Source organism: Pseudomonas sp. EA_105y_Pfl2_R69 (assembly GCF_963970915.1).
Taxonomy (GTDB): domain Bacteria; phylum Pseudomonadota; class Gammaproteobacteria; order Pseudomonadales; family Pseudomonadaceae; genus Aquipseudomonas.
The window spans coordinates 509,347-565,445 of record NZ_CAXAOO010000002.1; the positions used below are offsets into that span (position 1 = coordinate 509,347).

At 63.3% G+C, this 56,099-nt stretch carries 52 protein-coding genes and 2 pseudogenes (2 of these 54 only partly in view); 37 read left to right on the forward strand and 17 right to left on the reverse strand.

Translation table 11 applies throughout. The features are described from left to right. The 6 genes from AACY13_RS08230 to AACY13_RS08255 form a co-directional block, all read left to right on the forward strand. Positions 1-22, forward strand: the final stretch of a protein-coding gene (locus tag AACY13_RS08230; RefSeq protein WP_339460657.1) for a hotdog fold thioesterase. Its footprint begins 425 nt before the window's first position; the window shows 22 of its 447 coding nt (coding positions 426-447); its start codon lies off the left edge, out of view; it ends in the stop codon at positions 20-22. Between the two features lie 296 nt (positions 23-318). Next, positions 319-1,128 carry an alpha/beta fold hydrolase gene (locus AACY13_RS08235; protein WP_339460659.1) on the forward strand — a complete coding sequence of 270 codons (810 nt, stop codon included), beginning with the start codon at positions 319-321 and terminating at the stop codon, positions 1,126-1,128. Continuing rightward, the gene (locus AACY13_RS08240; protein WP_339460660.1) at positions 1,125-1,988 is read left to right on the forward strand and encodes an alpha/beta fold hydrolase; all 864 of its coding nucleotides are present in this window, start codon (positions 1,125-1,127) and stop codon (positions 1,986-1,988) included. The genes AACY13_RS08235 and AACY13_RS08240 overlap by 4 nt, the downstream gene beginning before the upstream one ends. A 51-nt stretch (positions 1,989-2,039) precedes the next feature. Continuing rightward, positions 2,040-2,702, forward strand: a complete 663-nt coding sequence (locus AACY13_RS08245) for a glutathione S-transferase family protein (protein ID WP_339460661.1) — start codon at positions 2,040-2,042, stop codon at positions 2,700-2,702. Between the two features lie 8 nt (positions 2,703-2,710). Beyond that, complete coding sequence (locus AACY13_RS08250; RefSeq protein ID WP_339460662.1) at positions 2,711-3,514, forward strand: DUF4892 domain-containing protein; 804 nt, start codon at positions 2,711-2,713, stop codon at positions 3,512-3,514. Between the two features lie 84 nt (positions 3,515-3,598). Next, on the forward strand, positions 3,599-4,663 hold the full coding sequence (locus tag AACY13_RS08255) for an AI-2E family transporter (RefSeq protein ID WP_339460663.1): 1,065 nt from the start codon (positions 3,599-3,601) through the stop codon (positions 4,661-4,663). On the opposite strand, the gene AACY13_RS08260 is transcribed toward AACY13_RS08255, so the two are convergent. Beyond that, positions 4,657-5,679, reverse strand: a complete 1,023-nt coding sequence (locus AACY13_RS08260; protein ID WP_339460664.1) for a patatin-like phospholipase family protein — start codon at positions 5,677-5,679, stop codon at positions 4,657-4,659. The two genes, AACY13_RS08255 and AACY13_RS08260, sit on opposite strands and share 7 nt — an antisense overlap. A 108-nt stretch (positions 5,680-5,787) precedes the next feature. Between AACY13_RS08260 and selD the strand changes: the two genes are divergently transcribed. The 11 genes and pseudogenes from selD to AACY13_RS08310 all read left to right on the forward strand — a co-directional run bounded on the left by selD (position 5,788) and on the right by AACY13_RS08310 (position 16,832). Continuing rightward, the gene (selD, locus tag AACY13_RS08265) at positions 5,788-6,822 is read left to right on the forward strand and encodes a selenide, water dikinase SelD (protein WP_339460665.1); all 1,035 of its coding nucleotides are present in this window, start codon (positions 5,788-5,790) and stop codon (positions 6,820-6,822) included. Beyond that, complete coding sequence (gene mnmH / locus AACY13_RS08270; RefSeq protein ID WP_339460666.1) at positions 6,822-7,922, forward strand: tRNA 2-selenouridine(34) synthase MnmH; 1,101 nt, start codon at positions 6,822-6,824, stop codon at positions 7,920-7,922. Before selD ends, mnmH begins: the two co-directional genes overlap by 1 nt. 75 nt (positions 7,923-7,997) lie before the next feature. Then, entirely contained in the window at positions 7,998-8,276 is a 279-nt protein-coding gene (locus AACY13_RS08275; protein WP_339460667.1) for a hypothetical protein, read from the forward strand. Further along, positions 8,276-8,884 carry a flavin reductase family protein gene (locus tag AACY13_RS08280; RefSeq protein WP_339460668.1) on the forward strand — a complete coding sequence of 203 codons (609 nt, stop codon included), beginning with the start codon at positions 8,276-8,278 and terminating at the stop codon, positions 8,882-8,884. Before AACY13_RS08275 ends, AACY13_RS08280 begins: the two co-directional genes overlap by 1 nt. An 883-nt stretch (positions 8,885-9,767) precedes the next feature. Then, positions 9,768-10,184: pseudogene (locus AACY13_RS22655) on the forward strand (HAMP domain-containing protein); the annotation flags it as partial. A gap of 141 nt (positions 10,185-10,325) precedes the next feature. Beyond that, complete coding sequence (locus AACY13_RS22660; protein WP_445262555.1) at positions 10,326-11,039, forward strand: methyl-accepting chemotaxis protein; 714 nt, start codon at positions 10,326-10,328, stop codon at positions 11,037-11,039. Positions 11,040-11,227: 188 nt separating this feature from the next. Then, the gene (locus tag AACY13_RS08290) at positions 11,228-12,145 is read left to right on the forward strand and encodes an AAA family ATPase (RefSeq protein ID WP_325509518.1); all 918 of its coding nucleotides are present in this window, start codon (positions 11,228-11,230) and stop codon (positions 12,143-12,145) included. After that, on the forward strand, positions 12,142-13,095 hold the full coding sequence (locus AACY13_RS08295; RefSeq protein ID WP_339460671.1) for a DUF58 domain-containing protein: 954 nt from the start codon (positions 12,142-12,144) through the stop codon (positions 13,093-13,095). The genes AACY13_RS08290 and AACY13_RS08295 overlap by 4 nt, the downstream gene beginning before the upstream one ends. Then, the gene (locus AACY13_RS08300) at positions 13,092-15,086 is read left to right on the forward strand and encodes a transglutaminase family protein (RefSeq protein WP_339460672.1); all 1,995 of its coding nucleotides are present in this window, start codon (positions 13,092-13,094) and stop codon (positions 15,084-15,086) included. The genes AACY13_RS08295 and AACY13_RS08300 overlap by 4 nt, the downstream gene beginning before the upstream one ends. 68 nt (positions 15,087-15,154) lie before the next feature. Next, complete coding sequence (locus AACY13_RS08305) at positions 15,155-15,928, forward strand: CHAD domain-containing protein (protein ID WP_339460673.1); 774 nt, start codon at positions 15,155-15,157, stop codon at positions 15,926-15,928. 106 nt (positions 15,929-16,034) lie between these two features. Continuing rightward, entirely contained in the window at positions 16,035-16,832 is a 798-nt protein-coding gene (locus tag AACY13_RS08310; protein ID WP_339460675.1) for an acyl-CoA thioesterase, read from the forward strand. Between the two features lie 84 nt (positions 16,833-16,916). Here the strand turns inward: AACY13_RS08310 and AACY13_RS22665 are convergent, their stop codons facing one another. The 3 genes and pseudogenes from AACY13_RS22665 to AACY13_RS08320 all read right to left on the reverse strand — a co-directional run bounded on the left by AACY13_RS22665 (position 16,917) and on the right by AACY13_RS08320 (position 19,332). Beyond that, positions 16,917-17,801 carry a methyl-accepting chemotaxis protein gene (locus AACY13_RS22665; protein ID WP_445262556.1) on the reverse strand — a complete coding sequence of 295 codons (885 nt, stop codon included), beginning with the start codon at positions 17,799-17,801 and terminating at the stop codon, positions 16,917-16,919. Next, positions 17,787-18,476 (reverse strand): annotated as a pseudogene (locus AACY13_RS22670) (HAMP domain-containing protein); the annotation flags it as partial. The gene AACY13_RS22665 and the pseudogene AACY13_RS22670, both read right to left, overlap by 15 nt. Before the next feature lie 31 nt (positions 18,477-18,507). Beyond that, entirely contained in the window at positions 18,508-19,332 is an 825-nt protein-coding gene (locus AACY13_RS08320; RefSeq protein ID WP_339460677.1) for a TatD family hydrolase, read from the reverse strand. 247 nt (positions 19,333-19,579) lie between these two features. Between AACY13_RS08320 and AACY13_RS08325 the strand changes: the two genes are divergently transcribed. Next, complete coding sequence (locus AACY13_RS08325; protein WP_339460678.1) at positions 19,580-20,965, forward strand: transglycosylase SLT domain-containing protein; 1,386 nt, start codon at positions 19,580-19,582, stop codon at positions 20,963-20,965. A 128-nt stretch (positions 20,966-21,093) separates the two neighbouring features. Next, entirely contained in the window at positions 21,094-21,528 is a 435-nt protein-coding gene (locus AACY13_RS08330) for a DoxX family protein (protein ID WP_339460680.1), read from the forward strand. 254 nt (positions 21,529-21,782) lie between these two features. Here the strand turns inward: AACY13_RS08330 and AACY13_RS08335 are convergent, their stop codons facing one another. From AACY13_RS08335 to thpR, 3 genes are all read right to left on the reverse strand, one after another. After that, a complete protein-coding gene (locus AACY13_RS08335; protein WP_339460681.1) occupies positions 21,783-22,817 on the reverse strand; it encodes a lipase secretion chaperone in 1,035 nt (344 codons plus the stop codon). A gap of 59 nt (positions 22,818-22,876) precedes the next feature. After that, on the reverse strand, positions 22,877-23,821 hold the full coding sequence (locus tag AACY13_RS08340; protein ID WP_339460683.1) for a triacylglycerol lipase: 945 nt from the start codon (positions 23,819-23,821) through the stop codon (positions 22,877-22,879). A gap of 200 nt (positions 23,822-24,021) precedes the next feature. Further along, positions 24,022-24,567 (reverse strand): RNA 2',3'-cyclic phosphodiesterase, encoded by a 546-nt coding sequence (gene thpR / locus AACY13_RS08345; RefSeq protein ID WP_339460684.1) that lies wholly within the window; start codon positions 24,565-24,567, stop codon positions 24,022-24,024. A gap of 251 nt (positions 24,568-24,818) precedes the next feature. Here thpR and AACY13_RS08350 point away from each other — a divergent pair, with 251 nt between their 5' ends. Continuing rightward, on the forward strand, positions 24,819-25,127 hold the full coding sequence (locus AACY13_RS08350; RefSeq protein WP_339460686.1) for a class I SAM-dependent methyltransferase: 309 nt from the start codon (positions 24,819-24,821) through the stop codon (positions 25,125-25,127). A 1-nt stretch (position 25,128) separates the two neighbouring features. On the opposite strand, the gene greB is transcribed toward AACY13_RS08350, so the two are convergent. The 3 genes from greB to AACY13_RS08365 are packed head-to-tail and all read right to left on the reverse strand — an operon-like array spanning position 25,129 to position 28,850. Further along, the gene (greB, locus tag AACY13_RS08355) at positions 25,129-25,626 is read right to left on the reverse strand and encodes a transcription elongation factor GreB (protein ID WP_339460687.1); all 498 of its coding nucleotides are present in this window, start codon (positions 25,624-25,626) and stop codon (positions 25,129-25,131) included. A gap of 36 nt (positions 25,627-25,662) precedes the next feature. Next, complete coding sequence (locus tag AACY13_RS08360; protein WP_339460689.1) at positions 25,663-28,167, reverse strand: ABC transporter permease; 2,505 nt, start codon at positions 28,165-28,167, stop codon at positions 25,663-25,665. Continuing rightward, positions 28,167-28,850 carry an ABC transporter ATP-binding protein gene (locus tag AACY13_RS08365; protein ID WP_339460690.1) on the reverse strand — a complete coding sequence of 228 codons (684 nt, stop codon included), beginning with the start codon at positions 28,848-28,850 and terminating at the stop codon, positions 28,167-28,169. Before AACY13_RS08365 ends, AACY13_RS08360 begins: the two co-directional genes overlap by 1 nt. Before the next feature lie 10 nt (positions 28,851-28,860). Between AACY13_RS08365 and AACY13_RS08370 the strand changes: the two genes are divergently transcribed. The 3 genes from AACY13_RS08370 to AACY13_RS08380 all read left to right on the forward strand — a co-directional run bounded on the left by AACY13_RS08370 (position 28,861) and on the right by AACY13_RS08380 (position 30,831). Further along, positions 28,861-29,466 carry an arylesterase gene (locus tag AACY13_RS08370; RefSeq protein ID WP_339460692.1) on the forward strand — a complete coding sequence of 202 codons (606 nt, stop codon included), beginning with the start codon at positions 28,861-28,863 and terminating at the stop codon, positions 29,464-29,466. Between the two features lie 58 nt (positions 29,467-29,524). After that, positions 29,525-29,800 carry a hypothetical protein gene (locus AACY13_RS08375; RefSeq protein WP_339460693.1) on the forward strand — a complete coding sequence of 92 codons (276 nt, stop codon included), beginning with the start codon at positions 29,525-29,527 and terminating at the stop codon, positions 29,798-29,800. A gap of 80 nt (positions 29,801-29,880) precedes the next feature. After that, positions 29,881-30,831, forward strand: a complete 951-nt coding sequence (locus AACY13_RS08380; RefSeq protein WP_339460694.1) for a L,D-transpeptidase family protein — start codon at positions 29,881-29,883, stop codon at positions 30,829-30,831. A gap of 205 nt (positions 30,832-31,036) precedes the next feature. Here AACY13_RS08380 and oprI read toward each other — a convergent pair whose 3' ends face one another. Beyond that, positions 31,037-31,288 (reverse strand): outer membrane lipoprotei OprI, encoded by a 252-nt coding sequence (oprI, locus tag AACY13_RS08385; protein ID WP_090242095.1) that lies wholly within the window; start codon positions 31,286-31,288, stop codon positions 31,037-31,039. A 312-nt stretch (positions 31,289-31,600) separates the two neighbouring features. On the opposite strand from oprI, the gene AACY13_RS08390 reads away from it, so the two are divergent. Both AACY13_RS08390 and AACY13_RS08395 read left to right on the forward strand, forming a co-directional pair. Then, a complete protein-coding gene (locus AACY13_RS08390) occupies positions 31,601-32,977 on the forward strand; it encodes a GntP family permease (RefSeq protein ID WP_339460696.1) in 1,377 nt (458 codons plus the stop codon). Between the two features lie 123 nt (positions 32,978-33,100). Then, positions 33,101-33,382, forward strand: a complete 282-nt coding sequence (locus AACY13_RS08395; protein ID WP_339460698.1) for a GNAT family N-acetyltransferase — start codon at positions 33,101-33,103, stop codon at positions 33,380-33,382. Between the two features lie 66 nt (positions 33,383-33,448). Here AACY13_RS08395 and AACY13_RS08400 read toward each other — a convergent pair whose 3' ends face one another. Then, positions 33,449-34,183: a phosphoadenylyl-sulfate reductase gene (locus tag AACY13_RS08400; protein WP_339460699.1), complete on the reverse strand. Its 735-nt coding sequence runs from the start codon at positions 34,181-34,183 to the stop codon at positions 33,449-33,451. Positions 34,184-34,369: 186 nt separating this feature from the next. On the opposite strand from AACY13_RS08400, the gene thrH reads away from it, so the two are divergent. Beyond that, entirely contained in the window at positions 34,370-34,987 is a 618-nt protein-coding gene (thrH, locus tag AACY13_RS08405; protein ID WP_339460701.1) for a bifunctional phosphoserine phosphatase/homoserine phosphotransferase ThrH, read from the forward strand. A gap of 51 nt (positions 34,988-35,038) precedes the next feature. On the opposite strand, the gene pabB is transcribed toward thrH, so the two are convergent. Then, positions 35,039-36,388: an aminodeoxychorismate synthase component I gene (pabB, locus tag AACY13_RS08410; protein ID WP_339460703.1), complete on the reverse strand. Its 1,350-nt coding sequence runs from the start codon at positions 36,386-36,388 to the stop codon at positions 35,039-35,041. Between the two features lie 163 nt (positions 36,389-36,551). Between pabB and AACY13_RS08415 the strand changes: the two genes are divergently transcribed. The 7 genes from AACY13_RS08415 (at position 36,552) to AACY13_RS08445 (ending at position 47,318) form a co-directional block, all read left to right on the forward strand. Next, positions 36,552-39,260, forward strand: a complete 2,709-nt coding sequence (locus AACY13_RS08415; RefSeq protein ID WP_339460705.1) for a LuxR C-terminal-related transcriptional regulator — start codon at positions 36,552-36,554, stop codon at positions 39,258-39,260. After that, positions 39,257-41,980, forward strand: a complete 2,724-nt coding sequence (locus tag AACY13_RS08420) for a helix-turn-helix transcriptional regulator (protein WP_339460707.1) — start codon at positions 39,257-39,259, stop codon at positions 41,978-41,980. The genes AACY13_RS08415 and AACY13_RS08420 overlap by 4 nt, the downstream gene beginning before the upstream one ends. Before the next feature lie 241 nt (positions 41,981-42,221). Further along, positions 42,222-42,665, forward strand: a complete 444-nt coding sequence (locus AACY13_RS08425) for a DUF6160 family protein (RefSeq protein ID WP_339460709.1) — start codon at positions 42,222-42,224, stop codon at positions 42,663-42,665. An 83-nt stretch (positions 42,666-42,748) separates the two neighbouring features. Continuing rightward, a complete protein-coding gene (locus AACY13_RS08430) occupies positions 42,749-43,510 on the forward strand; it encodes a C39 family peptidase (RefSeq protein ID WP_339460711.1) in 762 nt (253 codons plus the stop codon). Positions 43,511-43,547: 37 nt separating this feature from the next. Beyond that, a complete protein-coding gene (locus AACY13_RS08435) occupies positions 43,548-44,552 on the forward strand; it encodes a transporter (protein WP_445262544.1) in 1,005 nt (334 codons plus the stop codon). 17 nt (positions 44,553-44,569) lie between these two features. Further along, positions 44,570-46,162, forward strand: coding sequence for an outer membrane protein transport protein (locus tag AACY13_RS08440; protein WP_339460714.1), 1,593 nt, complete (start codon positions 44,570-44,572; stop codon positions 46,160-46,162). 10 nt (positions 46,163-46,172) lie between these two features. Beyond that, positions 46,173-47,318: a MalM family protein gene (locus AACY13_RS08445; RefSeq protein ID WP_339460715.1), complete on the forward strand. Its 1,146-nt coding sequence runs from the start codon at positions 46,173-46,175 to the stop codon at positions 47,316-47,318. A 65-nt stretch (positions 47,319-47,383) separates the two neighbouring features. Here the strand turns inward: AACY13_RS08445 and AACY13_RS08450 are convergent. From AACY13_RS08450 to rloA, 4 genes are all read right to left on the reverse strand, one after another. Then, a protein-coding gene (locus AACY13_RS08450) for an IS3 family transposase (protein WP_339460716.1) occupies positions 47,384-48,603 on the reverse strand; the annotation gives its coding sequence in 2 pieces (ribosomal slippage) (positions 47,384-48,255 and positions 48,255-48,603; 1,221 coding nt in all). 107 nt (positions 48,604-48,710) lie between these two features. Further along, positions 48,711-49,697 (reverse strand): alpha-L-glutamate ligase-like protein, encoded by a 987-nt coding sequence (locus AACY13_RS08455; RefSeq protein ID WP_339460718.1) that lies wholly within the window; start codon positions 49,695-49,697, stop codon positions 48,711-48,713. Positions 49,698-49,701: 4 nt separating this feature from the next. Beyond that, entirely contained in the window at positions 49,702-51,228 is a 1,527-nt protein-coding gene (gene rloB, locus AACY13_RS08460) for an osmotic stress tolerance membrane protein RloB (RefSeq protein WP_339460719.1), read from the reverse strand. Between the two features lie 5 nt (positions 51,229-51,233). After that, positions 51,234-51,770, reverse strand: coding sequence for a retropepsin-like aspartic peptidase RloA (gene rloA / locus AACY13_RS08465; RefSeq protein ID WP_339460720.1), 537 nt, complete (start codon positions 51,768-51,770; stop codon positions 51,234-51,236). 306 nt (positions 51,771-52,076) lie between these two features. Between rloA and AACY13_RS08470 the strand changes: the two genes are divergently transcribed. The 4 genes from AACY13_RS08470 to acnD form a co-directional block, all read left to right on the forward strand. Further along, positions 52,077-52,814 (forward strand): GntR family transcriptional regulator, encoded by a 738-nt coding sequence (locus AACY13_RS08470; protein WP_339460721.1) that lies wholly within the window; start codon positions 52,077-52,079, stop codon positions 52,812-52,814. After that, positions 52,811-53,695, forward strand: a complete 885-nt coding sequence (prpB, locus tag AACY13_RS08475; protein ID WP_339460723.1) for a methylisocitrate lyase — start codon at positions 52,811-52,813, stop codon at positions 53,693-53,695. Before AACY13_RS08470 ends, prpB begins: the two co-directional genes overlap by 4 nt. Before the next feature lie 69 nt (positions 53,696-53,764). Further along, positions 53,765-54,925: a bifunctional 2-methylcitrate synthase/citrate synthase gene (gene prpC / locus AACY13_RS08480; RefSeq protein ID WP_339460724.1), complete on the forward strand. Its 1,161-nt coding sequence runs from the start codon at positions 53,765-53,767 to the stop codon at positions 54,923-54,925. 14 nt (positions 54,926-54,939) lie between these two features. Continuing rightward, positions 54,940-56,099, forward strand: partial view of a Fe/S-dependent 2-methylisocitrate dehydratase AcnD gene (gene acnD / locus AACY13_RS08485; RefSeq protein ID WP_339460967.1) — the 5' end (the start) only. It continues 1,450 nt past the right edge of the window; the window shows 1,160 of its 2,610 coding nt (coding positions 1-1,160); its start codon is at positions 54,940-54,942; its stop codon lies beyond the right edge, outside the window.

Consider the following 56,099-nt stretch of genomic DNA (forward strand, 5'->3'; position numbering starts at 1 on the left):
GAAGGGACCGGCACAGCGCTAGAACCTTTCCAAAGTCTGCTGCGCGTCGGCCCTGCTGCGTTAAAAACAGGCTCGGAATGCTCATGTACAAAAGTACACTCCGCTTCCTCGCCTGTTTTTGCCTTGCATGGCTCTAGCTCGCGAGACTTTGAACAGGTTCTTCGTGCTGCCGAACCAATAACCCGTCAGTGTCGAGCGCAACTGGCGGGCCTCCCATCAGCTTTGGCTATAGTGCCGTCATTCACTGGCCGTTTTGTCATTGCCGTGTGGCAGTAGCTGCCGGACAATCCCCAAGACTTTTTCGCATAAGCCAGCCCCATGACCCAGTCCGTGTTCTTCGCCCATGCCAACGGCTTCCCCTCGGCCACCTACGGCAAGCTGTTCAACGCCCTGGCCCCTGACTACCAGGTGCAGCACCTGGCGCAGCATGGTCATGACCCGCGCTTCCCGGTGAACGACAACTGGGGCAACCTGGTCGATGAATTGATCCATCACCTCGAACAGAGCCCGCAGCCGGTCTGGGGCGTCGGCCATTCCCTGGGTGGCGTGCTGCATTACCATGCCGCCTTGCTGCGCCCCGAACTTTACCTTGGGGTGGTGATGCTCGATTCACCGGTGCTGACCCTGGCCGACAAGATGGTGATCCGCGCCGCCAAGCGCTTCGGCTTTATCGACCGTATTACCCCGGCCGGCCGCACCCTGGGGCGGCGCGAGGAGTTTCTCGACCTGGCCGAGGCGCGCGGTTATTTCGCCGCTAAAGGCCTGTTCCGCCGCTTCGATCCGGAATGCCTGGAGGCCTATGTGCAACATGGCCTGCAAGCGGTGGGCAATAGTCTGCGCCTGCGCTTCGATCCGGCCACCGAGATCAGCATCTACCGCAGCGTGCCGCACACCAGTCCAGGCCGTCCGCAGCAGTTGGCGGTGCCGCTGGCCATGGTCCGCGGCCGCCATAGTCGGGTGGTGTTGCCGCACCATGCGCATCTGGTGCGACGGGTGCCGCAAGGCGAATACCTAACCCTGCCGGGCGGCCATATGTTTCCCCTGGAACGCCCTCAGGACACCGCCGAACTGCTCAAGCAGCTGTTCCGGCGCTGGGCTGGACAGCACACAAGTGAGCACAGCGCATGAGCCTGAACTTTGAAGAGGTGCGGCTCAGCCTGCCGCATACCGAACTGGCGGCCCATCTTTACGGCCCCGCGGATGGGGTGCCGGTGATCGCCCTGCATGGCTGGCTGGATAACGCCGCCAGCTTCGCCCGCCTGGCCCCGAAACTGCCGGGGCTGCGCATCGTCGCCCTGGATTTTGCCGGCCATGGCCATTCCGATCACCGTCCGCCAGGGGGCAGTTACGCCATCTGGGATTACGCCCATGACGTGCTGCAAGTGGCCGAGCAGTTCGGCTGGCAGCGCTTTTCCCTGCTCGGCCATTCCATGGGGGCGATCGTCTCGGTGCTGCTGGCCGGAGCCATGCCCGAACGGGTCGAGCGTCTGGCCCTGATCGACGGCCTGATGCCCTACACCGGGGAAGCCGACACGGCTCCGCAGAAGCTCGGCGAGGCGCTGCGCGCGCAACTGGCGCTGGCCGGCAAGAGCAAGCCGGTGTACGCCGAGTTCGACCGGGCGGTGCAGGCGCGTATGCGCGGGGTCGGCGCGGTGAGCTTTGATGCCGCCGAGCTGCTGGCCCAGCGCGGCCTGATGCCGGTGCCCGGTGGCTACACCTGGCGCACCGACAGCCGCCTGACCCTGCCATCGCCGTTGCGCCTGACCCGCGGCCACGCCCAGGCCTTCGTTCAGGGCCTGCAGTGTCCGGTCAAGCTGATCATGGCCGAGCAGGGCATGCTGCATGCCCAGCCTAGTATCGCCGCGCTGCTCGAGGGTTTGCCGATCGAGGTCGCGACGCTGCCCGGCGGCCATCACCTGCATCTGGATGACGAGAGCGGAGCCGAGCTGGTCGCAGACTGTTTCAAAGCTTTCCTGGGCGTGCCTTGACTTAGCCAAGGCAACTGGGGAAAGGTGTGGTCGATAGCCATGGAGATTCGCATGATCGACCTGTATACCGCCGCCACTCCCAACGGCCATAAGGCGTCTATTGCGCTGGAAGAGCTGCACCTGCCCTATAGCGTGCATGCGCTGAGTTTCGACAGGAAGGAGCAGAAAAGTCCGGCCTTCCTCAAGCTCAACCCCAATGGCCGTATTCCGGCCATTGTCGATCGCGACAACGACGATTTCGCCGTGTTCGAGTCCGGTGCCATCCTGCTCTATCTCGCCGAGAAGACCGGCCAGTTGATCCCCAGCGATGCCAAGGGCCGTTCGCGGGTGATCCAGTGGCTGATGTTCCAGATGGGCGGCGTCGGCCCGATGCAGGGCCAGGCCAATGTGTTCTTCCGCTATTTCCCGGAAAAGCTGCAGGGCCCTATCGACCGTTACCAGCATGAAACCCGCCGCCTCTACGAAGTGCTCGACAGCCGCTTGGGCGAAGCCGAGTATCTGGCCGGTGACTACAGCATCGCCGATATCGCCACCTATCCCTGGGTGCGTGGTCATGACTGGTCCGGCGTCTCGGTCGAGGGCCTGGAACACCTGCAGCGCTGGATGGCGGCACTCGCCGAGCGGCCGGCGGTACAGCGCGGCCTGCTGGTGCCGCGGCGAGAAGACGATGGCGACAAGGTGGTCAAGGCCGCCCAGTCGATGTTGATGCAATGAGGCGGCCCATGCGTTGTTTCAGTGCCCTGGCGTTGCTGATCCTGAGTGCTCCGCTGTGGGCCGCCGATGTCGCCGGCAGTCGAGACCTGGAGGTGCTGCTGCGCTTCCCCGGCAGCCAGATTGTCGATTTCAAGGAGTCCGCGGAGCAGGAACGGATCTATCCGCAAGGGGCGATTAGGAGGATCAGTGGCAAGTTGCGTTACGAGCGCGAGGTGACGGCCCGGGGCGCACTTACCGCGCTGACCTATGAGCTGCCGCGCAGTCATTCGGCCGATGAGGTGTTTCGCGCGGCCCGCGAGGCCTTGCAGGCGCAACAGGCCGAATTGCTCTACTGGTGCGAGGGCCGCGAGTGCGGCTCCAGCAGCCTGTGGGCCAATGCGGTATTCGACAATCGCATCCTGACCGGTTCGGATGATCAGCAGGCCTATGTGCTGATGCGCCTGGCCGAACCGCGACAGGACAGCCTGCTGGCGCTATACAGCATCACCCGCGGCAATCGCCGTGCCTACCTGCATGCCGAGTTGCTGAGCGCCAGTGCACCGCTCAGTGAGGTGCTGCCGAGCCCGGCCACCCTGCTGCGGCAACTGCGCGAGAGCGGTGAGCTGAGCCTGCCGAAACAGACCGAACCGAGCGAGGCCTGGGTGGAGCTGCTGAGCCGCAGCCTCAACCTCGACAGCACCTTGCGGGTCAGCCTGGCCGGCAGCGTCGCCGAGGCCTGGCGTACCGCGCTGATCGACAAGCGGGTGCGGGCCGCCCGCCTGGAACTGGGCGATGCCGACGTGAGTGGTTTGCGGATCAGCGTGCTGCGTTAGCCGGTAGATGGGTTATATCTGCAAAGGCTCTGCGCTCAGGCGCAGAGCCTTTTCTCGTTTTTTCTGGGGTATGGAGTCGTAAACGTGGCCAATAACGATCGTTTGCTGGTGCAGATTCTGCTGCTGGGCCTGCTGGGTGCCAGCCTGTGGGTGCTGGCCCCCTTCTGGTCGGCGCTGTTCTGGGCTGCGGTGCTGTCCTTCGCCAGCTGGCCGGTGATGCGCGTCCTGACCCGTCTGCTCGGTGGTCGGCAGGCCCTGGCCGCAGGCTTGCTGACCCTGACCTGGACCGTGGCGGTTGCCGTGCCGCTGGTGATGCTGGGCTTCAACCTGGCCGATCACATCAAGGACATCACCGCCTTGCTCAAGGACTTTCAGGTCGAGGGCCTGCCGCCGGCCCCGGCCTGGCTGGTCGGCGTGCCGCTGGTGGGGGAAAACCTGGCCAGTTTCTGGCAGACCGTCGATCAGCAAGGGGCGGCCTTTTTTGCCACCGTACGGCCCTATCTCGGCCAGGTTGGCAACTGGTTGCTGGCGCGCAGCGCGCAGATCGGCGGCGGCATGCTGGAACTGGCCCTGAGCCTGGTGCTGGTGTTCTTTTTCTACCGTGACGGTCCACGCCTGGCGGCCTTTGCCCACAGTCTGCTGGAGCGCCTGATCAATGACCGCGCCGAGCACTACCTGGAACTGGTGGCCGGCACCGTGCAACGGGTGGTCAACGGCGTCATCGGGACGGCGGCGGCGCAGGCGCTGCTGGCCTGGATAGGTTTTATGATTGCCGGCGTGCCGGGGGCGCTGATCCTCGGCATTCTCACTTTCGGTTTCAGTCTGATCATGGTGCCGCCACTGATCTGGGGGCCTGCGGTGATCTGGCTGTTCTGGCAGGGCGAGCTGGGCATGGCGATCTTTCTGTTGATCTGGGGCTTCTTCGTCATCAGCGGGGTGGACAATATCCTCAAGCCCTACCTGATCAGCCGCGGTGGCAATCTGCCGTTGATCGTGGTGCTGCTCGGGGTGTTCGGCGGCATTCTGGCCTTCGGCTTTATGGGCCTGTTTCTCGGCCCGACCCTGCTCGCCGTGGCCTATAGCCTGCTCAGTGACTGGGTGGCGGACAAGGCTCCGGCGGCAGTCGAGCTACCGCGCGAGCCTCACTGATCGCCGCGTTCGTACCTGTCCAGGGTGTCGCTGGCGATCTGCCGGCCGAGCATGATCAGTTCGGGGGCCTTGTAGAACTCGAAGAAGCGGCAGGCGCGTTTGGGTACGTTGATCAGGATATCCGGCGGATAGCCGGCGATCTTGTACTGCGCCAGCGAGGTCTGCATCACCTCGAAGCTCTGGTTGATCAGCTCCAGCAGGGAGGCCGGGCCGCTGAGGTCGGCTACCCGTGAGCCGCTGGCGGATTTTGGCGCGGCCTTGTCACCGCTGTTGCGCGCATGCTGCTGCCAGGGGTTTATGGCCTCGGCAGCCTGGAGCTGCGACTGATCCTCCAGTAGCAGCAGTTCGTCGTCGCTGGCGGATTTCCATTTGAAATTGGGCAGGCGCGAGCCCAGCGAACTCATCAAGGCATCGATACGGCTTTTCAAGGCAGGCGGGCGTTCGATCACCGGCAACTCATAATGCAACTGGTTGGTCGAGTTGAGGTTGACCGCGATGATCAGGTCGCAGTGGCTGGACACCACCGGGATGATCGGCAGCGGGTTGAGCAGGCTGCCGTCGACCAGCATGCGATTGCCCTGAATGACCGGGGTAAACAGGCTGGGAATCGCCGCGGAGGCGCGCATGGCCTGGTGCAGGCAGCCTTCCTGGAACCAGACTTCCTGCTGGTTGGTCAGGTCGGTGGCCACCGCAGTAAAGGGGATCGACAGGTCTTCGATATTGATTTCGCCGATCATCTCGCGGATCTTGCCGAACACCTTCTCGCCGCGAATCGCCCCCAGGCGAAAGCTCACATCGAGCAGGCGCAGTACATCCAGATAGTCCAGGCTCTGGGTCCAGTCGCGGTAGTCGTTGAGCTTGCCGGCGGCATAGATGCCGCCCACCACCGCGCCCATGGAACAGCCGGCGATACAGGCGATCTCGTAGCCGCGGGCCTCCAGTTCTTCGATCACACCGATATGCGCATAACCGCGCGCGCCCCCGGACCCCAATACCAGCGCAATGCGCTTGCTCATAAAAACCTCCCCCATACCTCAATCGTTCGAACATACGCGCAGCAGTGCCCGCCGCCAAGGCACGATTTGCTAGAATCGCCGGCCTGTCACCCCGGATACGAGCGTGCAATGAGCAAGCCCATACGTTTGACCCAGTACAGCCACGGTGCTGGCTGTGGCTGCAAGATTTCCCCCAAGGTGCTGGAGGTGATCCTGGCCGGCAGTGGCGCGCAGAACCTCGACCCCAAACTCTGGGTGGGCAATGCCTCGCGCGACGATGCCGCGGTGTATGGCATAGACGAGGAGCGCGGGGTGGTATCGACCACCGATTTCTTTATGCCGATCGTCGACGATCCCTACGATTTCGGCCGTATCGCCGCCACCAACGCGATCAGCGATATCTACGCCATGGGCGGCGACCCGCTGATGGCCATCGCCATCCTCGGCTGGCCGGTCAACCTACTGGCCCCGAAAGTGGCTCGCGAAGTGATCCGCGGTGGCCGCTCGATCTGTGACGAGGCCGGCATTGCCCTGGCCGGCGGCCATTCCATCGATGCCCCGGAGCCGATCTTCGGCCTGGCCGTCACCGGGCTGGTGAACAAGCGCCATATGAAGCGCAACGACACCGCGACCGCCGGTTGCCGGCTGTACCTGACCAAGCCCCTGGGTATCGGCATCCTCACCACCGCCGAGAAGCAGAGCAAGTTGCGCCCCGAGGATGTCGGCCTGGCGCGGGACTGGATGTGCACCCTGAACAAGCCCGGCTCGCGCTTCGGCAAGCTGGCGGGGGTCATGGCCATGACCGACGTCACCGGCTTCGGCCTGCTCGGCCACCTGGTGGAGATGGCCGATGGCAGCGGCCTGAGCGCGCGCATCGAGTTCACTCGGGTGCCGCGCCTGCCTGGCGTCGACTATTACCTGGAGCAGGGCTGCGTGCCCGGTGGCACCCAGCGCAATTTCGACAGCTACGGCGAGAAGATCGCGGCGCTCGGCGAGCAGCACAAGCAGCTGCTGTGCGATCCGCAGACCAGCGGTGGCCTGCTGGTGGCGGTCACCCCGGAAGGCGAGGCCGAGTTCCTCGCCGTGGCCGCGGAGCTGGGCTTGTCCCTCGCACCTATCGGTCAGTTGCTCGAACGACAGCAATACGCGGTCGAGGTGCTCTGATGCGCGACAACAGCAGCGACTACCGCAGCCTGTTTCTCAATGCCACGCCGATGATGGATGCCCGCGCGCCGGTGGAGTTTGCCAAGGGCGCGTTCCCCGGGGTGATCAACCTGCCGCTGATGGATGACGCCGAACGGCAGCGGGTCGGCACCTGCTACAAACAGCAAGGCCAGCAGGCGGCCATCGAGCTAGGCCATCAACTGGTGTCCGGCCCGCTCAAGGCCGCACGCATTGAGGCCTGGGCCGCGTTTGCCAGGGCCAATCCCGAGGGTTATCTGTATTGCTTTCGCGGCGGCCTGCGCTCGCAGATCGTCCAGCAATGGCTCAAGGAGGAGGCGGGCATCGAGTATCCGCGGGTGATCGGCGGCTACAAGGCGATGCGCAGCTTTCTCCTGGACACCACCGAGCAGGCGGTGGCGCAGTGCGATTTCGTCCTGGTCGGCGGCATGACCGGCACCGGCAAGACCGAGGTGATCGCCCAGTTGGCCAATAGCCTGGATCTGGAAGGCCATGCCAACCACCGCGGTTCCAGCTTCGGCAAACGCGCCACCGGCCAGCCGGCACAGATCGACTTCGAGAACGCCCTGGCCGTGGATATCCTGAAAAAGCGCGCCAGCGGTCTCGAGCAGTTCGTGCTGGAAGACGAGGGGCGGATCATTGGCAGGTGCTCGCTGCCGCTGGACCTGTATCAGGGCATGCAGGCCTTTCCCCTAGTCTGGCTGGAAGACAGCCTGGAAGGGCGTACGGAACGCATTCTCAAAGATTATGTGGTTGATCTGAGCGCCGAATTTATCGCCCTGCTGGGCGAGGAAGAGGGCTTCAAGGCCTACGCCGAGCGTTTGCAACAGAGCCTGAGCAATATTCTCAAGCGCCTGGGCGGCGAACGCTACCAGCGGCTGGCGGCGATCATGGACCAGGCCCTGCTGGAGCAGGCTGCCGGTACCGGGTTGGATACCCATCGCGGCTGGATCGAAGCGCTGCTGGTGGAGTACTACGATCCCATGTATGTGTATCAGCGCGAGAACAAGGCCGGACGCATCGAGTTCGTCGGCGAGCAGGCCGCAGTGGTGGAGTTCCTGCAACAGCGTGGCACCCGCTAGAACCGGGCACTTTTGCCCAAAATCGGCGTCATAGCAGACGGCTAAGCCGAGTTTTTTCATTCTAGGAGTCAGGTAATGAAGGTGTGGACAGTGTTACCCCTGTTGGTCCTGGTGCTCAGCGGTTGTGCGGGCAAGACTGCCTACCGCAACAGTTGCGCCACGCAGCTGGACGCCGCCTGGCACGAGCTGGATATCGCCAAGGCCGAAGGCTTTGCCGGCACCGTGAGTTATTCCAAGGCCCTGTCGCTGCTGACGGCGGCCAAGACCCAGCAGCAGTTCGAAGGCTACAAGGGCTGTACGGCCAAGTCCGAGCGGGCGCGTTTCTATATCCGTGAGTCGCGAGCGGGTCGCTGATGCAACTGGATTTCAGCACCCTGGCACCGCTTGAGCGCTACCGCTGGCTGGCCTCGACCATTACCCCGCGGCCGATCGCCTGGGTCTCCAGCCTGTCGCTCGATGGGATCAGCAACCTGGCCCCGTTCAGCTTCTTTCAGGTGATCAGCGACGACCCGGCGACCCTGCTGGTCAACGTCAACCATCGCGCCGATGGCAGCCTCAAGGACACCCTGCGCAACGCCCAGGCCACGGGTGAGCTGGTGATCCAACTGGTGTCTTTCGAGCAGGCCGAGGCGATGAATGCCAGCGCCGCGGTATTGCCTCATGGCATCAGCGAGTTCGAGCACTGCGGCATCGCCAGCCTGCCGTCGGTACGGGTCAAGCCGCCGCGGGTGGCAGCGGCGGCGGTGACCTTCGAGTGCCGGCTGGCCGAGGCCATGCCTTACCCAGCGGCCGCGCCCAACTGCCACCTGCTGTTTGCCGAGGTGCTGCTGGCGCATATCGATGAGCGGGTGCTCACCGAGCAGGGGCGTATCGATGCCGGCAAGCTCGATCTGGTCGGGCGGCTAGGCGGCACGGCCTATAGCCGCACCCGCGATACCTTCGAGATGTCGCGTCCCGGTTGAGCCTTATGGGCGTGGCCGTCGGCGGCCATACCTGCTTACCCTCGCAATCTGCGCAAAAGCGACCTCCGCTTAGCTGTTAGCACCAGGCACCTGTCTGCTGGCTTGTCGCCAGCACGGCTGTACTCCTATGTTGCCCTCTGGAATGCAGGCAGCGCAGGGCTGCCTTGTGCTCGTTCGGGCAGGGGGAGCTATGTGGACTGTTGTGCAGCGGCGGGTCGCCAGTTTAAGTACTGCGAGCAAGCTGGCGTTGGGTTTCGGCATTGTTCTGACCCTGACCGCGCTGGTTGCGGCCACCGGGTTTCTTGCGTTGCGCGATGTCAGTGCGCGTTCGGCGCTGCTCGAGCGCATGAGCGCGATCAATAGCCAGGTGATGCAGATCCGCCGCAGCGAGCAGGACTTCGCCCTGAGCGGCGATAAACAGCACGCCACCCGCCTGCACGAACAGGTACAACAGATTCTCGAGGCCAGCGCCGCGCTGCAGGCCCAGTTGCCGGCGGCCGAGCGGGCGGGGCTGGATCAGGTGAGCGCCGCCATCACGGCGTATCGCGCGGCCTTCGATCGCTATGTCGAGCAGAGCGACAATATGCACCTGTCGCTGGAAACCGCCACCTGGCTGGTGCTCAGTGCGTCCAACAGCCTAGATCTGCTCAAGGAGGGCCTGGCCGAAGACGGCGTCGACCTGCTCAAGAGCAGCCAGGGTCAGGAAGGGGCCGAGCTGGTGCAGCAGGCCGGACAGATCAGCCAGGTGCACCAGCTGTTGCTGCGCGCTCTGGACCAGGCCCGCGTGCTGCTGGAACAGAGCCGCAGCAGTGGCGAGGCGACCCCGACCACTATTCAGGAAGCCGCCGACGCCCAGGCCCTGGCCGGCGAGCTGCGCGACACCATGGACTCCCCCGGTTATGCAGCGGTGCTGGCCGAGGTGATCGGCAACGTCAATTCCTTCAATGAGCGGCTCAGCGAATACACCGGGCTGCTGCAGCAGCAAAAACGCGAATACCAGAACCTGGTGCAGCAGGCCGAGCGCATCCTGGCGCTGGTCGACCAGGCCTATGGGCGGCAGAAGGCCAGCCTGCACGGGCAGTTGCAGGCCAGCACCTGGCTGATCGTGCTGGCCACGGCGCTGGCCCTGCTGATCGGCCTGTTGGCGACGCTGACCATCACCCTGCTGATCGTGCGGCCACTGAAACAGGTGATTGAGCAGGCGCGGCGGATTGCCGATGGCGACCTCGGCGCGCGTATCGAGGTGCAGCGTGGCGACGAGATCGGCCAGTTGCAGGCCGCCATGCAGGGCATGTCCAATAACCTGCGCGAGATGGTCGGGCGCTTGCAGGACGGGGTGATGCAGATTTCCGCGTCTGCCCAGTCGCTGTCGGCCAGCACCGAGCAGACGCGCCTGGGCGTCAACGGGCAGAAGGCGGAAACCGATCAGGTCGCCACCGCCATGAGTGAAATGACCGCCACCGTGCATGAAGTGGCGCGTAACGCCGAGGCCGCGGCGTCCTCCACCGAGCAGGCGGATCGCCGGGTCAACAGCGGCGTGGCCGTGGTGCAGCAGACCCTGGCGCGGATCAATCAGCTGGCCAACGCCATGCAGATCACTACCGAGAGCATCGAACGCCTTAGCCAGGACACCCAGCGCATCGACTCGGTGCTGGATGTGATCAAGAGCGTGGCCGAACAGACCAACCTGCTTGCGCTCAATGCGGCCATCGAGGCGGCGCGGGCGGGCGAGCAGGGCCGCGGCTTTGCCGTGGTGGCCGATGAGGTGCGCGCGCTGGCCCGGCGCACCCAGCAGTCCACGACGGAGATCGAAGGCCTGATCGCCACCCTGCGTGAGGGCACCCGGCGTTCCGTGGACGACATGCGCCAGAGCGGCGTGCTGGTGGCGCAGGCCGTGGAGGATGCCAACCAAACCGAAGGCGCGCTGGCGCAAATCGCCGCAGCGGTCAGCCAGATCTTCGAGATGAACCAGCAGATTGCCGCCGCGGCCGAACAGCAGAGCGCGGTGGCGGAGGAAATCAGCCGCAGCGTCACCTCGATTCGCGATATCGCCGACCAGTCCGCGCTGGCCATGGACGAGTCCGCCAGCTCCAGCATTCAATTGGCGGAGCTGGGGCGCGAGCTGCAGGGCATGGCAGGGCGCTTTCGCTTGTAAAACCACCGTACGGTTTCGGCGCGGGCGAGCTACAGAGTTGCCTAGGGCTTAGCCTGCGCTAGCAGGGCGGTAGGGACGGCGGCCCGGGTCAATACAGGGTTCACAAGTTCGTCAGCAAAGGTTTCCAGCGGCTATGCCGTGGCCGCGCGGCGCAGTAGCATCCGCACTCGGACTGGAAGGAGTGATAGATGCGCACCCAATTGGAAGCAGTGCTGCAGGCGGTCAATCAAGTGTTGCTGGGCAAGGAGGCGCAGGTGCGGCTGGCCCTGACCTGTCTGTTGGCCGAGGGGCATCTGCTGATCGAGGACCTGCCCGGCATGGGCAAGACGACCCTCAGTCAGGCCCTGGCACGGGTGCTGGGCTTGAGTTTTCAGCGTATCCAGTTCACCTCCGACCTGCTGCCCGGGGACATTCTCGGCACCTCGGTGTTCGACAAGGACACCGGGCAGTTCGTCTTTCATCCTGGGCCGATCTTCGCCGAACTGGTGCTGGCCGACGAGATCAACCGGGCCACACCGAAAAGCCAGAGCGCCTTGCTGGAGGCCATGGAGGAGGGCCAGGTGACAATCGAGGGTGCGACCCGGCCGTTGCCCGAACCGTTTTTCGTGATCGCCACGCAGAACCCGGTGAGCCAGGGTGGCACCTTCGCCTTGCCCGAGTCGCAGCTGGACCGCTTTCTCATGCGCCTATCCCTGGGCTACCCGGGCAAGGCGGCGGAGAAGGCGCTGCTGCTGGGCGATTCGCGGCGCTCGCTGTTGCCGCGTCTGGAGCCGATTCTCGATCACCGCGAACTGGCCCTGATCCAGGCCGAAGTGCCCAAGGTGCGTGCCAGCGATGCCCTGGTCGACTATGTGCTGCGTCTGGTCGAGGCCACCCGCAGCCAGCCGCAGTTCGCCTGGGGCCTGTCGCCGCGGGCCAGCCTGGCCCTGCTGGCGGCGGCGCGGGCCTGGGCCTTCCTCGCCGGACGCGACTATGTGATCCCCGAGGATGTCCAGGCGGTGCTGCCCTCGGTGGTTGGTCACCGCTTGCGCGAGCGTGCCGATCCCGCCGGCCATGGCGGTGGCAGCCTGGTGCAGTGGCTGCTGCGTGAGGTGCCGGCGCTTTGAGCGGTCGGCTGCAACCCTACTGGCAACGCTGGCTGGCCCGGCGCATCCCGGCGGCCGCCAGCGTGCGCCTGAACCAGCGGCGCATCTTTATCATCCCCAGCCTGGTCGGCGGCGCTTTTATCCTGGCGCTGGTGTTGATGTTGTTGGCCGCGATCAATTACCAGAACAGCCTGGCCTATGGCCTGACCTTTCTGCTCGCCTCGGTATTCGTCGTCGCTATTCTGCACACCTACCGCAATCTCGCTGGGCTGATCCTCAAGGCCGGCAGCGCGCCGGCGGTATTTGTCGGCGAGCATGCCAGCTTCCGCGTGCGCCTGGAGAGCAGCGCGCGGGCCCACCAGGCGGTCAGCCTGGGCTGGCTGCCGGCCGAGCTGCAGACCCAGGATGTCGCCGCCCTGGGCCTCAGCGAATGCCAGCTGAGCCTGCCGGCGCTGCGTCGCGGCTGGCTGCGCCCGGGCCGGCTGCGGGTGGAGAGCCGTTTTCCGTTGGGGATTCTGCTGGCCTGGAGCTGGGTCGATCTGGACCTGGCGCTCTTGGTCTACCCGCGTCCCATCGAGGGCGATCTGCCGCTGGCGGCCGGAGCCAGCGAGGATCAGGAGGAGGGCAATCGCGCCCATGGCCAGGGGGTGGACGACTACCAGGGCCTGAAGACTTACCAGCCCGGCGACTCCAAACGCCGCCTGCACTGGAAGGCCTATTCCCGTGGTCAGGGTTTGCTGGTCAAGGACTTCGCCTCGCTCAGCGGCCGCGACCCGTTGCTGGATTTCGCCGCCCTGAGTGGCGATGTCGAAGCGCGGCTGTCGCTGCTCTGTCACTGGGTGCTGCAGTTGTCCGCGCGTCAGCAGCCCTTTGCCCTGAGCTTGCCGGGTTGCATGCTGGGCGTTGATAGCGGCGAGCAGCACCGCGAAGACTGCCTGCGCGCCCTGGCGCTGTTCGGTCAGTCGGTATGAGTCGGGTTGGCGGCATTCCGCGCATCAGCCTGACCTGGCTGCTGGTGGCCCAGGTCCTGGTCATCCTTCCCCATCTGGGTCACCTGCCGATATGGATCGTCGCCCTGTGGCTGGGCTGCGCCGGCTGGCGCATCCAGATATTCCGCATGCGCGCCGGCTATCCCAATGCCTGGGCCAAGGCCGGCCTGATGCTGGCGGCGGTGCTGGGGGTGCTGCTGTCGCGCGGCAGCCTGATTGGCCTGGATGCTGGGGTGGTGCTGCTGGTCGCCGCCTTTGTGCTCAAACTGGTGGAGATGCGCACGCGGCGCGATGCTCTGGTGCTGATCTTCCTCGGCTTCTTTACCGTGGTCACCGCCTACCTGTTCGACGACAGCATGCCGATGGCGCTGTTCAGCCTGCTGCCGGTCACCGCCTTGCTGGCCGCGATGATCGGCCTGCAGCAGAGCAGCCTGGCCACCCAGCCCTGGCCGACCCTGCGCTTGGCCGGCAGTTTGCTGCTGCAGGCGCTGCCGCTGATGCTGCTGCTGTTTGTGTTCTTTCCGCGTCTGGGCCCGCTGTGGACATTGCCGATGCCCAGCGACAAGAGCGTCAGCGGCCTGGCCGACAGCATGACCCCGGCCGATATCGCCGAGTTGAGCCGTTCGCCGGAGCTGGCCTTTCGCGCCAGTTTCAGCGGCCCGACGCCTGCGCGCAGCGAGCTCTATTGGCGCGCCCTGACCCTGGAGCATTTCGACGGTCGGCGCTGGTCACAGTCGAATTTCACTCAGCAGGCTGCCGCGCCAGCCTGGAGCCCGCGCGGCGAGGCCCTGCGCTACAGCGTCGTCATGCAACCCAGCGCGCAGCGTTGGCTGTTTGCCTTGGACGTGGCCGAAACCAGCCTGGAACAGACCCGGCAGATGAGCGATTTTCGCCTGCAGCGGCGTTTGCCGGTGGAGCGTTCGCTGATCTATCAGGTGAACTCCTGGCCTGAGGCGTTGCGTGAGCCCGAACAGGTCGCCGGCGGCCTGCGGCGCACCCTGCAGCTGCCGGCGCAGGGCGAGCCGCGTAGCCGCGCCTGGGCGGCCGAACTCAAGCGCCAGCATGCCCAACCCGAGCAGCTGGTTCAGGCCCTGCTCGAGCACTTCAACCGCGAGCCGTTTCACTACACCCTGCGGCCACCGCCGCTGGGGCAGAACAATATCGACGACTTCCTGTTCGACACCCGTAGCGGCTTCTGCGCCCATTACGCCGGGGCCATGACCTTCGTCTTGCGCGCCGCGGGGATTCCGGCGCGGGTGGTGGCCGGTTATCAGGGCGGCGAGTTCAACCCGGCGGGCAACTATGTGCAGGTGCGCCAGTTCGACGCCCATGCCTGGGTCGAATACTGGCAGGCGGGGCGCGGCTGGATCAGTGTCGATCCAACCTTCCAGGTGGCCCCCGAGCGTATCGAGATGGGCCTGGAAGAGGCCCTGGCCGGCGAGCAGAGTTTTCTCGAGGGCTCGCCGCTGTCGCCGCTGCGCTATCGCCAGTTGAGCTGGCTGAACCAGTTGCGCATGGGCTGGGACAACCTCAATTACGGCTGGCAGCGCTGGGTGCTGGGCTACCAGAGCGCCCAGCAACTGGCCTTTCTGCAGCGCTGGCTGGGCCGTATCGATGGGCAGCACCTGGCGCTGAGCCTGGTCGGTGGCGGTGCGCTGCTGCTCGGCCTGCTGTCGCTCTGGCTGTTCAAGCCCTGGCAGCGTGAGCGCGATGTGCAACGGCGCTTGTTCCGCCGTTTCGAGCGCCTGCTGGCGCGCCACGGACTAAGCCGCCAGCCGGGGGAGGGGCCGCGCGCGTATGCCGAGCGCGCCGCTCAGGCCTTGCCCGCTCAGGCCCAGGCCATACGCGCGTTCGCCGCGGCCTTCGAGGCGCAGCGCTATGCCGGGCAGGCGCATTCGCTGACGCAGCTGCGTGGCCACCTGAAAACCCTGCGCCGCGCCTTGCCCTGGCGCTTGACGCGCGCGCAACCCTAGCGACCATTGGCCACTTGTGGGCGGCCGACGAGGGCATAGACTGGGGGCGATTTCACCGGAGTGATGCAATGCCAGGCATGGTCGACGAGGTACAGCAGCACGTATTGCGCATACAGGTCAGGTTGTTTGCCTGCCGTGAACGGCTGGTGGCGGTAACCGATGACGAGGCGCTGCATGATCTGCGCATCGCCTTGCGCCAGCTGCGCAGTCTGCTGCGCCCGCTTTGTGCGCTTGAAGCCTGTACGGATCTGCAGCAGTGCGCGGCGCAGCTGGGCCGCCTGAGCGGCCCGCTACGCGACCTCGAAGTGCTGCAGGCTTATCTGCGGCTGCAAGGGCTCGATCGCGCCGCGCAGTCGCGTCAGCCAGCACTGGAGCAGGGCTATGCCGAGCTGCTGGCCAGTGCGCCGCTGGCACAGCTGCTGCGCGCCCTGGATGACTGGCCACAGGAGTGGCGCGAGGCTGCCAGCAGCGGGCAACTGCGCGGCCTGCACAAGCTGATCCGCAAGCGCTTGCGCAAGGATCGCCAACGTCTGGCGCAGGCCCTGCTTGATCCTGCCCATGACCGTCATCGCCTGCGCTTGCTGGTCAAGCGCCTGCGCTATGCGGCCGAGGCCTATCCGCAGCTGGCCGAGTTGCCCGGGCGCGCTCGCCAGCAGCTCAAGCAGGCGCAGTCGGCGCTAGGCGATTGGCACGACCATTGGCAGTGGCTGCTGCGCGCCGAAACCGAGGCGGATTTGCAGCCGTGCGTGCCCGCCTGGCGCGCGGCGCTGCAACGTGGCGAGCAGCAAGCCGATCTGGCCCTGCAGGCATTGGCAAGCGAGTTTGCGCGTAACCACGACTGATCTGGCTGAAAAGTCGTTAAACCTTCGTCTGGTTTGACCGAAATGTCGTGTCATCCATAGCCGCCTTTGCCCTAAGATCACCCGGGTATTCGATGCCGAGGTGGTTATGGTTTTTTCCGAGTTACTCCAGGCGGTGCGTCAGTGCCCGCAAGCCGTGGTGATCCCTGCGACCTGGGGCCAGGGCCGGGCCAGTTTTGGTGGGCTGATGGCGGCCCTGGTCTATGAAGCCATGCGCGCTCGGGTTGAGGCCACGCGGCCGCCGCGTTCGCTGGCGATTACCTTTGTCGGCCCGGCCGAGCCGGATGTGCCGGTGAGCTTCGAGGTCGAGGTGCTGCGTGAAGGCAAGGCGGTCAGCCAGGTGCTGGGCCGTGCGGTGCAGAATGGCCAGGTGGTGACCCTGATCCAGGGCAGTTTCGGCAGCGGTCGCGATTCGCGCATCCAGGTGGCGGCCGAACCGGCCCCTCAGGCCCGTGCTGTGGAGGACTGCCAGGAGCTGCCCTATATCGCCAATGTCACCCCGGAGTTCACCCGTTTTCTGGCGATGCGCTGGGCCTTTGGCGGCATGCCGTTTACCAATAACCGTTCGCGGGAAATGGGGGGCTGGGTGCGTCTGCGCGACGAGACCGAGGCGCAGGCGGTCAGCGAGGCCCATCTGCTGGCGCTGGTGGATGCTTGGCCGCCGGCCGTATTGCCGCACCTGAGTGCGCCGGCACCGGGCAGTTCGCTGACCTGGACCATCGAGTTTGTGCAGCCGGTGGCCGACCTGACCACCCTCGACTGGTGCCTGTACCGGGCGCAGATCGAACATGCCCGCGACGGCTACGGCCATGTGTCGGCGGCGCTGTGGACCGCCGAGGGGGAGTTGCTGGCGATCAGCCGGCAGACCGTGGCGGTCTTTGGTTAAGGTCGGTTAAGCCGCCCTGGCGAAGGACTTATGTAGGGTGCGCCGTGCGCACCACGCCTTCTTAATAGGCGGGCGCGCACGGGTTTAGAGCCTGAGCTGACGGATCGCCTTGTTAAGCTCCCCCGCCAGGCCTGCCAGTTCGCTGCTGGTGGCGGCGGACTGGCTGGTCTGGCCCACGGTCAGCTCGGTGACGTCGCGGATGCGGATCACCGCGCGGTTCATTTCCTCGGCGACCTGGCTCTGCTGTTCGGCGGCCACGGCAATCTGGGTATTGCTCTCGCGCATGTGCGCCACCGAACCGGTGATGGCGGTCAGGGCCTGACCGGCTTCATCGGCCTGCTTGACGCACTCGTCGGCCTTGATCGAGCTGTCCTGCATAAACTCCACGGCATCGCGGGTGCCGCTCTGCAGGGTGTTGATCATCTGGGTGATTTCGTCGGTGGAGTCCTGCACACGCTTGGCCAGGTTGCGCACCTCGTCGGCCACCACGGCGAAGCCGCGGCCCATTTCCCCAGCCCGGGCGGCTTCGATGGCGGCGTTCAGGGCGAGCAGGTTGGTCTGCTCGGCGATGCCGTGGATCTCGCTGACCACGCCGCTGATCTTCTGACTGTCGGCGGCCAGCTGCTCGATCATCTGCGCGGTCTGCTGCACGCCGCTGGACAGACCGGCGATCGACAGGGCGACCTTGTTGACCACCTGCTGACCGCTGCGGGCCAGCTGCTCGGCGGTTTTCGACTGGTCGCGGGTGTCGGCGGTGTGTTGCGCGATATGGTGCACGGTGGCCGACATTTCATTGATCGCGGTGGCCGCCTGCTCGGTTTCGCTCTGCTGCGCGAGCATGCCCTGGCGCACTTCGCGCATGCTCACGGCGAGGCGCTCGGAGCCTTCATCCAGACTCGCGGCAGACTGCGCGACGATGCCGACAATCCGCTGATAGCCGGCCTGCATGGCATTGAAGGCACTGGCCATCTGGCCGACTTCGTCGCGGCTTTCGAGGGGCACGCGGGCGCTCAGGTCGCCACTGCGTTCCACCTGCAACATCACGTCCTTGAGGGTGTTGAGGTGGCTCAGCAGAAAGCGGATCAGCAACTGCGATGCGCCCAGCAGAATCAGCATCAGCAGGGCGACCACCAGGGCGTAGCCGGGGGCACGCTCGAACAGCAGCTGCACCAGGCTCGGGGCATGGGCCAGGACGGCGAGACGCTGGCCGTCCGCGCGCTCGATCACCTCGGCACCGATCAGGTCGGTGCTGGCGTCTGCCTCGAGCTCGACCCAGCCGCGGGCCCGGCTCAGCAGTGCGCCCTGGTTATTGGCCAGCCGGGGTGGCGTGTCCTGGGTAAAGCCCAGCAGGTTGGCGGCCTTGGGCAGCGCCTGCGCCACGGGCCATTGGCTGAGAAGTCGGGCCTGCTGCTGAGCCGCCTGCCTGGCCTGTTCGGCGTGCACCTGCTGTTCCAGGTGTACGGCATAGAGCACCAGCAGCAGGGTGGTGAGAAAGGCCACCGCGTTGACGGCCCAGAATTTGTATTTGAGGGAGAGATCGCTAACCCAGTTGCCCATGGTGTTTTCTTCTGTCGGTGGCGAGAGTGGGGGATGGCAAAGTGCCGCATTATCGGTGCGGGCCGTTGCGCCCCCGTTGATCTCCATCAAGGGGACCGTCACTCGCTATAGCGACGCTTCAGGCCAGGACTTTAGGGCTCGCCAGCAGCGGCAGGTCGAAAAAGGCCCGGGCACTGGCACTGGTGTGCGCCGCCAGCTCGGCCTGGCTCTCGCCGCGATGCAGGGCCACCTCGCGCAATACCTCAAGGAGCAGGGCCGGCTCGTTGCGTCCGCTCTTCGGCTTGGGCCGCAGGCTGCGCGGCAGCAGGAAGGGCGAGTCGCTTTCCAGCATCAGGCGGCCCGCGGGGATCTCCCCGACCAGCGCATGCAGGTGGGTGCCGCGTCGTTCGTCGCAGATCCAGCCGGTGATGCCGATATGCAGGTCCAGGTCGAGGTAGTTGAACAGCGCCCGTTTCTCCCCGGTAAAGCAGTGCACCACGGCGGCCGGCAGGTGGTCGCGGTAATCGCGCAGAATCGCCAGCAGGCGTTCATCGGCATCGCGTTCGTGGAGAAATACCGGAAGCTGCAGCTCGGCGGCCAGGGCCAGTTGCTGCTCGAGGGCATGTTCCTGCTGCGGCCGGGGCGAGAAGTCGCGATTGAAATCCAGACCGCATTCGCCCACCGCGCGTACCCGTGGCTCGCTCAGCAAGGCCTTGAGCTGGCTGTGGCTGTCGTGGTTCCAGCTGCTGGCATCGTGGGGGTGGACGCCGGCGGTGCTGAACAGCTGCTGGCCCTCGCTATCGAGCTGCAGGCAGAGTTCCAGGGCCTGCTGGCTTTCCGCCAGGCTGGTACCGGTGACCAGCATCTGGCTGACGCCCGCGGCGTAGGCACGGGCGAGCAGGGCTTCGCGTTGCTCGGCAAAGCTGGGGTGGGTCAGATTGACGCCGATGTCGATGAGTTGCATGGTGCTACCTGTTGATTTGATCGAGCAGCATAGCAGAGCTTTTTATTAGAAAATAAAGTCATAAATTACAATTAGTTAAGCTAACTAGTTAATCCTTTGTGCCAGCATGGGCTGGCATCGGCAGGGTGTCTGTGCCAACCTCCGCGCCCCGCGCGCGTCGGGAACCTGCCAATACCACCGCACTCTTAGTGATCGTTTTATCGATCTGCTGCCCTTACCGGCAGGCTGACCTTGCCCTGGAGCCTCGATGTCCCGAGCCGTGCTTATGCTCTGTCTGTTGCTGCTGCCCTGGGCCGCGGTGGCGCGCGTGGCCGGCCCGCTGCAGAGCGCACCGGCCAGCGCGGTACGGGACCTGGCGAGCATTCGCAGCAGTGGCGAGCTGAGGGTGTTGGTCAACCAGAGCCGCAACAGTTCCGGGGCGGTCAGGGGCCAGAGCATCGGCGTCGAGTACCAGCGCCTGCGCGCCTTCGAGCAGTACCTCAATCGCAATGCCGCGGATGGCAAGGCACTGCGCCTCAAGCTGATCCCCCGGGCCAAGGATCAGCTGCTAGGGGCGCTGCAGCGTGGCGAAGGCGACCTGGTCGCTCCGGGCGAGCTGCTCAACAAGCCCCCGGGTGGCAGCCTCAGGGCCAGCGTTGCGTTGCGCAGCAAGGTGCCGCTGATCATCGTGGCGCGTCAGGGCGACCGGCGTTATCAGAGCCTGGAACAGATGTCCGGGCGGAGTCTGGCCTTACCCGCCGGCAGTGTGGCGGGCGAGGCGATACGCAAGCTCAACCAGCGCCTGATCGCCAGCCAGCGCTCGCCGGTGGCGGTGGAGTGGGTCGACCCCAGCCTGGCCGTCGAGGATGTGCTGGAAATGGTCCAGGCGGGGATCTTCAGCATGACCGCGGTGGAACTGCCGATTGCCCAGCGTTGGGCCAAGGTGATGCCCAAGCTGCGCCTGGACAGCCAATTGGTGCTGGCCAGCGATGGCGACATGCGTTGGTACCTGCGCCGCGAGGCCAGCATGCTGGGGGCCAGCCTCGATGCCTTTCTCAAGGGCTACCACGACCCGTCGGACCAGGACGCAGCCTTTCAACGGGTCTATCGCCGCCTGTACCGGGTGCAGTACCCCCTGGGACGTCTAGAGCGTCAGCGTCTGGAAAAAGTCCGGCCGGTGTTGCAGCGCTATGCCGCGCAGCATGATTTCGACTGGCTGACGCTGGCCGCGCTGGCGTTCAAGGAGTCGACGCTCAACCCGGCGGCGCGGGGTGCCGGTGGTGCCACCGGGCTGATGCAGATCACCCCGGCGGCAGCCCGCAGTGTCGGGGTCGGCAATATCGGGGTACTGGAGAACAATGTGCAGGCCGCCAGCAAGTACCTGGCCTCGATTCGCCGCAATTTCTTCAACAGCCCCCAGCTCAACGAGCGCGAGCGCATGGCATTTGTCCTGGCCGGCTACAACCTGGGCCCGCAACGGGTACAGAGCCTGCGCGCCGAGGCCAGGCGGCGCGGCCTGAATCCCAATCAGTGGTTCTTTCAGGTCGAGCGGGTGGCCATGGAGCAGCTGGGTATGGGGGTGGTCAGTTATGTGAATAGCGTAAACAAGTACTACCTTGCTTATGAGCGAGAGCGCTATCTGCTGGAGCCCTGATGGGGCAGGCCAGATGACAGATTAATCCATTAATTTGATGTGTTTTAGCGATTTAATCGGATTTTATTATTCGTTAATTGGGTTAATCTCTCCTTCATTACTTCCCCCCCACACAAGGACCGCCGCACATGAACGCCCTGATCAAATCCCTGGTAAACACCCAAGCAGGCTACGGCCTGACCGTTTTGCGCATTGTTGCCGGCCTGACCTTCGCCGCTCACGGCGCGCAGAAGCTGTTCGGCTGGTTTGGTGGCTACGGCCTGGAAGGCGTGGGCCAGTGGATGGAAAGCATCGGCCTGGCTCCGGGTTACCTGATGGCCCTGATGGCCGGCAGTGCCGAGTTCTTCGGCGGCCTGGCGCTGATCGTCGGCTTGCTCGCGCGACCTGCTGCGGCGGTATTGGCGGTAACCATGTTGGTGGCGATCTTCACCGTGCACCTGGCCAATGGCTTCTTTATGAGCAACAACGGTTACGAATTTGCCCTGGCCCTGCTGGCGATCAGCCTGGCGGTCATGCTCGAAGGCGCGGGCAAGTTGTCCCTGGACAAGCGCATCGCCGGTTAACCAGCTCCGCATCTGCACCAATGCCGCTCACCTAAGCCAGGTGAGCGGCATTTTTTTGGCCATCCCCCCCCCTTACGTGTTGCATGGGGCGCTTGGGGAAGAGTGGCACTGCTTGCAGAGGCAGCTATGGGTGGTGCGCCGTGTGTTCACCAAGGGTCTGCAGCTCGTCCTGGTGCGCACGGCGCACCCTACGAAATCAGGCATCTTCACACTTAAGCACCGAGGTCTGAACGCAGCGCAGTACGGCGGTTGCTTCAGGGCGCGCTGGCGCTGCTTCTGGAGGCTGCCAGTTGCTCGGCGGCATCCAGGCGCAGGCGTTCACGTTCATCGAAGTTGTCTGCGGCCAGCTGGGTAATTGCCGCGCTGCGGTCGCTGGTGCTCAGGCCCTGGTTGGCCAGGAGGGCGGCTTTGGCCTGACGGTACTGCTCGATACGCTGACTCCAGCCGAGGCGCTGCTGGTCGAGGGCCTCGAGACGCTCGGTGGCCTCGGCCCCAACCAGCTGCTGGCGTAACCGGCGGATCTGCCCGGGGCCGGCTCCGGCGGCCTGTAACTGGACGGTTTGCTGGCGCAGCTGGTTCTGCAGTTGTGGCAGTACGCTGTCCTGCATCTCGGCCGGCAGGCTATTGCGCAACTGGTCGACCGCGGCGGCCTTGCCGGCATCGTCGAGGCCGCTGTCGTGGACAATCGCCAGGCGCTGCAGACTGAACTGGTTATAGGCTTCCTCACGAGCAAAGAAGGCCTGGTGGGTCTGGCTGTCGAAGATCCGCGCGCGTAAGGCCTGCACCGCCGCCTCGCGCTGGCGCAGGGCCGACAGATCGGCCATCTGCGGCAAGTCGCGCTCGAGCAGAACCAACTGGCGCTTGTAGTCGAGGTAGTGCTCGAGCAGCATCAGCGCCTGGTCGCGGGCGGGGGCCGGCAGCTGGCTGGCGATATAGGCCTGCAAGCGTTCGACGCTGCTGCGCAGCGGCTCTTCGCCAACGGCGGCGAGAAAGTAGTCGAATATCCGCCGGATATCCTCACTGATCACCAGGTTGCCATTGTTGTCGAGGCGAAACACCCCGTCGACCTGGGTGCCGGCGAAGGACGCTGGTAGCGCCGGAACCCGTTCGGCCAGGGCGCTCGGCTGGGCGTTGGCAGCAGGTATGGGGTGTTGCGCCGTTACCTGCGCGGGCGTGGCCGGGCTTGCCGTCGGAGTTGGGCCGGTCAAGCGCTCGTGGGGTTGCAGGTAGAGCAGCAGGGCGAGGCTAACGGCGAATAGCGTTAGCGCCAGCAGCAGAAGTTTCTTCACGGGGCTCTTGGCTCCAGGGGCGGGGCTGGAAAGGGGGCCTAGGGCCCCCGGTGCAGAAGTTACAGGCCGTCGTTCTTCAGGCGGTTGGCATGTTGGCGGTAGACCGTGACCGGGTCGGTCTCGAACAGGCTGGTGAGGCCGAAGGTCTGGTTGACCTCGTCGAGGTGGTTCATCCGGTAGTTGTCGCGGATCACCTTGCCCATATGCGAACTGCAGCGGCCTACCAGGCCGTCATTTTCTTCGCCATTGAAGGTCAGGGCGCTGGCCCCGAGCATCAGGTCGCTGGGGTCGAGGATATTGGTCACCGGGCTGGTGCCGCTCCAGGAGTAGTAGCGCACGCCGCCGACCTTGTAGCTCCCTTCGCCGCAGGCTGTGGTCGGGATGCCTTGGGGGAACTTGGCATTGAACACGGCCGCGCCCTCGCTGTTCAGCGATTCCAGGGAGCCCAGGGCATTCTGTGGTGAAGTGCTGGAGCTGCCGGAGAGGAAGTTGATCAGCGCGCCGAGGCCGTTGACGATGCCGGCCAGCAGGGTTTCGCCGACCGAACCCGGAGGCACCTGGCGGAGAAAGTCGGCGGTGGCCGAGCCTTTATGCGGGGCACCGACGCTGGTCGCCGAGGCCACCAGCTCGGGGCTGACCGCCGCGACATAGCGAATGGTCGGGCCGCCATGGCTGTGGCCGATCAGGTTGACCTTGGCCTTGCCGCTGATGGCGACGATCTCCTCGACCTGCTCCAGCAGCTGTTCGCCGCGGGCTTCCGAGGTGTCCAGCTGGCTGACTTCGGTGATATAGACACTGGCACCGTCGCGGCGTAGCGCCGAGGGAATGCCATACCAGTAGTCGACGCCGAGAATGCTGTCGAAACCGAGCATGCCGTGGGCCAGCACGACCGGATATTTGGTCTGGGTGTAGCCGGAGGAGCCGAACCAGAAGGCATGAGTCTGACCGGAGGCCAGCAGGCCGGCTCCGAGGCAAAGGGCGAGCAGGGTCTTATTGTTGTTCATGGGTGCTCTCGCAAGGGGATTGGGTCAGGCGATAACAGGCATTCCTTGCAGCCATCACGCCCGTCCGGTGGCGAGTACTGCGGCGCAAGCGATAGCGCAGGAACCATGCCAGTTTCTGCTGCTCGCCTGGGCGGCGCTCTGCCATGGACCTTTGCAGGGGCTGGCGGGCAATTCGGCGGCGCTGTGCGTTGCGCCGGCTGTTACGTGGCGACACCGCCGTTGCGGTCGTTTCGCCACAAAGGCCAGTGCTGCAGGCAGCGATAATGGCGGCCGCCAGCCTCGGCTTCGGAGGCAAACAGGGCAAAATGGTCGACCGGCCAATCGAAGGATGGGGTGACGTCAAGGGGGAGTCCGGGGCAGCGCCGCATCAGGCTCAGGTGGGCGTGGAAGGGCCTGTCCTGCAGGTTGAAGCCGGCTTCGCGTAGCCCCGCCTGCAGGCTGCCGGCCAGCTCCAGCAGGGCATCTGGCGGCTGGCTGGGGGCCAGGTAGAGCAGGCCATTGGCGAAGCGTCCGAGCCGATCCAGGCGCAGCTCGAAGGCCGCTGCGCTGAGGTTCGCGGCAAGCGCTTGGGCGGCCGCCACGCGCGGCAGCGGCACCTGGCCGAGAAAGGCCAGGGTCAGGTGCAGCTTGCTCGCGGCGACGGCTCGGCCGGGCAGCTTCAGGCCAGCGCGCCAGGCGGCAATGGCTGCTGCCTGTTGCGGTGGGCAGCCCAGGGCGAAGAACAGGCGCAGGCTCTCGTGCGGCATCGGCGGACTCGGCGTTACGGGGGTGGTCCTGACAGTATTGCCCAGCAACCTGGCTTGCGCTGAAACGCCAACAGCCCCTAAGATGCCGACCCATGCGCCGATTTAAACAGCTACTTGCGGGGCGCCGGGTTACTTGCTGCACGCGAGGCCCTGAGAAGCACTCCACGGAGACTTCGAAATACCGCTAAAGCGCTGGTTCGGTGTCGCCTCTCACCGCTGCCCAGCGGGATTAATGAGGCGGAGACACCACGATGCACAGCCCCCAACCGCAAATACGCCTGGCTCCGATCACCTCAGGGTCGTTTCAGCGCAATCCGAAAATTCTCCTTGGCGGTAGCCATCAGCCCACCTTGCTGCGCTACCTCGATGGCTGGCCCAGGCGCTGGGGCGGGCCGCGAACCTTTCTGATTCACTTCGTGCACGACGGCGAGTCGCTGGCGCGCTTTGCCCGCGACAGTTTCGACCTGGCAGTGTTGCAAGCTCCCAGCGCCGAGCAGCTGGAGGAAAGCGTGCGGCAGCTGACGCGGGTCGCCAGGCAAGGCCTGATTACCCGACGTTAGCTCAGGGGTAGTCGATAGCGACGATATACCAGGTCTTCTCGCCGGTTGGGGTCTGTACCCGCACTTCGGCGTCCAGCTGTTTGCCGACCAAGGCGCGGGCCAGGGGCGAGTCGATGCTAATCAGGTTGAGCTTGAGGTCCAGTTCGTCCGGACCGACGATGCGGTAGCGCGACTCCTCGCCGGCTTCATCCTCCAGGGTGACCCAGGCGCTGAAGTAGACCTTGTCGGGATCGCTGGGGCGGGCGCTGACCACCTTGAGGCTTTCCAGGCGCTTGGTCAGAAAGCGCACGCGGCTGTCGATTTCGCGCAGCATCTTCTTGCCATAGGTGTACTCGGCGTTCTCCGAGCGGTCGCCCTGGGCGGCCGCTTCGCTGACCGACTGGGTGACCTGCGGCCGGCGTACGTGCCAGAGTTCGTGCAGCTCGGCGCGCAGACGCGCCTCGCCCTCGGGGGTGATCAAGGGCGTGCCGGCGGTACGGGGTGGACGGTAACGGCTCATGGTGCGGAACTGGCTGGCGAAGGATAGGCGAGTCTATCAGCCCTCGCGCAGCACCGTCAGCGGGCTGATATTCAAGGCGCGGCGGGTGCCGAGCACCCCGGCCGTGCCCACCAGCAGGGCCCCGATCAGCGGCAGCAGCAGCAGCCAGGGGTGCGGTTGCCAGACCAGGTCGAAGGCGTAGCGATAGAGCAGAAAGCTGATCAGCTCGCAGCCGAACGCAGCCAACAGGCCGCTTGACGCGCCGAGCAGGCCGAACTCGGCGCGTCTGGCCTTGATCAGCAGCCGGCGTTCGGCCCCCAGGGCGCGCAGCAGCGCCCCCTGGCGGATACGTTCATCCAGGGTGGCCTGCAAGCCGGCGAACAGCACGGCCAGGCCGGCGGCGAGGACGAACAGCAGGACGAACTCGATGGCCAGGGTGACCTGGGCGAGGATGCTGCGCAGCTGGGCCAGCAGGGCTTCGACCTGCAGTAGGGTGACTGCCGGAAAGGCGCGGGACAGCTCGACCAGCTGGCGCTCGAACTGTGGCGGCAGATAGAAGCTGGTCAGGTAGGTTACCGGCAGGTCCTGCAGGGTGCCGGGTTGGAAAATCATATAGAAGTTGGGCTGGAAGTTGTTCCAGTCGACCTCGCGCAGGCTGCTGACCCGGGCCTCGCGCTCGAGGCCGCCGATGCTGAAACGCAAACGGTCGCCGAGCTTGAGCCTGAGGCTTTCGGCCAATTTTGACTCCACCGAAACCCCGGGCAGTTCGCTGGCGTTGTCGCCGTCCCACCAGGTGCCGGCGACCAGCAGGTTGTCCGCCGGCAAATCGGCCGCCCAGGTCAGGCTGAGGTCGCGGCGAATGGCGCGCTCGCCCTGGGAGTCCTTGCTGACGATCTGCCGTACCGGCTCGCCGTTGATCATGATCAGACGCCCCGGTACAACCGGGAACAGCGGTGCCGGATGGGGCGAAAGCTCGCTCAGACGGGCGGCGAAGGCTTCCTGGTCGGCCGGCAGGATATTCAGGGCGAAGTGGTTGGGGGCTTGTGCCGGGAGCTGGTCCTGCCAGGTGTCCAGGAGTTCGCCGCGCAGCAGGGCGATCAGGGCCATGGCCAGGATGATCAGGCCGAAGGCCAGGGATTGCCCGGCCGCGGCCAGGGGGTGGCGCAGCAGTTGGCCCAGACCCAGCCGCCAGGGCAGGGCGGCACTGGCCAATAGGCGGCGCAGGCTTTGCAGGCCGAGCAGCAGCAGGCCGCCGAGCAGCAGCGCGGTGATCAGGCCACCACCGAGCAGGGCCAGGGTCAGCTGCAGGTCCAGGCTCAAGCGCCACATGATCAGACCGAGGGCCAGGAGGGCGGCTCCGTAGACCAGCCAGGAACTGGCCGGCACCGGAAGCAGGTCGCGACGCAGCACCCGCAGTGGCGGTACGCGGCCCAGGGCGGCCAGTGGCGGCAGGGCGAAACCGGCCAAGGCCACCAGGCCGGTGGCCATGCCGGCGACGGCGGGCCAGAGGCCGCCGGGAGGAATCTGCGCCGGCAGCAGATCGTGCAGCAGGCTGAACAACGCCTGTTGCGCCAGCCAGCCGAGCAGGGCACCGGCCAGGCTGGCACTGATGCCGAGCAGCGCCAGTTGCAGGCTGAACAGGCCCAGGGCCTGATTGCGCGACAGGCCCAGGCAGCGCAACAGGGCGCTGGCATCGAAACGGCGGGCGGCGAAACGCGCCGCCGACAGCGCCACGGCCACCCCGGCCAGCAGCACGGCGGCCAGGCTGGCCAGGTTCAGGTAGCGTTCGGCGCGGCCCAGGGCGTTGCCTACCTGGCGATTGCCGTCTTTGGCATCCTCCAGGCGCTGGCTGGCTTCCAGGGTCGGGCTGACGGCCTGGCGGTAATCGGCCAGTGCCTCGGCCGTGCCGCGCCAGAGATCCTGGTAGCGGACCCGGCTGCCGGGTTGCACCACGGCGGTGGCGGCCAGGTCGTCGAGGTGCATCAATAGATGGGGAGTGAGGCTGTAGAAGTCGCCGGCCTCGTCGGGGAGGAAGGTCAGCACCCGGGTCAGGCGCAGCGTTTTGCTGCCGACGTCGATCGCGTCGCCGGGTTGCAGGTCGAGGGCGACAAACAGCCGCGCTTCCGCCCAGGCTTCGCCGGGTTGTGGGCCGGGGCCTGCCTGTTCCGCTTCGTACAGGGCGGCGGCGCTCTTCAGCTCGCCGCGCAGGGGGTAGGCGCTATCGGCGGCCTTGACGCTGGCCAGCTGGATGCCGGCGTCGCTGGCCACCACACTGGAGAATTCGACCAGCCGCGCATGCTCGAGCCCCAGTTGCTTGCCTGTGTCGATCTGCTGCTGGGGCGCTGGCGAGCTGCCGGTCAGGCGCAGGTCGGCGGCGAGGAATTCGGTGGCGCGCAGCAGCATGCCGTCGTTCAGACGGGCGCTGAAGTAGCCGATGGCGGTGCTGGCCGCCACGGCGACCAACAGGGCGAAGAACAGTACGCGCAACTCGCCGGCGCGGGCATCGCGCAGCAACTGACGACTGGCCAGGGCCAGCAGACGGGTAAAGGGCAGCTGCTTCATCAGGGTTCCACGTGGTCGACCAGATGGCCGCCTTCCAGGCGAATCAGACGCCGGCAGCGGTGTGCCAGGCGTTCGTCATGGGTGACCAGAACCAGGGTCGCGCCGCGCTCCTTGTTCAGTTCGAAGAGCAGGTCGCTGATCCGCTCGCCGGTATGGCTGTCGAGGTTGCCGGTGGGCTCGTCGGCAAACAGCACCGCCGGTTCGGCGGCAAAGGCCCGGGCGATGGCCACGCGCTGCTGTTCGCCGCCGGAGAGCTGGCGGGGGTAGTGGGTCAGGCGCTGACCCAGGCCGACCCGGTCGAGCAGGGCGCGGGCACGCTGGCGGGCATCGGCCTGGCCTTCCAGCTCCAGCGGCAGCATGACGTTTTCCAGGGCATTGAGGCTGTCGAGCAACTGGAAGGACTGGAAGACGAAGCCCACATGCTCGGCCCGTACCCGGGCGCGTTGATCCTCGTCGAGCTGCCCCAGGTCGTGGCCGGCCAGCTGCACGCTGCCCTGGCTCGGCAGATCGAGGCCGGCGAGCAGGCCCAGCAGGGTCGATTTGCCGGAGCCGGAGCTGCCGACAATCGCCAGGCTGTCACCCGAATCCAGAGTCAGCGAGAGGTCGTGGAGTATGGTTAACTCGCCTTCCGTGCTGGCAACCACTTTGCTAAGGTTTCGCGCGGTGAGAATACTTGAGCTCATGGAGAATCCAATGCGTGCATGGTTGATCAGCGCTGCCTTCGGCCTGATGGTATGGGGGCAGGCCGCCCTGGCAGATACCGTGCTGGTGGTGGGCGATAGTATCAGCGCGGCTTTTGGCCTGGATAGCCGCCAGGGTTGGGTCAGCCTGCTGGAAAAACGCCTCGCCGAGCAGGGCTTCGAGCACCGGGTGGTGAATGCCTCGATCAGTGGCGACACCAGCGCAGGCGGTGCCGCACGGCTGCCTCGGCTACTTGCCGAGCATCAGCCAAACCTGGTGATTATCGAGCTGGGCGGCAACGATGGGCTGCGCGGCCTGCCCCCTGCGCAATTGCAACAGAATCTTGCCGCGATGGTCGAAGCGTCCCGCGACAGCGGGGCCCGGGTGTTGTTGCTGGGCATGCTGCTGCCGCCCAATTACGGCGTGCGTTACACCACGGCCTTTGCCGAGGTATTCAGCCGCCTGGCGGAAGAGCAGCAGGTCCCCCTGGTGCCGTTCTTCCTGGATGGGGTTGGCGGTGTGCCGGAAATGATGCAGGACGATGGCATTCACCCCACCGCCCAGGCTCAGCCGGTGCTTCTGGAAAATCTCTGGCTAACCCTGAAACCTTTGCTCTGACAGGCTTTTCTGCGCTCGGCCTTTCGGCTAATGTGGCGGCCCCGCACTGGAGCCCTCAATGCCGCGCCCTGCCTGGTCCTTGCATGCCTATCAACTGATCGAACCTGGCGATCAGCTCGACCTGTTCGCCTGCCGTGAAGTACGCGTGCATTTGCTCGCGCGTCAGCTCGAACTGGGGGGCTCGGCCGACCGCACCCTGTGCGGTGGTCTGCTGCCCGCTCAGCCGGTGTGGCGCGACCTGGACCGGACCATGCTGCGCGACAAGCGTCTGTGCCCGGCCTGTCGGACAACCCTGGACGCGCAGCGTCGCGGCGAGCGCCTGCCGCTGCCTTGAGGGCCGGCCTCCCGTGGCGTGCGGCCTGGGTGTACAATCTCCAAGCAAAACTGTCAGCCATTCTTGTCAAGGATTTCCGGATGTTGTCGCGTGCTTTTACCGTCAGCCGTTGCCTGTCCCTCTCCGCGTTGTTCGTGGCAGGGGCTGCCACCGCCCTTGAGCTGCCTCTGCCGCCGCCCGGCGATGATATCGTCGGCCAGGTGCAGGTGATCCAGGCCAAATACGAAGACACCTTTGCCGACCTGGGTTCGGCCAACGATCTGGGCTATCTGGAAATGGTGGTGGCCAACCCCGGGGTCGACCCCTGGCTACCTGGCGAGGGCACCGAAGTGATTCTGCCCACGCGCTTTATTCTGCCGCCCGGGCCGCGCGAGGGCATCGTGATCAACCTGGCCGAGTATCGCCTCTATTACTACCCGAAAGATCGCGATGTGGTGTACACCTATCCGCTGGGGATCGGCCGCGAGGGCTGGAGTTCGCCTGTCGCCAATGCCCGCATCACCGCGAAAACACCCAACCCGAGCTGGTACCCGCCCAAGTCGATCCGTGAAGAACATGCCGCCGAGGGCGACCCGTTGCCCAGTCATGTGCCGCCGGGTCCAGACAACCCGCTGGGACCCTACAAGATAGGTCTTTCGGTGCCGGGTTACTTGATCCACGGTTCGAACAAGAAGTTCGGTATTGGCATGCGCGTTAGCCATGGTTGCTTCCGCATGCTTAACCATAACGTCTTGAAGCTGGCCAGCATGGTGTCCGTCGGTACTTCGGTGCGCATCATCAATGAGCCATACAAGTTCGGCCGCAGCGGCGACAAGGTCTACCTCGAAGCCCATGCGCCGCTTAGCGATATCGGCGATGCTTCGATCGTGGATAAACACACGGCCGTTATCAATGCACTGCTGCAGAACGAAGCGTTCGCCGACTTGCGTCTGGACTGGGAAATGCTGCGTGAAGTGGTGGCGGCCGAAGATGGCTTGCCGGTTGAAATAGCCCAGCCCGGTCAGGCCTTGGTCAGTGCCACCAGCCTCTGATTGAGTGGTGGCTGGACGAACCCGTCATGCCTGGCGCTGACGGGTTTTTTATTGCCTTTTACCCGTGCAATGAAGCATGAGTCGCGGCTTTGCGGGAGTGGCTGGCCTCCAGCTTCGCCTGCCAGGGACTGGCTCTGGATAATTCCAGGCAATAAAAAAGCCGACCCGGAATCCGGGTCGGCTTGTCATAGCCTTTGTGGGGCTATTACTTGCGGCTGGCTTTTTCCAGCATACGCAGAGCGCGCTCATTGGCTTCGTCAGCAGTTTGCTGAGCCTTCTGAGCAGCGGCCATGGCGTCATCGGCCTTGCGATAGGCTTCGTCGGCACGGGCTTGAGCGCGAGCGGCTGCATCTTCAGTTGCAGTCAGACGAGCTTCAGTTTCTTTGGACATGCTGCTGCAACCGGTAGCCAGAACTGCGGCCAATGCCAGAGCAGAGAATTTCAGAACGTTGTTCATCGTGTTCCCCTTGAGGTGGAGTTTTTCCATAAAAGCAATTTCCTGATACTAGGAAATTAGCCGGCGTACATACTACCTGTAACCGGTAGTAAGTAAACGGAGGCAGGACGTGCTCCGCATGTTTTTTTTGTGCAAGTGCAGCCTTTGACCAATACATTGGGATGGGCTGATTAAAAAATATACAACGCTGGCGGCCGCTGTCCAATAGCTGGTGTTTTATTGCTATAAGTGGGCGCACCGTTGCACTGTGCGGCTCAGTGGTTATGCTGCTCGGCTAAAGTTATTCGTTGGCCAAATAGAGGGAGCTTGATGATGTTGGGGAATATGGGGTTGTTTGCCGGCTTGGCATTGCTGATCTTTATGGCGTTGCGGGGCGTCAATATATTTATTGCAGCCCTGTTGTGTGCCTTGGTGGTGGCCTTGAGTAATGGCCTTTTGCTTTCCCAGGCATTGCTCGAGTATTTCCCCTTTGGCCCTCTGGGCGCATTCACCTTTGCCGGTAAGTTCTTTGTACTGTTTCTCTGTGGTGCCATCTTCGGCAAGGCCATGGCGGCCAGTCAGGCGGCCAGCAGTATCGCCCAGGCGATCACCAGCAGCCTGGGTACCCAACGCACCCTCTGGATCGCCATGCTGGTGTGTGCAGTGCTGACCTACGGCGGTGTGGTGGTCTTCGTGGTGATCTTCACCATGTACCCTTTGGGCATCAGCATGATGCGTGATGCCAATCTGCCCAAACGGCTGTTCTGCGCCGCCACCGCCCTGGGGGCGGGAACCTTCACCATGACCGCTTTGCCGGGTTCGCCCTCCATTCATAACGTGATTGCCGCCAGTGCACTGGGTACCGATCTGTTTGCCGGGGCCTGGATCGGCCTGTTCGCCAGTGCGCTGATGATCGTTCTGGGCATGGCCTATGTGCAGCGTGAATGGCGTCTGGCCCGCGAGCGGGGTGAGGGCTTCGAGGCCAATGCGCAGGATCTGCGCATGGAGCAACTGGCCGGTACCCCGGGGTCGGGGCCGCGCTGGGGCGTGGCATTGGTGCCTATTCTGGTGGTGCTGGGGATTATTCTGCTGCCACGGCTGCTGTTGTTAAGCGGTTTGGTCGTTGCGGGGCAGGGCAGCCTGGGGGCCTTTGTCGGGTTCAGTCAGCAACAGCCGATTCTATGGCCGAGCCTGGCCCTGGTAATCGCCACCGGCGTCGCCATTGCCCTGTTCCCGGGCCTGCGGCGTAACACCATGACGGTATTGGGCCAGGGGGCGGACGATGCCATCATGCCGCTGCTCAATACGGCGGCAGTGATCGGTTTCGGTGGCGTCGTGACCCAGACCACGGGGTTTGCGCAGTTTTCCCAATGGATTCTGGCGGTGGATCTGCCGCCATTGCTGTCGATCTTTGCTTCGGTCAGCGTGGTTTCCGGGATTGTCGGGTCCTCGTCGGGCGGTTTGCAGATATTTATGCAGACCCTGGCACCCAAGTACCTGGAAATGGGCGTCGAGCCGGAAGTGCTGCACCGGATTGCCAATATCGCCGCGGGCGGGTTGGACTCCCTGCCGCATTGCGGCGCGGTGATTGCCATGCTGATGATCATGGGCTTGACCCACAAGCAGGCCTACAAGGACATCTTCATGGTGACAGTGCTGATTCCGGTTGTCGCCGTACTGCTCTGCATCGCGGTCCTGAGTTTGTTCTAAGCTGTTGATTCGCGTGGCCGATTTCCCGATGGCCTGCTAAGCTCGGGACTCTTGTCGGGAGCGCGGCGGTTGCGCAGCCAGTGAGGCAGCCGTGGGCGTAGACGATTTTTCAGAGGAGTTGCAATGAGCGAGGCGTTATCCATTCACCATGACCTGAAAGGCCATCAATTCGAGACCACAGTGGATGGTGATCGCGCCTACCTGGCCTATATGGATCTGGGTAAGCAGACTCTGGATATCTATCGCACCTTCGTGCCGAACACCCTGCGCGGGCGCGGCATCGCGGCGGCCCTTACCGAGCATGCCCTGCAGTATGCCGAGCGTCTGGGCTACACGGTGATTCCGTCGTGCTCCTATGTGGAACGCTATATGCTGCGCCGACAGCGGCAGGCCAGCGTCAGCTGACAGGTGGCGAATCGATAAAAAATGCCAGTCATGATGACTGGCATTTTTTTTGACCCTGGAAGTCGCTCAGCTTTTGCTGATCAGGTTGCCGGCATGCAGGCCGCACTCCTTCTGGGTGGCTTCCTCCCACCACCAGCGCCCCTCGCGTTCATGCTGGTTGGGCAGTACCGGGCGGGTGCAGGGCTCGCAACCGATGCTGATAAAGCCACGCTCGTGCAGGCTGTTGTAGGGTATTTCCAGCATGCGGATATAGGCCCAGACCTCTTCGCTGCTCATCTGCGCCAGGGGGTTGAACTTGTACAGGGTGTTTTCCGGGGTGGAGAAGGCCGTGTCGAGCTCCACCACGGCTACCTGGCTGCGTGTGCCCGGGCTCTGGTCGCGGCGCTGCCCGGTGGCCCAGGCCTTGACCGTGGCCAGCTTGCGGCGCAGCGGCGCGGTCTTGCGGATGCCGCAGCACTCGCCGTGGCCATCCTTGTAGAAGCTGAACAGGCCCTTCTCCTTGACCATCGCCTGCAGTGCCTCTGCATCGGGGCTGAGCACTTCGATGGCAATACCGTAATGCTCGCGCACCTGGTCGATAAAACGGTAGGTCTCGGGGTGCAGGCGGCCGGTGTCCAGGCTGAACACCTTGACGTTCTTGTTGAGTTTCCAGGCCATATCCACCAGAACCACGTCTTCGGCACCGCTGAAGGAAATCCACAGTTCGTCGCCAAAATGTTCGAAGGCGAGTTTGAGAATGTCCTGGGGCGACTTGTTGGCGTAAGTCGTCGCCAGTTCGGCTGCATCGAAGGGGTGGCTCATCGGCTGAATTCCTGATTATGGTGACGTCGGGCGTCTGTAGGGGCGATGGTAGCAAACGCGGGTTATACATCTAAATAACGAAGTGCCTTGGTTGGGCTGTGTTTTGGGTATAAGCACCGCGTTGCACAGCCTCCGGCGAGCGGCTAGAGTGCCGCCTTCTTTATAAGTCCAAGCTAGGAGTGTCCTGTGGAAATCGCTTGTCTCGACCTGGAAGGCGTGTTGGTTCCGGAAATCTGGATCGCCTTCGCGGAAAAAACTGGCATCGAATCGCTGAAAGCGACCACCCGGGATATTCCGGATTACGACGTGCTGATGCAGCAACGTCTGCGCATTCTCGATGAGCACGGCTTGAAGCTGGCGGATATTCAGGAAGTGATCGCCACTCTCAAGCCGCTGGAGGGCGCGGTGGAATTCGTCGACTGGCTGCGCGAGCGCTTCCAGGTGGTGATTCTCTCCGACACCTTCTACGAGTTTTCCCAGCCCCTGATGCGTCAGCTGGGCTTTCCGACCCTGCTGTGCCACAAGCTGATCACCGACGAGACTGACCGCGTGGTGAGTTACCAGCTGCGCCAGAAAGATCCCAAGCGTCAGTCGGTCATCGCCCTCAAGAGCCTTTACTACCGGGTGATCGCTGCCGGCGACTCGTACAACGACACCACCATGCTCAGCGAGGCCCATGCCGGCATCCTGTTCCATGCCCCGGACAACGTGATCCGCGAGTTTCCGCAGTTCCCGGCGGTGCATAGCTACGAAGACCTCAAGCAGGAGTTCCTCAAGGCTTCCAATCGCGACCTGAGTCTGTAAGCGCTGCTCTACCTCGAAAGGCCCGCATTGTCATGATGCGGGCCTTTTTCGTTAAACGCAGAACTGCTCCAGGGTCTGCAGCAGGACCTTCACCTTGGTGATGGATTCCTGATACTCGGCCTGCCAGTCGGAGTCGGCGACTATACCGCCGCCGCCCCAGCAACTGATCTGGCCGTCCTTGGCCAGCAGGCTGCGGATGGCGATCGAGCTGTCCATTTCCCCGCGCACGTCCAGGTACAGCAGCGAGCCGCAATAGAGGGCGCGGCGGGTCGGTTCGAGCTCGTCGATGATCTGCATGGCGCGAATTTTCGGCGCGCCGGTGATCGAGCCGCCGGGAAAACTGCCGGCGATCAGGTCCAGGGCGTCCTTGCCCGCAGCCAGCTCGCCGGTCACCGCGCTGACCAGGTGATGGACGTTGGGGTAGCTTTCCAGAGCGAAGAGTTCCGGTACCTTGACCGAGCCGATACGACAGCTGCGGCCCAGATCGTTGCGCAGCAGGTCGACGATCATCAGGTTTTCCGCGCGGTCCTTGAGGCTATCGAGCAGGGCGGCGGCCTGGGCTGCGTCCAGGCTCGGGTCGCTATCGCGGGGGCGGGTGCCCTTGATCGGCCGGGTTTCCACCTGGCCCTGGCTGATGCGCATAAAACGCTCCGGGGACAGGCTGATGATCGCGCCCTGACCGGGCAGGCCCAGATAGCCGGAGAAGGGCGTCGGGCAGGCGGCCCGCAGGGCCTGATAGGCCGTCCAGGGCGAGCCCTGGTAGCGCGCGCGAAAGCGCTGGGCAAAATTCACCTGATAGCAGTCGCCGGCCTGGATATAGGCCTGGATGTGGTCGAACGCCTGACGATAGGCGTGCGGGTCGATATCGGCCTGAAATGCACCGAGCAGCTGGAAGGGCCCCTCTGCCGAATCAACCTCTACACTGAACAGGTCGAACAAGCGCTCGCGCTCGGCGCTCGCCAGGCTTGGATGGAAAACCAGCTGGGTGTGCTGGCGCTGGTGATCGCTGATCAGGGCCCAGGCGTACAGGCCGAAGCGTGCGTCGTCGAGGTGCAGGTCGTCGATGGCCTGCGCCGGCATCTGTTCCAGTCGACGGCCGAAGTCATAGCCGAGGTAGCCGATCAGGCCACCGACGAAAGGTAATGGATTGTCTGCGGGGGCTTCGGCCGGCCCGAGGCTGGAAAGGCTGCTGCGCAAGCGCTGCAGGAAGTCGTTGGCCGCTTCGTCATGCAGCGGTGCCAGTTCTGCCAATGGCCAGGCGCTGATAAGGTCATAGCGTCCACGCTGCGCGGTCGGACGCCCGGCATCCAGTAGCACCGCGCCTGGGGCGTGGGCGACGATGCTGAAATAACCGGCGGGGTCTGCCCGATAGGGCAGGTTCTGTACAGGACAAGTAGGCATGCGAGGCTTTCATACGAACGCGGACGCCGATTGTAGAACGTCGCCAACATTCATCCTAGAGCTTGTGCATGGGTTTACTCGGGATGCCTAGGCTCATTAGTATGCAGAGGCTCCCGGATACTCGATAGGCTGTTCAAAACAATAATTAATACGGGAAAAGGCCATGGATGAAGTCATAGATCCAGCCGCTGGTAGTCTTCTGCGCTCCAAACTGATACCGCCGCAGGCGTCAGGCGAATACCTGATCAGGCCGCAGTTGGAGGCGGCGCTGTCTGCCAACCCCCACGCCCGCGTGCTGCTGCTGGCCGCTCCGGCAGGCTTCGGCAAGACCGCGGCCCTGGCGGCCCTGGCCAGGGCGCGGAGCGAGACGGGAAGTGCCGTGGCCTGGCTGTCGCTGGGCCCGGGCGATGATGAACCCTGGCGTTTTCTGCAGCAGCTGGTGGAGGCCCTGGCACCTCTGGTACCGGGCCTGGGCTGCGAGGCGCAGGCCTACCTGCAGAACACCATGCGTGTGCCCGTTTCGGCCGTGATGGAAAGCCTGCTGGCGGACCTGGCGCAGCTGGAAGACCCGCTGCTGCTGGTGCTCGACGACTTGCATCTGATTCAGGATGGCGAGTTGCTGGCGGCGCTCAACCGACTGATCAAGTTCGCCCCGGCGGCCTTCACCCTGGCCATCGGCAGCCGTTCGCAACCGGCCCTCAATCTGGCCACCCTGCGTGCCAAGGGCCTGCTGGTGGAGATCGGCGAGCAGGAGTTGCGCCTGAGCAAGGCGGAAACCCGCGCCTACCTCGAGCGCAGTGGCCTGCACCTGGACGCGGTGGCCTTCAATGCCCTGTACAACCAGACCGAGGGCTGGATGGTGGGGGTCCACCTGGCCAGCCTGTGGTTGCGCCACCAGCCCCAGGACAGCGTGCAGATCGCCGAGATGGGCACCGATCAGGCGGCGGTAGGGGCCTATCTGCTGCGCAGCGTGTTCGAGCAGTTGCCGGCGGACAAACAGGAACTGCTGTTGGCCATCGGGGTGGCGCAGCAGTTGAGCGGTGATCTGGCCAATGCCCTGACCGGGCGTCAGGATGGTCAACAGCTGCTCGAAGAGCTGGAGGCCATGCAGCTGTTTCTACTGCCCCTGGATCGCGAGCGGCAGTGGTATCGCTTCCATAACCTGTTTGCCGAATTTCTCCGGGCACGCCTCAAGGAACGCGACCCCGAGCGTTTCAAGCAGCTGCATTTCAATGCCAGCCTGTGGTTTACCAACCACCATATGCAGAACCTGGCCATCGAACATGCCTGCCTGGCCGAGGACCCGGAAATGCTTGCGGCGCTGGTCGATGGCTGCGGCCTGGAGCTGATCAATCGCGGCCAGCTCAACCGTATCTACAAGTGGCGCCAGCATGTTCCCGATGAGATTGCCGAGCGCTTTCCCGTGCTGGTGCTGGCCGATGTCTGGACCCGCGCCGCCGAGCTGGGCCTGAGCGAGGCCAACCGCATGCTCGACGAGCTGCTGCAGCGCTGGGGCGAGGCCAAGACCAGCGGCCCGTTGAGCGACAAGTTGCTGGCCACGCTGACGATCAAGGCGGTGATCGCCTTGCAGAAGGATGACCTGCAGACCTGCATCGCACTGGCGCGGCGGGTGGAAGTGCAGCTGGGACAGCACGCGGCCTTTCTCGAGGTGGCGATGCTGATCATCGGGGCCCTGGCCAATGTGATGATCGGCCAGCCGGAACCGGCCAGGCGTCTGCTGGCAATGGCCCAGCAGCGCAATCACTTTCTCGAAGGCCGTTACCTGGATATGCAACTGGCCAATATCGAGGTGCTGCTGTGTCTGGAACAGGGGCAGATCCGCCAGGCGGAACTGCTCTTCGCCCAGTTGCGCGCGCGGGTCATCCCCTGGTTCGCGGAGAAGTCCAGGGCGCTGGCGCTGCCGACCATTACCGAAGCCCTGATCGCCTATAACCAGGGTCGTCTCGATGGCATCGAGGAGCGGCTGCGCTGGGCCCTGGCTACAGTCGATGTGATCAACCCCATCGACCTCTATGCCCAGGGCATGCTCTGCATGGCCCATGTGCAGCGGCTGCAGGGCAGCCCGAAAGAGGCCTATGCCAGCCTGGTGCTGATGCAGAACCTGTCGGCGCGCAACCAGTCCTGGCGTTTCTATGCCCAGGCCGTGGCCGACGAGGTGGCACAGATCCTCCAGGAGCCGGCGGCCGACCGACTCAAGCGTGCCGAACAGCGACTGAAGAGTGTCGACTGGAGCAAGCTGGCCGAGCACTACCAGCATATGCGCTTCAATCCGGTGCTCTGGGTACGCGGGTTGACCCGTATTCGCCTGCAGCAGGCCCGCGGCCATTACAGCGAAGCCCTGCATGAAATTACCCAGCTGCGCAGCCTGCTGCTGGATGACTGGCATGGTCTGCAGCGCCTGCGCCTGGACCTGCTGGCGGCCCTCAGCTACCAGCGCCTGGGGTATCAGGAGCGGGCCCAGAGCCTGCTGGTGCAATGCCTGATCGGTGCCGAGCGCGAAGGGGTGCGCAGCCTGTTTATCGAAGAGGGGGAGGCCATTCGCCTGCTACTCCAGCAACTCGAGGCAGCTGAACGGCAACCGGCCCTGCAGGGTTTTATCCGTGGCCTTCTGGCCAGTTGGCCGGGGCAGGGCGGGCGTCAGTCGCTGGAGGTGCTGGAGGAAGGGCTGACCGAGCGTGAGCGTGAAGTCATCTGCCTGGCGGCCCAGGGCCTGTCCAACGACGAGATCGGCCAGCAGCTCTCCCTGGCCCTGGGAACGGTCAAATGGCATCTGCACAATATTTACGAAAAGCTCAAGGTGCGTAATCGCACGCAAGCCATCCGACGTGCCCGCGAATTGAGTCTCTTATGAACAGTCAACTTCCGCCAAGTCCGCGTGCGCTGCCTGTATTGCGCACCAAACTGTTTCCCGCCGAATCCGCAGGGCGACCGTTGCTCGCCCGTACGGCCGTGCTTGAGCGTTTGTTCAGTGCCCGCGGGCAGCGCCTTATTCTGCTCAGCGCGCCGGCCGGTTTCGGCAAGAGCACCGTGCTCAGCCAGTTCCGCCTGCGTTTGCTGGAGGCCGGGGCGCATGTCGCCTGGCTGTCCTGTGACGAGTCGGACAGCGAACCGCAGCGCCTGCTGCATTACCTGATCGCGGCTATCGATGCGCAATTGCCCGGCTTCGGCAAGCACACCGCGCACCTGCTGCGCGACGACCTCAGCCTGCCCAACGAGGCCTTGCTCGATTCCTTTATCGCCGACCTGAAGCGGGTGCAGGGCGAGCTGTACCTACTCTTTGACGACTTTCACCGCATTCGCCATGTCGAACTGGGGCCGTTGATCAATTACTTCGTCAAGCGCCTGCCGAGCAATGTGCACCTGATTGGCAGTACCCGTTATCAGTCGCGCTTTATCGACAAGCCGCCCGTTGACGCTTCCCGGATGCTCTGGCTGCGGGCCGAAGACCTGCGCCTGACGCGGGCGGAGACCGAAGCCTATTTTCATGAGCTCAAGCAGCTGCCGTTGAGCAGCCAGGAACTGGATCTGCTGCACAGCCGCACCGAGGGCTGGATCACCGCTCTGCACCTGGTGGCGCTGGCCTTGGCGCGCAACCCGCACCGGCCCGAGCTGCTTGCCGGGCTGTCGGGCACCGAACGCGATATCGCCGATTACCTGGCTGAGGACGTACTCGACCATCTGCCCGATGAGCAGCGGCACTTTCTCGAGCAGACCTCGGTACTCGAAGAGTTCAATGCAGAGCTGTGCAATGCCTTGACCGGCCGGGCCGATGGCGCGCAAATGCTGCAACGCCTGCAGAAGGAGCAGCTGTTTATCATCCCCCTGGACGAGCAGGGCGAATGGTTCCGCTATCACCACCTGTTTGCCGAGTTCCTCCAGGGGCGTCTGAGCAAGGGCGGTGACCCGACCCACCTGCTGCATGCCGCGGCTCGCTGGTGCGAGAGCCACGAGCTGACCCATAAATCCGTCAAGTATTCCCTGCGCGCCCGCGACTATGCCTTTGCCGCCGAGCTGCTCGAGCGCCAGGGGGCCAACCTGATTGCCGGTAACCAGGTCTACGGCATCCTGGCGATCCTCAAGGATGTGCCGGCCGAGGTGATTCGTGAGCATCCGGTGTTCCAGATCTTCTATGCCTGGCAGCTGGCTTTCGAGCAGAAGTATGCCGAAGCCGAAGCCCTGATCGAGGAGGTCAGCACCCGACTGACGCAGGGGCGCAGCAAACCCATGCACTTCGGCTTGCTGGTGTTGCTCGCGGTGGCCCAGGTGCTCAAGGCCCTGGTGCTGTTGTATCAGGACAAGCTGGAGGGTTGTCTGAAGGTTGCCCGCCACTGGCTGGCTCTGGTGCCGGATAACCAGCCGGTGTTTCGTACCAGCCTGTCCTGCATCCAGGCCGCGGCTTACGCCTTGCTCGGCGAGTACGGCGAGGCAGCCAAGTCGATTGCCGTGGCCCGCGACAACCTGCGGCAAGCGGAAAGCGAGTACCTGCACGCCGTGGTCAGCCTGATCGAGGCGCTGATCTGCAAGGAAATGGGCCAGCCGGAACGGGGCCGGGTGCTGGCCGAAAGCGCCCGGGCCCGGGTCGAGCAGGTATTCGGCCGCTACAGCCGGGTCGGCGGGCCGCTGGCGCTGGCTTATGCCGATCTGCTCTACGAGCAGGATCGGCATGCGGCGATTCTCGCCGAACTGCCCCTGGCCACCACCTGGCGCGATGTGGCGACCCCCATCGAGCTGATCAGCCGCGGCAAACTGGTCATGGCCCGGGCGCGGTTTTTCGCCGGGGAGAGCGAGTCGGCGCTGTTGGAACTCGATGAGTGGTTGGAAACCCTGCATGGCCCGGGGTATGAGCGGGTATACGCCATGGCCATGAGTTGCAAGGTGCAGTTTCTGCTGTGGCTGCGCCGGCCGAACGAGGCCGAGCGTATCTGCCTGCAGTTGCAGCGCCATCTGGCGGTATTGCCGCCTGGCCGCTATACCGATGCGGAAACCGTGCAGGTGCTGAGCGAGGCGCGCCTGGCGTTGTCCGAGCGGCGAGCCGACAAGGCCCAGGCGGCGCTGGAAAGCTGCCTGGCCAAACAGACGGCGGAGCATCAGCGCGACCGGCGTCTGCGTCTGTCCCTGTTACTTTCTGTGGCGTACTGGCGCAAAGGTAACAGCGAAAAAGCCTTTGCCCTGTTTAAGCTGACCCTGGACGACGCTTGGCAGGGCGGTTATCGCCGGATGTTCCTCGACGATGCCCTGTGGCTGCTGCCGCTCTGTGAGGCCTGGCTCAGTGCCGAGCCGAAACAGGCCGGGGCCTGGCAGGGCCTGGTCGGGCAGCTCCGCGAGCAGTGCAGTCGTCTGGCCGTGGATCTTGAAACTTTCGATGAAAATCAAGATGTTAGTCACCGGGAGCGGGAAATTTTGCGCTATGTGGCCGCCGGCTTGTCGAATCGCGACATCGCCCAGGCCGTGCATTTGTCGGAAGCCACCATCAAATGGCATCTGCATAACCTGTTTGCCAAGCTGGGCGTACGCAGTCGTACCCAGGCCGTATTGAAGGGCAAAAGCCTGGGGTTGTTGAGTGAAGCCTGATGCCAGAGCGGTTGCAGGCCAGGTGCCGGCGCTCCATCCCTTGGATGGGCTGCCAGCCCGGCCTTGTCCCAGTAGTTTTAACCCCAGGACGAGAAGCATGCTGCTTCACGATTCCAAGCCTGGCACGTCTATGGAAGCAGTGTCAGACCTGGTAAACGGCGCGAGCCGCCGGCTGATAGGGACAGGAGTCCGAAACAGTCTGCCAGGGACAACCCTTTAGTGAACTGTGGAGAGAATAACAATGAAAACCCTCAAGCAACTGGCCCTGGCCGCCGCTGTTCTGGCTGTTCCGTTTATGGCTCAAGCTGACCTGCAAATGATGGACGACAGCGCCCTGGCGACTGTGACCGGTCAGGACGGCATCAGCATTTCCGGTAACTTCAACGGCACCATCGGCAGTGTTGTCTACACAGACGGCGACGTCGGCGGCGGTTCCCTGCGTATGGAAACCATCGCGTTCACCGGCTTCAACATCGCTGACGATGCTCCGGTTATGGTTGACGTGGTGACCAACGACATCGGCGGCACGGCAACCCAGCAATTGCAAATCAGCATGCCGACCATTACCGGCCAGCTCAGCGTCGGTGCCATCAAGGTCGGCGATACCACTGCCGCCAGCATCGGTTCCCTGGCCATCAGCGACCTGAACATGGCCGGCACCACCGTCAAGATCTGGGGTCACTGAGTTCAGGCCCTGATTTAGGCTTTGCAAAAGTCTTATCGGCCCAGGTCGATAAGACTTTCCCTTGAGTGGAGTACAGCAGGCGCATGATCGAAATTCTGCTGGGCAGTCTGATCGGTGTATGGGGTTTTACCGAGGCGGTGGATACCAAGCCGCAGGCTCCAGGCACGGTGAATATCAGTCAGCCCCTGGGGGGCAATGCTTCGCTGCGCGAGTCGGTGGTAGTGGAACCGATGAGCCAGTTGCAATTTCGCAACGTGATTCGTCAGGCCTACGACTACAGCTGCGGCTCGGCGGCGTTGACCACGCTGCTGGACTATTACCTGGGCCGCAATCTGCAGGAACGCCAGGTGATGGAGGGGCTGCTGCAGTTTGGCGAGGCCGACAAGATCGTCGAGCGTCGCGGTTTTTCCCTGTTGGATATGAAGCGCTTCGTCACCGCGCTGGGTTACCGCAGCGGTGGTTTTCGCGCGGCCTTCAGCGATCTGGATGAGCTGGAGCATCCGGCGATCGTGCCCATCGAATATGCCGGCTTCAAGCATTTCGTGGTGGTGCGCGATGTCTACAACGACCATGTGTTCGTCGCCGATCCGGCGCTGGGCAATATCAGTTTTACCCGCAGTCGGTTCGAGGAAATCTGGGATCAGAACGTGCTGTTCGTGATTTTCCCCAGTGGTAATGAACCGCCGAATGCCCTGGCCTTGAGCGAGAAGGACCTGCGTATCATCGATGATCGCACCATCAGCCTGCTGGCGTTCCGAGAGTTTCCGCAGATCACCAAGTTCACCGAGAACCAGGCCACAGAGCTGGGTTCCGGCGGCGATATACAGTACATCCGTCGTAAGTAATCGCCCGGCATAACAATAAATATTTGGGGGCTCTGCCATGAGAGTTTTGCGGTGTGTATGGCTAGCCATGCTGACAGCGCTTGTCAGTACAGCGGCATTGGCCGAGCAGGCCTCGGTTGAACAGGCGCGCGATGCCTTGAGCAAGCAGGACGATGATGCCGACAGCGCCAAGGCGCTTGAGGAGGTCTTCCAGGCTGCCGAGAAGAGCTACACCTTGCTGAAGAAGGGCGAACGCACCCTGACCTATGGTTTCGACTATTCGCTGCTGCGCGATACCGTGATCGAAACCGTGCGTACCGGCGACAACGTGTTCAGCGTGGTCGGCCAGAGCGAGGCCCAGCACACCTTTACCAACTCCTTTACCTTCGACTATGGCGTCTGGGACAACCTGACCTTCAGCATGCGCCTGCCGTTGGTGGCCAAGTACGACACCGAGCGCGATCTGGACGCCTACAGCCTGGGCGATATCTCCGCCAGTCTGCGCTGGCAGCCATGGAATGCCGCCCGCGGCAAGCCGGTGACCACCCTGTATGCCAGCCTCGGCCTGCCGACCGGCGACAGCCCCTACGACATCAATACGCGCACCGACCTGTCCACCGGCAGTGGTGCTTATAGCCTCGGCTTCGGGGCCAATATGTCCTACGTCATCGACCCGGTGGTGCTCTTCGGCTCCCTGGGGTACACCTACAACCTGCCGATCAAGGGCATCAGCCAGGTGCGCGGGGGGCGCTTGCTGGAGGAAGTCGACCCGGGCTCCAGCTTCTCCCTGAGCATGGGCTTCGCCTACGCGCTGTCCTATGACGTGTCGCTGGCGACCTCCTATCAGATGAGCCACTCGCTCAAACCAACCTTCAGCTTCGCCGATGGCGAACTGGAGGGCCGCGGTCAGACCAGTGCGGTGATGAACTTCTCGCTGGGGCTGCGAACGTCGCCCGACCATATCGTCAACGTCAACGCCGGCTTCGGCATGACGGAAGACTCGCCGGATGTGCTGCTGGGCATCTCCATGCCTTTGGATATCAAAGGCCTGAAGGCCCAATAACGGCGAGCGAGCTTCTTATGACGATGCGAATTTCGCTGCTCCGGCAGGCGATTGCCGGGGTTCTTGCACTCTGGGCTGGTGCGACACAGGCGCAGCTGGCGCAAAACCTGACCATTGGCAACCCCAAGGCCATGGCCCTGGGCAATGCGGTGACCGCCGACTTCACCGGCGTCGATGCGGTGCATTACAACCCGGCGGCGCTGAGCAAGCTCAAGGGCCGGCAAACCACGGTCAAGTTCATCACCGGGGTGATGGATATCCGGGCGGACTTCGATGCGCCGGCGGACTATGGCAATAACTTTATGGGGCTGAGCAACGACTCTGTCGCCAACTCTTCGAGCAGCGCCAGCGCGGCCATGATGTACCTGCCGGGCGTGGGCGGGGCCACCGAGTTGCCGCTGCTGTTTGCGCCCCTGGCCGGGCTGTCGATCAACCCGCCGGGTTCGAAGTTCACCTTCGCCACCAATATGTACACCCCGCAGGCCCTGGGCTATGCCCGTGACGACGACGACCCGGGGCGTTACCAGGGCAAGGAACTGGTGATCCAGCGCCTGACTTACTTCTCCCCGTCGCTGGCCTATCAGGTCAATGACGAGTTGTCCGTGGGCCTGTCCATCGGTTTCTCCCATCAGGCCATGGCGCTGAATCAGGACTTTCGCGCGCCGGGCATCCTCACCGGGTTTATCGGCGTGGCCCAGGATGCGCTGTGCGTGGTCGACGGTAATCCCTTCGAGGTTTTCCTGAACATCTGTGGCGGCGAGCTGGGGCCCTTTACCGATATCGCCAATATCGATATCGATATGCAGCAGACCTTGTCGCCCACCTGGAACCTCGGTTTTCTCTGGGAACCCAACGACTGGTTTGCCCTGGGTGCGGTGTATCAGAGTGAAGCCAAGATGCGCCTCAAGGGCCGCTACGTAGTGGACTATTCCGAGGACTGGCAGGGTTTCTGGCAGGGCCTGGACAGCTCCTTTATCGGTGCGGTGTTCAACAGCCTGACCCCCGACGGCCTGTTCGACAAGGAGCGGGGCAATGTCTCGCTGAACATGACCTACCCGGCGCATTTCGCCACGGGCATCAAGTTCAAGCCCCATGAGCGTTGGCAGATCAATCTGGACGTCAAATGGACCGATTACGCCGCCTGGGACGAGTTTGAACTGGAGTTCGACCGTCAGCTGGACGTGCTGACCATCGCCAGTCTGTTCTCCCCGGAGAACGCCACCTCGAACAGCATCATCCTGGATCGTGGCTACGAGTCGGTGTGGAGCTGGGCTGTGGGCGTCGAATACCAGGTCAATGATCGCCTGAGCCTGCGCATGGGCTACGAGCCGCGTCCCTCAGCGATTCCCGGGAACAAGGCCGATGCCCTGGCCCCGTTGGGCGATGCCCACCTGTATGGTCTGGGGGCCGGCTACCAGTGGGACAAGGATACGGTAATCGATATCGGGTTTAACTATCTGGTGAGCAAGCAGGACATTCCGGCGCGCTCCAGTTGCAACATCAACTGCTCGGATATCGACAGCATGGTATACAACCCCTATGCCGATCTCGACGTGAAGACCAGCGTCAAGGCCTATGTCCTGGCCCTGACTTACCGCACCACCTTCTAGGAGTCTTGTCATGCGTGCGCTGTTGTTGAGTTGCTGCCTGATCTGCGCCAGCGCGGCCATGGCCAACGGGCGCTACCTGACCTGGGTGGACGATCAGGGGCGGGTGCACAACACCTTTGTCGATGCCGGTTATGCGGCGCATCAGCGTCTGGCCGCGCGCAATATCAGCCTCAGCGATCAGGCCCGCTTCCAGCAGCAAGGGGTGGGCGGCTGGCCAGGAGCGCAATCGGCCGGCGAGAGCAAGCGCCGCTATTTCACCTGGGTGGATGCCAACGGCAATCTGCAGAACAGCTTCCATGCCGGTAGCCAGTTGCAAGGTGGTGCAAACGAGATGCTGCTGGGAACCGGGGAGCGTTCCAGCGACTACATCAGTTCCGAGGTGCTGGAAGGGCGCGACTTTGTCCGCTCCGAGCGCGATGGACGTTATTTCACCTGGGTCGACGAACAGGGTCGTATGCGTAACGACGCGGTGCCGGGACAGGCGCGCACGACCGCCTCGGCACCCGGCAGCACAAGCTTCAGCCAGGGCCGCGAGCTTGAATTCGCTCGCCAGCAGATCGAGTTACCCGGGCTCGATGGCCAGCCGACAGCCGCCATGCAGGCTTTGCTGGCAGGCAGCGAACAGCCGGACAAAGGTCGTTATGAGGCGCTGCTGACACTGTGCTGCGCGCAGCTGGGCGAGGATGCCTTCAGCCCCCTGAGCGCCGACGAGCCGCGTTATGAGGAACTCAATCGCTTTTCTCCCAGCCTGGCATTCCCCATGGGCAAGAGTTACTACGCCGCGCTCAGATTGCCGCGCTCACGGCATGACTTCGGTTTGCGCATCCGCAGTTTCGCCAATAAGCAGGTGCTCTATCCCTCCGTACTGTTTCTCGATGAGCACAAGCGGCCGACTCGCCTGGTCAGCGATGCGGTTTACCGGTTGCATGGCGAAACCTGGTATCGCTACGCCTTTATCGAAGGCACGGTGCAGGTCAGGGCTGCCGCGGGGGAGCGCTATGTGCTACTGCTGACCACCGATGAGGACCGCAACCTGCAGACCCTGGACAACAAGCCCTTCAAGCGGCCGTTACAGGCCCTTGCGACCGACGAGGCGGGCATGCAGGCCCATGCCCATGGCGATGAGGGCTCCTTCGAACTGGCCATCGTGCGCTGAATGCTTGCAACGGCCATGTCTAGTCCTGAAATAGGTTTACACCTTCTCAGGTAGATCGACAGACCTCAAAACGCCCGATGCACAGCATCGGGCGTTTTGTTTTTCAGGGCCATGTGAGGCCGCTCCGTGTTGTAAATCAGCACCGCCTCTTCCACCATTTTCCGGGCTTGTTGCAGGTCTTCTGGGCTACTCAATAGCAGCTCGGTTTTGAGGACTCCGTTGATTCGCTCAGCTAGTGCGTTCTGGTAGCAATCGTACCCATCGGTCATTGAACACCTGACGCCATGGCGCTCATGCAGCGATTGGTAAAGCGCTGAACAGTATTGGATGCCACGATCCGAGTGATGAACCAAGGTATGGCTCCGGCACCGCTTTCGAAGTGCCTGCTTGAAGGCCGTTGCTACAGATTCAGCATGCATGCCTTCGTGTACATGGTGGCCAACGATCTTTCGAGAGTAGGCATCCGTTACCAGGCTCAGATACAGCGGGCCGCTACGGGCCGGAAGGTAGGTGATATCGGCCACCCAGACACGCTCAGGGCCTGTCGGGACAATTTGCCCGGGGCCTGGCTTGAGTAGATTGGGATGGCGATAAAAGCGATGAAAGCTGTGTGTTGTCTTGTGATAGGCCCGCTTGGGCAACACCAGCAGGCGGCGCTCTCCCAGTACCTGGAACAATCGATCACGGCCAATTCGTAGCTGCCTGTCAGGCTGACAGTGCAGAAGATAGTGCAGCTTGCGAGTGCCTAACCGAGGCTGTCGCATACGGACATGGTTAACATACTGAACCACCTGGTCCGCCTGCCTTTCCTTGCCGCCTGCCACTCGATTGCGCTTGTAATACGCCTGCCGGCTAATGCCCAGAAATCGACAAGCCCTAGCAATGCTCAGCCCTTTGACTTGACCTTGCGAGAGGACTTGCCGGATCGCTTTTTTACGATAGACACGCCGTAATCGTTCTTCAGCACGCCAACGACGGTCTCAAAGAACTCGGCCTTCTGGTTCATCAGCTCAAGCTGCTGCTCGAGCTCCTTGATCCGCTGCTCCGGGGTCAGTGTCTTGGGGTCGGACATCACTAAGCTCCTCTCGACTCGGATTGATGCCCCCTGACTCCAATCCTGTCGACCGTGCTTACGTAACCATACCAGCACGGTCGATCGCCCTTGAATGCCGTACCGCTCCTGAGCCTGCTGGTAGGTCAACTCGCCTTTTTCAACCTGATCGACTACCGACAATTTAAAGGCCAGCGAGTAATCGCGCTGTGTTCGCTTTACACCTTGCTCCATCTGGATCTCCGTGAATTCGGGATGGGAGGTGTAAACCTTATTCAGGACGGGACACCATGAAATTAAAAAGCCCGGATTTATCCGGGCTTTTTAATGTGTCTCGATAATCAGATTTCGGCCATGGGCACGTGGCCGAACAGCTGTTGGGAAAAGCGCATGCGCTCTTCCGGGCTTTCCTGCACCTCTTGCTTGGCCAGTTCGGCGATACGCGCTTCCACGGCATGGGCGCGATGGGTCAGGCCGCAGTCGTTGGCGATCTGGATATTCAGGCCGGGGCGGGCGTTGAGTTCGAGAATCAGCGGGCCCTTTTCCTGGTCCAGGACCATGTCCACACCGATATAGCCGAGGCCGCACAGTTCGTAGCAACCGGCTGCCAGCTTCATAAAGCCGTTCCAGTTGGGCAGCTGTACGCCGTCCACCGCATTGGTGGTGTCCGGGTGCTTGCTGATCTTGTTGTTCAGCCAGGTGCCGCGCAGGGTCACACCGGTGGCCAGATCCACGCCGACGCCGATCGCGCCCTGGTGCAGGTTGGCCTTGCCGCCGGACTGACGGGTCGGCAAGCGCAGCATGGCCATCACCGGGTAGCCCATCAGGACGATGATGCGGATATCCGGTACGCCCTCGTAGCTGATGCTCTTGAAAATCTGGTCCGGGGTCACCCGGTACTCGATCAGCGCGCGGTCGCGGTGGCCGCCGAGGGAGTAGAGGCCGGTGAGGATGCTGGAAATCTGATGCTCGATTTCCTCGTGGCTGATGATCTTGCCGGAGACCGTCTTGTACCTGTCTTCGAAACGGTCGGCGATCACCAGAATGCCGTCGCCACCGGCACCCTGGGCCGGCTTGACGACGAAGTCCGGTCGATCGCCGATGATCTCGCGCAGCTTGTCGATACCTTTCTCGGTCTCGATCACGCCGTACATTTCCGGCACATCGATACCGGCCTCGATGGCGCGCTGCTTGGTGATGATCTTGTCATCGACAATGGGGTAGAGGTGCCGTTTGTTGTACTTCAGCACGTAGTCCGCATTGCGCCGGTTGATGCCCATGATGCCTTTGGCTTCAAGGGCTTTCCACGTCTTGATCAGACCGAACATGGCATTAGTCCTTGAGGAAGGCTTTGAAGCGGAACAGTTCGGTCAGGCGATAGCCGCGATAGCGACCCATTGCCAGCATAAAGCCCACCAGGATCATCAGGATCGCCGGGAAGGTGAAGACGAAGTAGATCAGCTGCGGCACGCTCATCAGCATATGCGCCAGGGTCGCGGCGAACAGGGTGCCAATTGCCACCTTGAAGGCATGGCCGCCGCCACGTTCTTCCCAGGTGATCGACAGGCGTTCGATGGTCATGGTCAGAATCACCATGGGGAACAGGGCCACCGACAAACCGCGCTCCAGGCCGAGTTTGTGGCTGAACAGGCTGATCACCGCGATCAGCACCACAACGAAGGTCAGCACCACCGACAGCCTGGGCAGCATCTGCAGTTTCAAATGCTCGAGGTAGGAGCGCAGCGACAGCCCCAGGGTGGTGATCACGGTAAACAGGATGATGCCGAAGCCCAGCTGGGTTTCGCGGAAGGCCAGGGCGATCAGTACCGGGGTGAAGGTACCGAGGGTCTGCAGGCCGCCGAGGTTGCGCAGGATCAGGATCACCAGCACGCCGATCGGGATCATCACCATGATCATAAAGGTCTGCTGGGTCTGCAGCGGTAGGCCGTATAGCGAGTATTCGAGGAAGTCGACATCGGTGTTTTCGTCGGTCAGCTTGGCCAGGCGAATGGCATTCATCTCGCTGTTGTTGAGGCTGAAGCTGACTTGCGCCTGTTTGCCGCCTTCCAGGTTGACCAGGTCGTCATCGCCGATCCACCAGATCAGGCGATCAGCCGGCAGGCCTTGCTCGCCCGACTCGGGGCTGAAGTACAGCCAGTTCTCGCCATTGAAACTGCGCAGCCAGAGTTCGGGGCTTTGCAGGGTTTCGGCGGCCAGGCGGATGGTGTGCAGGCGTTGCATCGGCACATGGGCGATGGACAGCAGTAGCTCGATGACCTTGGCCTTGTTTTCGGTGGAGGCATCGCCGCCCAGCAGCAGCTTGACGTTGTCGTCATTGCGGTTGTTAACCCGCTTGATGGTCTCGGTGATAAAGGTTTCGACGTCCGCCGAATGCTGTCGGATCGGGGCGAGCAAGGCTTCTGCGGCAATTTTCTCAGGCCCCTCTACAGGGATGCGGTCGCGGAAGATCGGGCCCTTGGCGGCGATTTGCTCGCCGCTGTAGCGCTTGGTCAGCACCAGGCGATAGTAGAGGGTCTGTTTGCCGCTGGCGCGGCGAGCGGACCAGGTGACTTTGCGGTTGCCATCGACGCGGTTGATGCTCACGCCATAGTTGTTCGAGATAAAGCTCTCGTTGAGGCTGACGTAATCCTGGTTTAGCGGCGGTACAAACATTTGCAGTTTGACCGGCTCGCGGGGATTGGCCTGGAACTCGACTTTGGCATCGATATTCCACAGATCGTCAGTTTCATCTTCGGTCACCGGAATGCCGAGGATGAATATCTGATAGCCCGTAATCAGAACGCCCAGACTCACCAAGAGTATGACCAGGACTTTCAGATGCAGGTTAAGAGAGCGCATGAAGGTTACTCACCAAGGTTGGCGTCAGGGGTACAGGCAGGTTTTCCTGCTGCGTATTTAAGAGCTGGGTCGACCAGAGCCGTAAAGTTTTTCAATGCTTCGGAGCCAATCAGCAACGGGTATTGGAAAGCACTACGGTCGGTCAAGTTCACTTCGATTGTGCGCAGGGCCTGGCCCATGCAGATATCCATTTCGATCACCGGGCGCGCGGTATAGGTCTTTTCTTCGTCTGGATCATAGTCGCCGGAGCGTCTCTTTATCTTGCTGATACGGGCCAGCGGCCGCTCGATGGGGCTGCTGTGGGCCTCATCGATGGCCAGATAGAAGAGTACCCAGGTTTCGCCGTCGCGCTTGAAGCGTTTGATATCCCGTGCACTCAAGGACGCTGTTTTCGCACCGGTATCGAGTTTTGCCGCCAGTTTCAGGTCGAGATCGAACAGACGGACGTATTCATTGAGACCATAGATGGTTTTTTCCTCGGCGAAACTCAAACCGGGGAAAAACAGGAGACACAGCAGTAGGGGGGAGAGCTTCAGTCTCATAAGTCCTATTGGATGTAGCGCAAACGGTTGATCAGAACGACCGGCAGGCGTGGCTGGTTTGCAGCAAACAGCTTATCTGAAGTCTAGCAGGCCGCCTGGAAATGCTCTGCCAGGCGCAAGAGGGCTGCATTCTATCACGGGATTTTTCTGTGATGACAGGCGCTTATGGTGGTTTTTGCAAGTAAGGTCGCGGCTGGTGTCGGCTAAAGTAGGGGGTGGATATTGTCGACAGTATGCCGATCGAGTTTGACATTGCGGCCTCCTGGGCGTAATTTTTCGGCAAATGCCGATGTGAGTGTCAACAATATGCTCGAAGTCATAGAGTCGCTCGAGTCGCCCCAGGACGATTCTGAAACGCTTTCCGAACAGGTCTTTCGGCGCATCCAGGCTGCCATCGTCAAAGGCGAGATCGCCCCGGGCAGCAAGATTTCCGAGCCCGAGTTGGCGCGGACCTACGGCATCAGTCGCGGCCCGCTGCGCGAAGCCATCCATCGTCTAGAGGGACAGCGCCTGCTGGTACGGGTTCCCCATATCGGTGCGCGAGTGGTTTCGCTCAGCCATGCCGAGTTGATCGAACTCTATGAGATTCGCGAGTCCCTGGAGGGCATGGCCTGCCGCCTGGCGGCGGAGCGCATGACGGCGGCGGAAATCGACGAGTTGCGCCGGGTACTCGACCTGCATGAGCAGGATGCCGCCTTCAAGGCCGGCGTCGGCTACTACCAGCAGGAAGGCGACTTCGACTTTCACTACCGAATTATCCAGGGCAGTGGCAACAAGACCTTGACCCAGATGCTCTGCGGCGAGCTGTATCAGCTGGTGCGCATGTATCGCCTACAGTTTTCCGCCACACCCAATCGGCCGCGCCAGGCGTTTGCCGAACACCACCGTATTCTCGATGCCATCGCCGACCGTGACGGCGAGCTGGCCGAGCTGCTGATGCGCCGCCATATCGGTGCCTCCAAACGCAATATCGAGCGCCACTACGCCATGACCATGGGGCAGGGCGCGCACCCCAAGACAGCCAAAACCCGAGGTGAGTCATGAGCTTGAAAAGTCCAGGCCAGCGTTTTCGTGATGCCGTTGCCGAAGAACATCCGCTGCAGGTGATCGGTGCCATCAATGCCAACCATGCGCTGCTGGCCAAGCGTGCCGGCTTCAAGGCGATCTACCTCTCCGGTGGCGGCGTGGCGGCGGGCTCTCTCGGGTTGCCGGATCTGGGTATTACCGGCCTGGATGACGTACTCACCGATGTGCGGCGCATCACCGATGTCTGCGACCTGCCGCTGCTGGTGGATGTCGACACCGGCTTCGGTGCCTCGGCGTTCAACGTCGCGCGCACAGTCAAGTCGATGATCAAGTTCGGCGCGGCGGCGATTCATATCGAAGATCAGGTCGGTGCCAAGCGCTGCGGTCATCGCCCTAATAAGGAGATCGTGACTCAGCAGGAGATGGTCGACCGCATCAAGGCGGCCGTGGATGCGCGTACCGACGACAGTTTTGTGATCATGGCGCGTACCGATGCCCTGGCCGTCGAAGGCCTGAATTCGGCGCTGGACCGCGCCGCCGCCTGCATCGAGGCCGGTGCCGATATGATCTTCCCGGAAGCCATCACCGAGCTTGCGATGTACAAGACCTTCGCCGACAGGATCAAGGCCCCGATCCTGGCCAATATCACCGAGTTCGGTGCCACGCCGCTGTACACCACCGAAGAGCTGGCCTCGGTTGACGTGTCTCTGGTGCTCTACCCGCTGTCGGCCTTCCGCGCCATGAACAAGGCGGCCGAGAACGTCTATATGGCCGTACGCCGCGACGGCACGCAGAAGAATGTAGTCGACACCATGCAGACCCGCATGGAGCTGTACGAGCGCATCAACTATCACGCCTTCGAGCAGAGCCTCGACGCGCTGTTTGCCGCGAAAAAATAACCCGGAACGCAGGTCTTAGCCGCCTGCTTAAAAGAACGACCGACCGGATCGGATGAGGAGAGATTAGCGATGAGTACGAACCCCGAAACCACCCCAGGCTTCAAACCGAAAAAATCCGTGGCCCTGAGCGGCACTACCGCCGGCAACACGGCGCTGTGTACGGTCGGCCGCACCGGCAACGACCTGCATTACCGCGGCTATGACGTGCTCGATTTTGCCAACCGCTGCGAATTCGAAGAAATCGCCCACCTGTTGGTGCACGGCAAGCTGCCCAACGTAGCCGAACTGGCCGGCTACAAGGCCAAGCTCAAGGCGCTGCGTGGTTTGCCTGCGGCGCTGAAGGCGTCCCTCGAGCAGCTGCCGCCATCCGCCCACCCGATGGATGTGATGCGCACCGCCGTGTCCGTACTGGGCTGCGTGTCGCCGGAGAAGGATGACCACAACCACCCGGGTGCCCGCGACATCGCCGACAAGCTGATGGCCTCGCTGGGCAGCGCGCTGCTGTACTGGTACCACTTCAGCCACAATGGCAAGCGCATCGAGGTGGAAACCGACGACGACTCCATCGGCGGCCACTTCCTCCACCTGCTGCACGGACGGACGCCGCGCGAGTCCTGGGTGCGCGCCATGCACACCTCGCTCAACCTGTATGCCGAGCATGAGTTCAATGCCTCCACCTTCACCTCGCGGGTGATCGCCGGTACCGGCTCGGATATGTATTCCTGCATCGCCGGCGGCATCGGCGCGCTGCGAGGGCCCAAGCACGGCGGTGCCAACGAGGTGGCCTTCGAGATCCAGAAACGCTACGACAACGCCGACGAAGCCGAAGCCGATATCCGTGCCCGGGTGGAGAAGAAGGAAGTGGTGATCGGCTTCGGTCACCCGGTCTACACCGTGAGCGATCCGCGCAACAAGGTGATCAAGGACGTGGCGCGCGAGCTGTCGGCGGAGCTGGGCAATATGAAGATGTACGACATTGCCGAGCGTCTGGAGTCGACCATGTGGGAAATCAAGAAGATGTTCCCCAACCTCGATTGGTTCAGCGCCGTCAGCTACCACATGATGGGCGTGCCCACCGCCATGTTCACACCGCTGTTCGTGATCGCCCGCACCTCGGGCTGGTCCAGCCATGTGATCGAGCAACGCATCGACGGCAAGATCATCCGTCCGAGCGCCAACTATGTCGGACCGGAAGACCTCAAGTTCGTGCCGCTCAAGGATCGTCCTTAATCATGAGCAGCCTGATGAACACTCAATACCGCAAGCACCTGCCCGGCACCGCGCTGGACTACTTCGACACCCGCGAGGCGGTGGATGCCATCGCCCCCGGTGCCTATGCCACGCTGCCCTACGTATCCCGCGTGCTGGCCGAGCAGCTGGTACGCCGCTGCGAGCCGACCGCGCTGACCGATTCGCTCAAGCAGCTGATCGAGCGCAAGCGCGACCTGGATTTTCCCTGGTACCCGGCTCGCGTGGTCTGCCACGACATCCTCGGTCAGACCGCGCTGGTCGACCTGGCCGGCCTGCGTGATGCTATCGCCGAGAAGGGCGGTGATCCGTCCAAGGTCAATCCGGTGGTGCCGACCCAGCTGATCGTCGACCACTCCCTGGCCGTGGAGGCCCCCGGCTTCGATCCGGATGCCTTCGCCAAGAACCGCGCCATCGAAGACCGTCGCAACGAGGACCGTTTCCACTTTATCGAGTGGACCAAGACCGCGTTCAAGAACGTCGACGTGATCCCGGCCGGTAACGGCATCATGCACCAGATCAACCTGGAGAAAATGTCTCCGGTGATCCAGGCGCGCGGCGGCGTGGCCTTCCCGGACACCTGCGTGGGTACCGACTCGCACACCCCGCACGTCGATGCCCTGGGCGTGATCGCCATCGGCGTCGGTGGTCTGGAAGCGGAAACCGTAATGCTCGGCCTGCCGTCGATGATGCGCCTGCCCGACATCGTCGGTGTCGAGCTGACTGGCAAGCGCCAGCCTGGCATTACCGCCACCGACATCGTCCTGGCCATTACCGAGTTCCTGCGCAAAGAGCGCGTAGTCGGGGCCTGGGTCGAGTTCTTCGGTGCCGGTGCCAACAGCCTGACCATCGGTGACCGTGCGACCATTTCCAACATGTGCCCGGAATACGGTGCCACTGCCTCGATGTTCTACATCGACCAGCAGACCATCGATTACCTGAAACTGACCGGTCGCGAGCCCGAGCAGATTGAGCTGGTCGAGAACTACGCCAAGACCACCGGCCTGTGGGCCGATGCCCTGGTCAGCGCCGAGTACGAGCGCGTACTGAGCTTCGATCTGTCCACCGTCGTGCGCAACATGGCTGGCCCGTCCAACCCGCACAAGCGCCTGCCGACTTCGGCACTGCAAGAGCGCGGTATTGCTGGCGACGCCAT

Excerpts from the sequence above, each read along its gene's own strand:
- prpC (WP_339460724.1), top strand. The coding sequence starts at position 53,765 with ATGAGTACGAACCCCGAAACCACCCCAGGCTTCAAACCGAAAAAATCC.
- AACY13_RS22665 (WP_445262556.1), bottom strand. The coding sequence starts at position 17,801 with ATGGCCAGTGCCTTCAATGCCATGCAGGCCGGCTATCAGCGGATTGTC.
- AACY13_RS08305 (WP_339460673.1), top strand. The coding sequence starts at position 15,155 with ATGCCAGGCATGGTCGACGAGGTACAGCAGCACGTATTGCGCATACAG.
- rloB (WP_339460719.1), bottom strand. The coding sequence starts at position 51,228 with ATGCGCTCTCTTAACCTGCATCTGAAAGTCCTGGTCATACTCTTGGTG.
- AACY13_RS08395 (WP_339460698.1), top strand. The coding sequence starts at position 33,101 with ATGAGCGAGGCGTTATCCATTCACCATGACCTGAAAGGCCATCAATTC.
- AACY13_RS08340 (WP_339460683.1), bottom strand. The coding sequence starts at position 23,821 with ATGAACAACAATAAGACCCTGCTCGCCCTTTGCCTCGGAGCCGGCCTG.
- AACY13_RS08280 (WP_339460668.1), top strand. The coding sequence starts at position 8,276 with ATGCAACTGGATTTCAGCACCCTGGCACCGCTTGAGCGCTACCGCTGG.
- AACY13_RS08390 (WP_339460696.1), top strand. The coding sequence starts at position 31,601 with ATGTTGGGGAATATGGGGTTGTTTGCCGGCTTGGCATTGCTGATCTTT.
- AACY13_RS08370 (WP_339460692.1), top strand. The coding sequence starts at position 28,861 with ATGCGTGCATGGTTGATCAGCGCTGCCTTCGGCCTGATGGTATGGGGG.
- mnmH (WP_339460666.1), top strand. The coding sequence starts at position 6,822 with ATGCGCGACAACAGCAGCGACTACCGCAGCCTGTTTCTCAATGCCACG.
- AACY13_RS08360 (WP_339460689.1), bottom strand. The coding sequence starts at position 28,167 with ATGAAGCAGCTGCCCTTTACCCGTCTGCTGGCCCTGGCCAGTCGTCAG.
- AACY13_RS08290 (WP_325509518.1), top strand. The coding sequence starts at position 11,228 with ATGCGCACCCAATTGGAAGCAGTGCTGCAGGCGGTCAATCAAGTGTTG.
- AACY13_RS08375 (WP_339460693.1), top strand. The coding sequence starts at position 29,525 with ATGCCGCGCCCTGCCTGGTCCTTGCATGCCTATCAACTGATCGAACCT.
- AACY13_RS08445 (WP_339460715.1), top strand. The coding sequence starts at position 46,173 with ATGCGTGCGCTGTTGTTGAGTTGCTGCCTGATCTGCGCCAGCGCGGCC.
- prpB (WP_339460723.1), top strand. The coding sequence starts at position 52,811 with ATGAGCTTGAAAAGTCCAGGCCAGCGTTTTCGTGATGCCGTTGCCGAA.
- AACY13_RS08400 (WP_339460699.1), bottom strand. The coding sequence starts at position 34,183 with ATGAGCCACCCCTTCGATGCAGCCGAACTGGCGACGACTTACGCCAAC.
- AACY13_RS08330 (WP_339460680.1), top strand. The coding sequence starts at position 21,094 with ATGAACGCCCTGATCAAATCCCTGGTAAACACCCAAGCAGGCTACGGC.
- AACY13_RS08415 (WP_339460705.1), top strand. The coding sequence starts at position 36,552 with ATGGATGAAGTCATAGATCCAGCCGCTGGTAGTCTTCTGCGCTCCAAA.
- AACY13_RS08320 (WP_339460677.1), bottom strand. The coding sequence starts at position 19,332 with ATGCAACTCATCGACATCGGCGTCAATCTGACCCACCCCAGCTTTGCC.
- AACY13_RS08260 (WP_339460664.1), bottom strand. The coding sequence starts at position 5,679 with ATGAGCAAGCGCATTGCGCTGGTATTGGGGTCCGGGGGCGCGCGCGGT.
- pabB (WP_339460703.1), bottom strand. The coding sequence starts at position 36,388 with ATGCCTACTTGTCCTGTACAGAACCTGCCCTATCGGGCAGACCCCGCC.
- AACY13_RS08470 (WP_339460721.1), top strand. The coding sequence starts at position 52,077 with ATGCTCGAAGTCATAGAGTCGCTCGAGTCGCCCCAGGACGATTCTGAA.
- AACY13_RS08440 (WP_339460714.1), top strand. The coding sequence starts at position 44,570 with ATGACGATGCGAATTTCGCTGCTCCGGCAGGCGATTGCCGGGGTTCTT.
- AACY13_RS08300 (WP_339460672.1), top strand. The coding sequence starts at position 13,092 with ATGAGTCGGGTTGGCGGCATTCCGCGCATCAGCCTGACCTGGCTGCTG.
- AACY13_RS08425 (WP_339460709.1), top strand. The coding sequence starts at position 42,222 with ATGAAAACCCTCAAGCAACTGGCCCTGGCCGCCGCTGTTCTGGCTGTT.
- rloA (WP_339460720.1), bottom strand. The coding sequence starts at position 51,770 with ATGAGACTGAAGCTCTCCCCCCTACTGCTGTGTCTCCTGTTTTTCCCC.
- AACY13_RS08275 (WP_339460667.1), top strand. The coding sequence starts at position 7,998 with ATGAAGGTGTGGACAGTGTTACCCCTGTTGGTCCTGGTGCTCAGCGGT.
- greB (WP_339460687.1), bottom strand. The coding sequence starts at position 25,626 with ATGAGCCGTTACCGTCCACCCCGTACCGCCGGCACGCCCTTGATCACC.
- AACY13_RS08245 (WP_339460661.1), top strand. The coding sequence starts at position 2,040 with ATGATCGACCTGTATACCGCCGCCACTCCCAACGGCCATAAGGCGTCT.
- AACY13_RS08365 (WP_339460690.1), bottom strand. The coding sequence starts at position 28,850 with ATGAGCTCAAGTATTCTCACCGCGCGAAACCTTAGCAAAGTGGTTGCC.
- AACY13_RS08310 (WP_339460675.1), top strand. The coding sequence starts at position 16,035 with ATGGTTTTTTCCGAGTTACTCCAGGCGGTGCGTCAGTGCCCGCAAGCC.
- AACY13_RS08420 (WP_339460707.1), top strand. The coding sequence starts at position 39,257 with ATGAACAGTCAACTTCCGCCAAGTCCGCGTGCGCTGCCTGTATTGCGC.
- thpR (WP_339460684.1), bottom strand. The coding sequence starts at position 24,567 with ATGCCGCACGAGAGCCTGCGCCTGTTCTTCGCCCTGGGCTGCCCACCG.
- AACY13_RS08240 (WP_339460660.1), top strand. The coding sequence starts at position 1,125 with ATGAGCCTGAACTTTGAAGAGGTGCGGCTCAGCCTGCCGCATACCGAA.
- AACY13_RS08350 (WP_339460686.1), top strand. The coding sequence starts at position 24,819 with ATGCACAGCCCCCAACCGCAAATACGCCTGGCTCCGATCACCTCAGGG.
- AACY13_RS08435 (WP_445262544.1), top strand. The coding sequence starts at position 43,548 with ATGAGAGTTTTGCGGTGTGTATGGCTAGCCATGCTGACAGCGCTTGTC.
- AACY13_RS22660 (WP_445262555.1), top strand. The coding sequence starts at position 10,326 with ATGAGTGAAATGACCGCCACCGTGCATGAAGTGGCGCGTAACGCCGAG.
- AACY13_RS08235 (WP_339460659.1), top strand. The coding sequence starts at position 319 with ATGACCCAGTCCGTGTTCTTCGCCCATGCCAACGGCTTCCCCTCGGCC.
- AACY13_RS08380 (WP_339460694.1), top strand. The coding sequence starts at position 29,881 with ATGTTGTCGCGTGCTTTTACCGTCAGCCGTTGCCTGTCCCTCTCCGCG.
- AACY13_RS08430 (WP_339460711.1), top strand. The coding sequence starts at position 42,749 with ATGATCGAAATTCTGCTGGGCAGTCTGATCGGTGTATGGGGTTTTACC.
- oprI (WP_090242095.1), bottom strand. The coding sequence starts at position 31,288 with ATGAACAACGTTCTGAAATTCTCTGCTCTGGCATTGGCCGCAGTTCTG.
- selD (WP_339460665.1), top strand. The coding sequence starts at position 5,788 with ATGAGCAAGCCCATACGTTTGACCCAGTACAGCCACGGTGCTGGCTGT.
- AACY13_RS08250 (WP_339460662.1), top strand. The coding sequence starts at position 2,711 with ATGCGTTGTTTCAGTGCCCTGGCGTTGCTGATCCTGAGTGCTCCGCTG.
- AACY13_RS08325 (WP_339460678.1), top strand. The coding sequence starts at position 19,580 with ATGTCCCGAGCCGTGCTTATGCTCTGTCTGTTGCTGCTGCCCTGGGCC.
- AACY13_RS08455 (WP_339460718.1), bottom strand. The coding sequence starts at position 49,697 with ATGTTCGGTCTGATCAAGACGTGGAAAGCCCTTGAAGCCAAAGGCATC.